Here is a 45,248-nt window from a genome sequence, read left to right as displayed (position 1 = left end):
CGTCCGCAGCACCACCGCCGCGCCCAACCGCTCGTGCCCCTCACGGAACACCGTCGCCGACACCTCGACCGTCTCACCCACCACGGCCTTCGCCGGCCACCGGCCGCACCCCACCACCGGCGCCACGTCCAGGATGGGGATGCGGCCGAGCTCCGCCTCCAGCTTCACCTGCATGTGCACCGCTCCCGCTCGTCCCGCCGTCCCGGCCCCGTCGTCGCGCCGTCCCGGTCGCAGACATCCATGCCCCGTCCGCAACTCTCCGGCATCTTTGGAGCCACAAGATCAAGTAAAGAACCGCCCGAGCGCGGTGCGCGCGTCCGGGGTGGGCCGACTGATGGGCGGGCGGCTCGCCGCGGCGCTAGGTTGGGCGGAAACAGAAGATCCAGGAGGTGCCGCCGTGGCCGAGGGGCCGGAGATCGACACGCACGTTCCGCATTCGGCGCGGGTCTGGAACTACCTGCTCGGCGGGAAGGACAACTACGAGGTCGACCAGCGGGCCGCCGAGCAGTTCCGGGCGATGTTCCCGCAGATCGTCGACATCGCCCTCGCCGACCGGGCGTTCCTCGGCAGGTCGGTCCGCCACCTCGCGGGCGAGGCCGGCATCCGCCAGTTCCTCGACATCGGCACGGGTCTGCCGACCATGGACAACACCCATGAGGTCGCGCAACGCGTGGCGCCGGACGCGCGCATTGTCTACGTGGACAACGACCCCCTGGTGCTCACCCACGCGCGGGCCCTGCTCAGCAGCAGCCCCGAGGGCGCCTGCGACTACATCCACGCCGATCTGCGCGAACCGGGCGAGATCCTGGCGAAGGCCGCCGCGACGCTCGACTTCGGGAAGCCGGTGGCGATCATGCTGCTGGGCATCATGCACTTCGTCCACGACGACGGCGAGGCCCGGCGCGTCCTCGACGTGCTGCTGGACGCCGTGCCGTCCGGGAGCCACCTGGTGATGACGCACGCCACCCTGGACTTCGACGCGGGGGAGACCGCCCAGGCCGAGGCGCAGGAGGACTGGAACGAGAAGTCGGCCAATCCGATGGTGCCGCGCACGCGCGAGGCCGTCACCCGCTTCTTCGACGGCCTCGAACTCCTGGACCCCGGAGTCGTCTCCATGTCCAGGTGGCGTCCCGAGCACACTCCCTGGGGCGAGCCCGCCGAAGTGGCCGGATACGCCGCCGTCGCCCGCAAGCCCTGACCTCCCCGCGCGGGGGCGGACGGCCTGCGGGCGTCGGCGGACGGCGCGCTAGCCGGCGGCGCGGATCACCGAGGCGATGCCGTCGGACGTCGTGACGAGCCGCTGGTACTCCGGCCGCCGCAGTTCCCCGCCCATGAACGGGTACGGGTTGCGGTGCACGGCCGGGCTCGGCGCCTCGCTGAGCGCCGCGAAGTGGATCTCCCGGGCGCCGGTCGCCGCCACGACGCGCGCCACGTTGCGGTCGGTCACGCCGCCGCCGGGCATCACGATGATCCGGTCGCCGGCGTGCCGCACCAGCTCGGCGATCAGCGGCGCGCCCTCCAGCGCGCTCACGTCCTGCCCGGACGTCAGGACGCGGGCCACGCCGAGACCGGCGAGGAGGTCCAGCGTGCCGAACGGGTCGGCGGCCATGTCGAAGGCCCGGTGGAAGGTCACGGGCAGCCCGCCCGCCGCCGCCATGAGCCGCTCGACGACCGGGCGGTCGACCGCGCCCTCAGGGGTGAGCGCGCCGATCACCACGCCGTGCGCGCCCGCCTCCCGGACGAGCGCGACGTCGTGCTCCATCGCCGCGACCTCGTGCTCGTCGAAGATGAAGTCGCCGCCGCGCGGGCGGATGATGACGTGCACCCTGATCGACGACACCGCGGCCAGCGCGGCGCGGACCGTGCCCAGCGTCGGGGTGAGCCCTCCGTCGAACAGCGCCGCGCACAGCTCGACGCGCTGGGCGCCCGCCTTCTCGGCGGCGACGGCGCCCGCGACGTCGTCGATGCAGATCTCGTAGGTGAGGCTCACGTACGTCCTTCCGGGATGGTGCGGATCTCGCCCACCGGGCGCCCGCCGCCGAGGACGGGAACGGCGCCCAGCGGGTCGGCCGGGGTGGTGTCGGCGCCGAGCGCGGCGAGCGCGCGCAGCGCGATGGCGGTGGTGGCGCGGGGGCTGCCGTCGATGACCTTCACCGCGACGGCGCGGCCCTCGGCGGTGGCGGCGACGAACACGCCCTCCGCGCCGCCCTTGGCGACCGAGCCGGGCAGCGCCCGCATGAACTCGGTGTTGGCGTGGCCCGTCCCGCCCACGTACTCGGGGTGCTCGCGCATGGCGTCGGCGACCGGGCGGGCGTCCGGCGCCAGGACGAGGGACCGCGCGGCGCGGGCGAGGCCGGTGAGGGTGAGGCCGAACAGCGGTGCTCCGCATCCGTCGATCGCGACGGGCGAGGGGTCCTCCCCGGCGCAGTCGGCCATCACCTGCCGCACCAGCTGCTGCAGCGGGTGCGACGGGTCGAGGTAGGTGTCCAGGGGCCAGCCGTTCGCGACGCAGGCGGCGAGCATGGCGGCGTGCTTGCCGGAGCAGTTCATCCGCACCCGCGACTCGCCCTCGCCCGCCCTGATCAGCGCGGCCCTGGTCGCCTCGTCCTCGGGCCAGGACGGCGGGCACTGGAGCGCGTCCGCGCCGAGCCCCGCGTCCGCGAGGATCCCCTCGACGGCCTTGACGTGGAAGTCCTCGCCGGTGTGGCTGCCCGCCGCGATCGCGAGGCGCTCCCCGTCCAGCGGCGCGCCCGCCTTCAGGCAGGCGAGGGCCTGGAACGGCTTGGTCGTGGAGCGCGGCAGGACCGTCTCCTGGGCGGCGCCGCGCGCGTGGGCGAGGGAGCCGTCCGGGGCGAACCCGGCGACGCTGCCGTAGTGGCGGCTCTCGGCGAAGCCGTTGCGCACGACCTCGGCCAGTACTTCGTACATGTCGGTCCTCACGGTCGCGCCGCCGGGACGGCCTCGCGGACGGCGCGGGACGGACGGGTCCGCTGCCGCGCCTCCAGCGTCCGCGCGAGCTTGGCCAGCGACGCGTTGATCACCAGGTAGATCAGCGCGATCACCAGGTAGGTCTGGATGAGCAGGTGGTTGTAGTTGGCCAGGACCTTCCCGCTGTAGAGCAGTTCGGCGTAGCTGACGACGTAGCCGAGCGAGGTGTCCTTCAGCAGCCCGGCGGACTGGCTGACCAGCGACGGCAGGACGCGCCGCGCGGCCTGGGGCAGGACGACCAGCCGCATCGCCCGCCCGCGGGTCAGGCCGAGCGCGAGGCCCGCCTCCAGCTGCCCGCGCTCCACCGAGCGGATCCCGGCCCGGAAGATCTCCGCGAACGCCGCGGCGTTGGACACCGACAGCGGGACGACGAGCTTCCAGAACAGCGGGAGGTCGAGGCCGTACTTCGGCAGCGCGAACAGCACGACGTAGACCAGCAGCAGCGCCGGGACCGTCCGGACGACCTCCACGTAGGCCGCCGACGGGACGCGCAGCCAGCGCGCGGGCGACAGCCGCCCGAGCGCGAGCGCGACGCCGGCCGCCATGGCGAGGGCGATCGACACGGCCGCGGCGTAGAGCGTGGAGCGCAGGCCCTCCAGCAGGTACCGCCACATGGGCCAGGTCCCGTACGGGCGCCACCGGTCGGCGGCGAGCTGGCCGTTCTCGCCGAACTGGCGCAGCGCGAGCGCGACGAGGACGGCGCCGCCGAGCAGGGTCAGCGCGGTGGCGATCCGGATGCGGCGCCGGGCGCGCGGCCCCGGCTCGTCGAACAGCAGTCGCGAGGAGCTCATCGCAGGATCGCCAGCTTCCGTTCCAGTCCACCGGTCACCAGGCCGAAGACCGCCGAGAGCGCCATGTACGCCAGGCCCGCCGTCACGAAGATCCAGATCGGCCGCGCCTCGGCGAGGTTGACCCGGTTCGCGGCGGCGGTCAGCTCCACGACGCCGACCGCGGCGGCCAGCGCCGTGTTCATCAGCGTCATGATCGCGATGTTGCCGAGCGGCTGGACGACCGTCCGCAGCGCCTGCGGCAGGACGACCAGCCGCAGCGACTGGACGAAGGTCAGCCCGAGCGCGCGGGCGGCCTCGCCCTGCCCCGCCGGCACCGCGTTGATCCCGGAGCGGATCGCCTCCGCCGTGTACGCCCCCTGGTAGAGGGCGATCACGACGACCGAGGTGGTGAACAGCCCGGCGATCACTCCGATCTCCGGCAGCCCGAACACGGCGATGACGAGCCACACCAGCAGCGGGATGTTCTGCAGCACCTCGACGTAGGCCATCCCGGCGGCGCGCAGCACGCGCACCGGGCTGACCCGCATCGCGGCGACGGCGGTCCCGGCCGCGAGGGCCCCGGCGAGGGCCAGCAGCGTCAGCTCGACGGTGAGCAGGAGCCCGTCGCCGAACTCTCCGAGGTGGTCGGTGATGACGTTCATGACAGGGCGGGGCCTCCGCTCACTCCGAGCCCGGCGCGGAGCCGATCGCGGGCGGCTGCGGGGCCTCGCCCTGCACGACCGTCCCGATCGAGTTCTTCCAGACCTTCGCCCACAGGCCCGACTGCTCGATCTGCTTGAGCCAGTCGTTGACGAACTGCTTCATCTGCGCGTCGCCGTGCTTGAGGCCGATGCCGTACGGGTCGCTGGTGAACGGCTTGCCCTGGATCTGGATGGAGGGGTCCTGCTTCGCGGTCGCGAGCAGCACGGCCTCGTCCTGGACGTAGGCGTCGCCGCGGCCCTGCTTGAGCGCCTGCACGCACTCGGGGTCGCTGCCGAACGTGATGATCTTCGCGCCCGGGGCGGCCTTCTTGATGGCGGGGATCGCCGGGGTGTTGGCGCCCGCGATGACCGTCTTGCCCTTCAGGTCGGCCGGAGCCTTGATGCCGGTCTCGTCCTTCTTGGTGGCGATGACCAGGCCGGAGCTGTAGTACGGCCCGGCGAACGCGACCTGCTTGGCGCGTTCCGGAGTGATGCTGTAGGTCTGGAACACCACGTCCACGGTGCCGTTGGCCAGCAGCGCCTCGCGGGTCTCCGACGCCGAGTTGACGATCTTCACGTTGGGCTTGCCGATGATGTACTTGGCGAGCAGCCGGCCGAAGTCGGCGTCCAGCCCCTCGACCTTCTTGGTCGCCGGGTTCTGCTGGGACAGCAGCGGCGCGTCCAGCGAGCCGCCCACGACCAGCTCGCCGCGCTGCTTGATCTTCTCCATGGTGGAGCCGGCGGGCAGGTTCGCGGCGACCGGGGCCGAGGCCGCCAGGTCGTCGCCCTTGCCGCCGCCGGAGCCGGGCACCGCGGCGTCGGAGTCGCCGCCGGAGCAGGCCGCGAGGCCCGTCAGCGACAGCGCCGCGACCGCGGCCACCGCCGCCCGCCGCATCCCCGCAGGGGTACGCACCATGATCATCAACCTTTCTGGGATGGCGCGCCATGGGCGGCGCGCCGGGGGTCGCACTAGTGGCTGAGGACCTTGGCCAGGAAGTCCCGGGCCCGGTCGCTGGCGGGGGAGTCGAAGAAGGCGGCCGGCGCTCCGGTCTCGACGACCTCGCCGTCCGCCATGAACACGACGCGGTCGGCGACCCGGCGGGCGAAGCCCATCTCGTGGGTGACGACCACCATCGTCATGCCGTCGCGGGCCAGGCCCGTCATCACGTCGAGGACCTCGCCGACCATCTCGGGGTCGAGCGCCGAGGTCGGCTCGTCGAACAGCATCGCCTTCGGCCGCATGGCGAGCGCGCGGGCGATCGCCGCGCGCTGCTGCTGGCCGCCGGACAGCTGCGCGGGCAGCTTGCCCGCCTGGTCGCCGATGCCGACCCGGTCGAGCAGGTCGCGCGCGGTCCGCTCTGCCTCGGCGCGCGAGACGCCGCGCACCCGGGTGGGCGCGAGCATCAGGTTGTCCAGGACGGTCTTGTGCTGGAACAGGTTGAACGACTGGAAGACCATGCCGACGTCGGCGCGGAGGCGGGCGAGAGCGCGCCCCTCCTCGGGCAGCTCCTCGCCGTCGATGCGGACGACGCCCGCGTCCGGCGTCTCCAGCCGGTTCAGGCACCGGCACAGCGTCGACTTGCCCGACCCGGACGGGCCGACCACCACGACGACCTCGCCGCGGGCGACGTCCAGATCCACGTCGCGCAGGGCGGTGTGGGCGCCGAAGCGCTTGTACAGGCCGCGAACCTCGATCATTCGGTCACCTACGTTCCAACTTCCTTCGAAATCGAAGTCAACGAGGACCATAGAACGTCAAATCGACGTAAGTCAACGCGTTGCCGTACCAAGTTCGCGCATGCTATCTATCTGGGGTGCGCAACAGCAGAGACGACGGACCGGCGGCACTCGTGCGGCTGGTGGCGACCGGCCAGGCGGAGTCGCGGGCCGAACTCGCCCGGCTCTCCGGCCTCGCCGCCTCCAGCGTCTCGCTGCGGGTCGAGCAGCTCATCGAGGCCGGCCTGTTCGCCGAGGAAGGCGCCGGGGCCTCGCGCGGGGGCCGGCGGCCCCGCCGCCTTCGGCTCGCCCGCGCGGTGGGCGTGTACCTGGTCGCCGACCTCGGCGCGCACCACGCCCGCCTCGCGGTCGTCGACCTCGCGGGGACGCCCCTCGCGCTGGCGGACCTGGCGTGCGACATCGCCGTCGGGCCCGAGGAGACGCTGACGGCCGTCCTGGCGGGCCTGCACGACCTCGCCCGCGACCACGGACTGCAGGACGTCCCGGTCCGCGGCGTCGGGATCGGGCTTCCCGGGCCGGTCGACCCGGCGACGGGCCAGGTCGTGTCGCCCTCGCGCATGCCCGGCTGGAACGACTTCCCCGTCCGCGACTACGTGACCGGCCGCGTCGGCGTCCCGGCCCTGGTCGAGAACGACGCCAACCTCATGGCCGTCGGAGAGCACCGCGGCTCATGGCCGGCCCTCGACAATGTCATGGTCATCAAGCTCGGCAGCGGCATCGGCTGCGGCGTCATCGTCGACGGGCGGCTGCACCGGGGCCGCGGGGCGGCAGGCGACATCAGCCACGTCCGGATCCTGTCGGAGGCCACGGTCGACTGCTCCTGCGGCCACCCCGACTGCCTGGAGGCGCACGCCAGCGGCGCCGCCCTCGCCGCGTCCCTCGCCGCCCAGGGCATCGAGGTGGACAACCCGTCCCGGATCGTCGACCTCGTCGCGGACGGCGTCCCGCAGGCGACCAGCGCGGTGCGCACGGCCGGGCGCCTCATCGGCGACGTGCTGACCGCGCTCGTGAACTTCTTCAACCCCGACGCGCTCGTCATCGGCGGCAGCCTGTCCAACGCCGAGCCGCTCGTCGCGACCATCCGGGGCGTCATCTACGAGCGGTGCCTGCCGCTCGCCACCCGCAACCTGGAGATCGCCACCTCCCGCGCGGGCCGCGACGCCAGCATCCTCGGCGCGGGCCACCTGCTCCTCGGCGTCGCGGACGAGTGGATCGACCGCGCCCTGGAACGCTAGCCGGGTCAGCCGCCCGCCGACGCGGCCAGCGCCTCGCGGGCCGTCGCCACGTCCGGTGCGATGGCGACCCGGCGCTGCAGCCCGGCCACCTCCGACACCCGGCGCACGATCCCGCGCGGCGGCAGCACCACCCACATCGGCACGCCCAGCTCCGTCGCGCGCATCTGCGAGCGCGTGATCACGTTCAGCCCGTTGGAGTCGCAGAACGTGCAGCCGGTCAGGTCGAGGATGAGGGCGGGCGTCCCGGAGTCCAGGAGCCGGACGGCCTGCGCGAGGACCGCCTCGCCGTTGCTGAGGTCGACCTCGTCCGGGAACGTCAGCGTCCCGCAGGTCTCCGTGCGCTCCACTCGTCCCACTCCGAGATCCATGACTCGCCCCAAAGCCGATTTCCTCACCTGGATGACAACGGGGGGTACTCCACTGCGACTGTAAGCTCCAAAGCTGGACGAAACCTGAAAGAAAGAGTCAAGTCTAGGACCTCCCTCCGCCATATCGCCGACGATCTCGTTCACTCGCGTTTGATCCCGTTTTGTCGCGTTGGGGGACCGCGCCGGAGCCGCCGGACCGCGCCGCCGCCCGGCGGCCGTCCACGTCCCGCGACGCGGAGGCGAACGTCGCCGAGCGCGTCGGCGCGAGCAGTGCAGCCCACTCCAGGCCCGTCCTCTTTCCTGAGCTTTCCTGACCGGATACGAACTTGACGCTCAGGACCTCGCTCCGGATGACCCGCGCCTGGAATCCTTGATCGAAATGTGCGCCGCGACGGACGCCGTCGCCATCGCGGGCGCCCCGGCCGGCCGCGTCGTCGCCCAGGCGGGGGCCCGGAATCGGGCGGGGTCGTCCAGGCCGCGCCGGACTGACCACCGCCCTTGTCACACTAAAGCCCTATATTTCCCACTGCGTCCTGCTAGCCTCGCGGACCCGGGGGTGGGAATGAGCTCGAATCCGGTCGTCATCGACGGCGGCGACCGCTCCTGCGTGCGCCTCCTGCTCGAACTGCGCGGCCATATCGCGGACCTGGCCCCCGGCACCGTCGTCCACCTCATCGCCGCCGACCCGGCGGCCCCCATCGATCTTCCCGCCTGGTGCCACCTGACCGGCCACGACTACCTGGGCTCGGTGGACGGCGCCCCCACGCCCACCTACGCCCTCCGGGTGGCGGCCGACGCCCGCCCCACCTCGCCGGAATCCCCCTGGCGCCCCCGCTGACCCGCCGCGCTACCCCTCGCGACCCCTTCGCCCCGTCGCCGTCCGAACCGCGTCCGCCATAGCGGTGTCGCCCTGAGCCCGGTAGCCCTCGACCACCCCGGCGATATCGGCCTCAGGGCGGTTCTGGCTCATCTTCGCCTTGGCCTCGATGCGGGTGATGACCAGTTCGAGGCCCACGATCGCGCGCAGCTGACCGGCGACGAACGCGGGCGGGGCGTCGTCGACCGCCCAGGACGGGTCGCGGCCCTGCTCGTGGCGCTCGGTCAGGCGGCGCACCATCGACTCCACCCACGCCGGGTCGTCGTGCACGACGAGGCGGCCGTAGACGTGGGCGGTGAGGTAGTTCCACGTCGGCACCACGCGCCCGTGCTCGGCCTTGGACGCGTACCAGGACGGCGACACGTAGGCGTCCGGCCCGTGGACGATGAGCAGCGACTCCCCGGCCGCGGGCTCGCGCCACTGGTCGTTGTTGCGCGCCACGTGCGCCAGCATCGCGCCGTGCTCGCCCACCGACGGGTCGTACAGGACGGGCAGGTACGTCGCGATCAGCCCCCGCGGGGAGGCGGTGACGAGGTCGGCCGCCCCGCAGCCGGCCAGCAGTTCCCTGACCTCGGCGTCGTCCGCCGAGAAATGCGCCGGTACGTACATGGACGCGACGCTATCCCACGGCGCTGTCGGAGCCGCGTGCGAAGCTGGACGGGTGAGCGGCGAAGAAGAGCGCGACGGGGTCCGGCTGACGAACCTCGACCAGTCCCTGTTCGAGGGGGCCGACGCGACCAAGCGCGACCTGGTCGACTACCTGGACGCCGTCTCCGGGCGCCTGGTCCCGCAGCTGGCGGGCCGTCCCCTGTCGGTCAAGCGCGTGCTGCGCGGCCAGAAGCCGTTCATGCAGAAGAACACGCCGAAGTACACCCCGCCCTGGGTCCGGACGGTGACGGTGTGGGCGCAGACCTCCCAGCGCGAGGTCTCCTACGCGCTGTGCGACGACCGCCGCACGCTGCTGTGGTTCGCGAACCAGCGCGCCGTCGAGTACCACCCGCCGCTCGTGCGCGCCGACGCGTGGGACGCGCCCACCCACCTGGTCATCGACATCGACCCGCCCGTCTCGGACGACTTCGGCGCCGCGGTCGCCGCGGCCCACCTCGTCCGCCGCGCGATGGACGACTCCGGCCTGCGGGGCGCCGTCAAGACCAGCGGCGCGAAGGGCGTCCACGTGTTCGCTCCCCTGGACGGCGCCACGTCCACCGAGGACGTCGCCGCCGCGACCCGCGCGCTGGCCGTGCGCGCCGAGCTGCTCGACCCGGGCCTCGCCACCACGGCGTTCATCCGCGAGGACCGCGGCGGCAAGGTGTTCCTCGACTCGACCCGCGCGGGCGGCGCGACCGTCGTCGCCGCCTACAGCCCGCGGATCCGGCCCGGCGCGCCGGTCTCCTTCCCGGTGTCCTGGGACGACCTCGACAGCGTGGCGCCGCAGGACTTCACGATCAGGACGGCCGCCGCCCTGCTCGCCGACCGCGACCCCTGGGCCGACCTCATGCCCGAGCCGCAGCCCGTCCCCGCCGACCTCGTCGAGCAGGGCCGCACGATCCCGGTGGCCCGGGTCCAGGCGATGCACGAGGGCAAGCGCCGGGCCCGGGCCCGCCGGAACGGCTAGCGCGGGGTCTCAGGAGCCGAGCACGACCGGCAGGGCCCGGTGGCCGTTGGAGATGAACGACTCCACCGGCCTCAGCTCGGCGGGGTCGACGGCGAGCTCCATCCCGGGGAAGCGGCCGAAGAGCGCGGGCAGCGCGATCTCGGCCTCCAGCCGCGCGAGGTGCGATCCGACGCAGAAGTGCGCGCCGTGCCCGAACGAGAGGTGCTCCTTGTTCGCCCGCCGGAGGTCGAACAGGTCGGCGTCGTCGCCGTGCAGGGCGAGGTCGCGCCCCGCGGCGGCGTAGGCCGCGAGGATCGCCTCGCCCTTGCCGATCGTCACGCCGTCGACGTCGATGTCCTCCACGGCGTAGCGGAGCGGCAGGTTCGCGACCGGCGCCTGCCAGCGCAGCGCCTCCTCGATCACCTCCGTCCACGGCGCCTCGCCGGACCGGACGAGCGCGTACTGCGCCGGGTGGGTGAGCAGCGCCGTGATCGCCTGGTCGAGCAGGTTCACCGTGGTCTCGTGCCCGGCGGAGATCATCAGGATCAGGGTGTCGACCAGCTCCTGCTCGCTCAGCTGCGAGCCGTCCTCGTCGCGGGAGGAGATGAGCACGCCGGCCAGGTCGTCGGCGGGCTCCCGGCGCCGGAACGCCACGAAGTCCTGCAGGATGCCGTACATCTCGGTCTGGTTGGCGATGGCCTCCTCGGCCGTCAGCGCCGTGTTGAAGATGCCGTCCACGCAGCGGCGCAGCGCGGGCCGGGTCTCGTCCGGGACGCCGAACAGCCGGCAGATCACCTCGATGGGCAGCGGGTAGGCGAACGCCTCGCGCAGGTCGGCGCGGCCGCCGGGGGAGGCGGCCAGGCCGTCCAGGAGGGACCGGGTGATCTCCTCGACGTCCGGCCGCAGCGCCTCGGTGCGGCGCGGGGTGAACGCCCGGGAGATGATGGTGCGGAGCCGCCGGTGGTCCTCGCCGTAGGCGGTGAACATGTTCCGCACCGAGACCCACAGGCTCAGCGGCCAGTCCTCGGCGATCTCGCCGTCGATCCATTTCGTCCAGTGCAGGTTCGGGTCCTTGGACACCCGCGGGTCGGCCAGCAGCCGCTTGAGCTGCTCCTGGCCGGTCACCGCCCACGCGACGACGCCGCCGGGCAGTTCCACGGGGGTCACCGGCCCCCGGGCCCGCAGTTTCGCGGCCTCCCCCTGGACGTCGCTTCCGGCCGGGTCGATGACGAGCGGAGTCTCCATATGGGCCTCTCCAGGCGGGGGATGGGAACACGTCCGTAATGGCGTGCATGCGATGAGCGACCCGGCCAACGTAGAGGGTGGCGGCAGCATGCCGCCAATTCCCCAGGAAACAGACGCACCCTCGCCTTTTCGGCCTTTCCTTAAATGGCGGCGCGGAAATCCTCAGGGCGTGTCTCGGCGTGCTGCGGCTCTCCTTCGCCCCACCCGTGGCCGGGCGCCACCACGTTGTCGGGCGGGGCCTCCGACGCGGAGCCGTACAGGTAGGAGCCGAGCCCGATCAGCAACCGCTGGACGTCCTCCTGCGGCCGCACGACCAGCCGCAGGAACTGGCTCGTCGAGCCCAGCTTGTTGCCGCACTCGCGGACGAACACCCCGTGGTGCGCGATCAGGTGGTCGCGCAGGCCGACGCCGTCCTTGCCGTCCGGCAGCTTGACCATGACGAAGTTGCCCTGGGACGGGAAGACCTTGAGGCCCGGCAGCGACGCGAGCTGCTGCGCCATCAGCAGCCGGTCGCGGGCCAGCAGCCGCAGGCTCTCGCGGTACTCGGCGCCGTGCTCGCGCAGCAGGAACACCACGAACTCCGCGAAGGAGTTGAGGTTCCACTTCGGCAGCGCCGTCCGGACCGTCCGGGCCAGGGCCGGGTTCGCCACCAGGTAGCCGAACCGGACGCCGTGCAGGCCGAAGTTCTTGCCGAGGCTCTTCAGCACGATCACGTTCGGCCGGATGCGGGCCTCGTCGGCGACGCTGGGGTGCGCCTCGGCGTCCACGAAGTCGAGGAACGACTCGTCCACCACGACCAGGTCCAGGTCGATGAGGCAGTCCAGCAGCCGGACGATCTCGCGGCGCGGGACGTACCCGCCGTCGGGGTTGTTGGGGTTGCACACGACCGCGGTCCGCGATCCCCGCGTCCGCACGAACCGCACGAAGGCGTCCACGTCGAACTCGAAGCCGAGCAGCTCGTGGAGCTGGAACATGTCCACCCGCTTGCCCGTCTCCATCGGCTGGTCCGTCCACCGGCCGAACGTCGGGATCGGCGTGGCGAGGCTCTCGCGCACCAGCAGATGGTCGATCCAGGTGATGAGCTCCGTGGAGCCGTTGCCCATGACGACCGTCTGCGGGTGGTGCCCGAGCACGGCGCAGAGCTCCGCGGTGATGGCGTCGGCGTCGCTCGGGTAGTACTTGAGGATCTGCTCCAGCGAGCCCGCGAGCCGGGAGAACATCCCCGGCGTCGGGAAGTACGGGTTGCACGGGATGCAGAAGTCGACGAGGTCGTGGCGTCCGGTCGAGGCCCGCTGGAGGGCGAAGAAGGACGGGCTGTGCGCGCTCTGGCGCAGCAGGCTCGGATCGATCTGGTCCGATGACACGCAAGACGGTACGCGCCCTCCGCCGCACCGGTTCAGGGGCCCCGGGCCGGCCCGTGTCAGGCCGCGCCCGCGGAGCGGTCGGCCGAGGCGAGGCCGGGCGGGGCGGCGGCGAGGGCCTGCTGGATCGCCTCCACCAGCGCCAGCGCCGACTCCTCGGTCAGCTCGACCGCCACGCGCGCGGACGGACCCTCCCCGGCGTTGGTGAAGTCGATGTTCACCGTGTGCTCGTGGCAGGCGTGGTACGGGTGGTCGACGTAGACCGCGCCGCCGGTCAGCGTGAACCAGCCGGTCGCGCCCTTCGCCGCGCCGTCCAGCTCCACCTTCACCGTCTGGTAGGTGCACATGGGGGTCTCCTCTCAGGCGCTCAGGAGGCGGTCGAAGAAGGCGAAGATCCGCTGCCAGCCGTCCTTGGCGGCGGCGGGCCGGAACGCGGGCCGCTCGACCGCGAAGAACGCGTGCCCCGCGCCGGGATAGGTGTGGAACTCGTGCTCCTTGCCGAGCCTGGTCAGCTCCGCGTCCAGCGCGGCCACCTCGTCGGGCGACGGAAACTGGTCCTCCTCGCCGAACAGGCCGAGCAGCGGGCAGGACAGGCCCGGCGCCTTGGAGAGGATCGACCGGGCCCTCGTCGGGTAGTCCTCCGGCGGGTCGTCGACGACGAAGGCGCCGTAGCAGTCGACGGCCGCGTCGATGTCCAGCTCGCAGGCGGCGAGGAACGCGTGCCGCCCGCCCGAGCAGTGGCCGATCACGCCGATCCGGCCGTTGGCGTGGTCGAGCGAGTTCAGATGGGCGGCGGCCCCGGCCACGTCGCCGACGAGCTGCTCGTCGGGGACGCCGCCCTTGGCGCGGGCGGCGGCGGCCTGGTCGTCCGGGCTCACGCCCGCGCCCTCGCGCGAGTACAGGTTCGGGGCGATCGCGGCGTACCCGTGCGCGGCGAACGTCCGGACGAACTCCTTGGTGCCGGGGTCGAAGCCGGGCATGTGGTGGACGACCACGACGCCGCCGCGCGGGGCGTCGCCCAGCGGCCGCGCCAGGTACGCCTCCAGTTCGTCCTTCCCGTGCCCGGTGATGGCGACCGTTCCGGCCCACATCGCGTCGTTCATGCTCGGCGCTCCGTTCCTCGGCGGGGTCTGCGCGCACGCCGTGCTCCCCCCGGCGCGCGGACCGTGACAGTCTCTCGCATACCCAGCGAGGCTCAGGCGTTCAACGTTCCCGCGCCGAGGAGGCCGAACAGGAGGAGGCCGATGACGATCCGGTAGACCACGAAGGAGGTGAAGCTGTGCCGGGCCACGAAGCGCAGCAGCCACGCGATGGAGGCGTATGCCACGACGAACGACACCGCGGTGCCGACCGCGAGCGGCAGCGCGCCGGCGCCCGAGCCGAGCGCGGACGGCAGTTCGTAGATGCCGGCGCCGGTCAGCGCGGGGATGCCCATGAAGAACGACAGCCGGGTCGCGGCGACCCGGTCGAGGCCGAGCATGAGCCCGGTCGACATCGTCGCGCCCGACCGGGAGAAGCCGGGGAACAGCAGGGCGAGGATCTGCGAGGAGCCGATCAGCATCGCGTCGGTGAGGGAGGTGTCGTCCTCGCCGCGCTTGTGCGTGCCGAGCCGGTCCGCGGCGAACATCACGGCGCTGCCGACGATCAGCGACCCGGCCACCACCCACAGCGAGGCGAGGGGGCCCTCGATGAGGTCCTTGGCGGCGACCCCGACGATCACGACCGGGATCGTGGCGTAGATGACCCACCAGGCGAACTTGTAGTCGTGGTGGTACCGCTCGGACGGCCGGGCGATCCCGACCCCCCACGCTTTGACGATCCGGACGATGTCGGAGAAGAAGTACACCAGCACGGCCGCTATGGCGCCGACCTGGATGACCGCCGTGAACCCGACGACTGACTTGTCATCCACCGGGATGCCCATCAGGCCCTCGGTGATCTTCAGGTGGCCGGTCGAGGAGACCGGGAGGAACTCGGTCAGGCCTTCCACGATCCCGAGGACGATCGCCTGCCCGACATTGATCACGCTCAAGTACCCGGTTCCTCTCCGACCTGCGCCTGTTTCGCGCCGAGCCTACTGCCGGCCCGCGGGCGGGTCCCGCGCCGAGGCCGATAACTTCACCGATCATTAACCCGCGGGACGTACCCCGTACATGCTCAGCCCCAGACCTCCTGGGCGGTCTCGGCGACGAAGTCGTAGCCGTCCTCGGCCGTCCAGCGCGCGGGCGTTGATCTGCTTGATTTGACATCCTCTCCGCCTTGGAGGGCGGAGATTCCCTCTACGCTGTGCGTGGTGGGCGCGGCGTGCGGGTGGGTTACCGCTTCGCTGCGCGGTGCCGCCATCGCTGGTGGTCTGACCCGCGCTCCACGGTCGTTTCGACTCTCCGCCCGTCCGGCGGCGAGTATGTTCAGCGCCGCGTTGACGTCTCGGTCGTGGGCTGCTCCGCAGGGGCAGTCCCACGCTCGGACGTTGAGCGCCATCTTGTCGTTGATCCGGCCGCATGCCGAGCACTGCAGGGTGGACGGCAGGAACCTGTCCACCCTGCAGAAGGTGCGCCCGTACTTGGCGGCCTTGTACTCCAGCATGGCGGTGAAGGCGGCCCATCCGGCGTCGTGGACGCTCTTGGCGAGCCGGGTCCGGCCCAGACCGGCCACGCACAGGTCCTCGACGTACACCGCTTGACTGTCGCGGATGATCGCCGTGGACAGCCTGTGGTGCCAGTCCCGCCGGGTATCGGCCACCCGCGCATGTGCCCGCGCGACCTTGACGACGGCCTTCCTGCGGCGGTTCGAGCCCTTCTGCTTGCGCGCCAGGGCCTGCTGCAACCGCTTGAGCTTGCGGGCCGCGCGGCGCAGGAACCTCGGCGCGGTCACCTTCGTCCCGTCCGACAGCACGGCGAAGTGCGTCAGGCCCAGGTCGATCCCGATCTCGGAGTCGACCGGCGGCAGCGTGTCCTGCGGGCCGGTCTGCACGACGAACGAGGCGAAGTAGCGCCCGGCCGCGTCCCGGATGACTGTCACCGACGACGGGGCGGACGGCAGCGGCCGCGACCACCGCACCCGCACCTCGCCGATCTTCGGCAGCCTGAGCCGACCGTTGTCCAGCACCTTGAACCGGGAGTTGCGGGTGAACCGGATGCTCTGCCGGTTGTCTTTGCGGGACCGGAACCGGGGCGGGGCCACCTTGCGGCCCTTCCGCTCATCCCTGATCGAGGTGAAGAAGTTCCGGTAGGCCGCATTCAGGTCGGCCAGGGCTTGCTGCAACACCACTGCCGACACCTCGCCCAGCCACGCCCGCTCCGGCGTGGCCTTCGCCAGGGTGATGACCTGCTTGGACAGCTCGGCGTCCGAGATGTACGGCAAGCCCTGCTCGCGGGCCTGCTGCCGTGCGCGCAGCCCGTCGTTGAACACCACCCGCGCGCACCCGAACGCCCTCGCCAGCGCGACCTGCTGACCAGGAGTTGGATACATACGGTAGTTGTAACGTAACTGCACACTCGCACCGTACTGGTCCATGACCCGAACCCGAAGGCATCCGCACCGACAGAAACCGCGTCGTTGCGATGCACGTTCACTTGGTCTTCGTGACGAGGTTCCGGCACGAGGTGTCCGCCGACCGGCACCTGGCCCGGATGGAGTCGATCATGCGGGACAGGCGGCGTGCGGTGCCGCGATTCTGGTCAGGGGCGGGGCCAGGGCCTTCCGGCGAGGCGCTCGATGTCGGTGTTGAAACGCTGGAGGAAGGAGGCGAACGCCTCGACGTCCTCCGCCGGCCAGTCCGCCATGATCTTGTCGATGCCGGCCACGATCTGGCCGCGCTCGCTGTCGAGGCGGCGCTCGCCCTCGGCGGTGATGCGGAACTTGCGGGCGATGCCGCCCGCCGGGTCGGGGATGCGCTCGACGAGGCCGTCGCGCAGCATGGCCGAGGTCTGCCGGTTCAGCGTCGAGGGGTCCAGGTCGAACGCCTCGCTGAGCTGCCGGATCGACATCGGGCCCTCGATGCGGATCCGGCTCAGCAGGATGTAGGCGCTGCGCTCCAGCAGGCCGCCCTCGCGCCGGGAGCGGCGGGTGGCCAGGCTGTGCCGCCCGAGCACCATGGTCTCGTACTCGATCAGTTCCGTGGGCTTGTCCATGCCGGTCCTTCTCCCGGCGGCGGGCCGCCCGGGTCGCTCCTGCCTCGATGCTCGCACCCCATGCCTACCACGGTGATGTGCTTCATACATATGTTGTGTATTAACCACATCATATGTATGGTGCACAAGTTCTCCGACCCGAAAGAAGGGATGTCACGTGGACGAGTCCGCGCCCGCCGTCCGACCCGGCGGGATCGTCGGCGTGCTCGCCGTGGGCGGCATCGTCGCCGCGTTCATGCAGACCCTCGTGGTGCCGCTGATCGCGCAGCTGCCGCGGCTGCTGCACACCACGCCCTCCAACGCGACCTGGGTGGTCACCGCGACGCTGCTGGCCTCGGCGGTCGCCATGCCGATGATCGGGCGGCTCGGCGACCTGTACGGCAAGCGCCGGATGCTGCTGGTCTGCATGGTGCCGCTCATCACCGGGTCGGTGCTGTGCGCGCTGTCGGGCTCGCTGGTCCCGATGGTCGTCGGGCGGGGCCTGCAGGGCGTCGGCATGGGCATGATCCCGCTCGGCATCAGCGCGCTGCGCGACCTGCTGCCGCCCGAGCGGCTCGGGTCCTCGATCGCGCTGCTGAGCTCGTCCATGGGCATCGGCGGGGCGTTCGGGCTGCCGCTGGCGGCGGTCATCGCCGAGAACACGAGCTGGCGGGTGCTGTTCTGGGGCTCGGCCGCGCTGAGCGCGCTCGTCGCCACGCTGATCTACCGGCTGGTCCCGGCCACCCCCGTCCAGGCGAGGGGCCGCTTCGACGCCGTCGGCGCGATCGGCCTCGGCACCGGCCTCGTGTGCCTGCTGCTCGGCGTCTCCAAGGGCGCCGACTGGGGCTGGACGAGCGGCACGACCGTCGGCCTGTTCGCCGCCACCGTCGCGGTCCTGCTCGCCTGGGGCTGGTGGGAGCTGCGGACCCGCGACCCGCTGGTGGACCTGCGCGTCACCGCGCGCACGCAGGTGCTGATCACCAACGCCGCCTCGGTCGTGATCGGGTTCTCGATGTACGCCCAGTCGCTGATCGTGCCGCAGCTGCTCCAGCTGCCGGAGGCGACCGGGTACGGCCTCGGCCAGTCGATGGTCGCCGCGGGCCTGTGGATGGTCCCGTCCGGCCTGCTGATGATGGCGGTGTCCCCGCTCGGCGCGCGGCTGTCGGCCGCCCGCGGGCCCAAGGTCACCCTGGTCGCCGGGAGCCTGGTGATCGCGCTCGGGTACGGGTCGTCCACGCTGCTCATCGGCGCCGCGTGGGGCCTGATGGTCGTCACCGCGATCTGCGGGATGGGCGTCGGCCTCGCCTACGGCGCGATGCCCGCCCTGATCATGGGCGCGGTGCCGCGCTCGGAGACCGCCTCGGCCAACAGCTTCAACACGCTGATGCGCTCGGTCGGCACCTCGGTGTCGGCGGCCGTGGTCGGGGTCGTGCTGTCCCAGCTGACCATCGACCTCGGCGGGCACGTGCTGCCGTCCGAGGACGGCTTCCGCGCCGGCCTGCTGATCGGCTGCGGCGTGGCGCTGGTCGCCGGGGCCGTCGCGCTGGCCATCCCCGGGCGCGGGCGCTCGGTCACCGCCGCGGCCGAGCAGGCCGCCCAGGCGGGGGAGCCCGCCGCGTCCAAGGCCTGACGCCGGTCAGCCCCGCACCGGTCAGGGCCGCGCCGGGGACTCGCGCCGCAGGAGGTAGGTGTCCATGATCCACCCCTTGCGGGCGCGGGCCTCGGCGCGGACGGCGCGGATCTCCTCGGCCACCTCCGCGACCGGGCCGGAGACGAGGATCTCGTCGGGCGTGCCGAGGTAGGCGCCCCAGTAGATGCGGTAGCCGTCGCCCGCCTCGGCGAACGCGCAGTGCGCGTCCAGCATGACCAGGACGTCGTCGGCGGTGGCGCCCTCGGCGGCGAGGCGGCGGCCCGTGGTGATGTGGACGGGCCGCCCGACCCGCGTGAGCCCGACGCGGTGCCGGGCGGTGAGCGCCGAGACGCTGCTGATGCCGGGGATCACCTCGTACTCGAACTCGGCGCCGACCTCCTCCAGCGCCGCGAGGGTGCTGTCGTAGACGCCGGGGTCGCCCCAGACCAGGAGCGCGCCGGTCTCCCCGTCGGCCAGCTCGTCCTCGACGAACGACCGGTAGATCCCCGCGCGGCGGGAGCGCCAGTCCTCGACGGCGGCGGTGTAGGCGGCGGCGTCGCGGTCGCGGTCGGGGTCGCGGGCCTCCACGATCCGGTACGGGTGCCGGCCGTGCGCCGCGATGAGGTCGTGCCGCAGCCCGGCCAGGTCGTGCTTGGCCTCACCCTTGTCGACGACGAGGAAGGCGTCGGCGGCGGCGATGGCCTTGGCCGCCTGGAACGTCAGGTGGTCCGGGTCCCCCGCGCCGATGCCGATGATCAAAAGCCGCTTCACGGCGCCAAGTGTGCCAGAGCGCTCCTATAGGCTTGGCGTCCCGTTCGACCGAGGAGGCCAGTGGACGCGCGTGTCATCACCGTCGTGGGAATCGGCGCCGATGGGTGGGACGGGCTCGCGGAGGAGTCGCGCGAGGCGCTCCGGACGGCGGAGGTCCTGTTCGGCAACCAGAGGCAGCTCGACCTCGTCCCGGGCGAGGACTTCGAGCGGGTCGCCTGGCCGTCGCCCCTGCTCCCCGCGCTGCCTGGGCTGATCGAGCGGTACGAGGGGCGCGCGATCGCCGTGCTGGCGAGCGGCGACCCCATGTTCCACGGGATCGGCTCCACCCTCGCCGGGATGCTCGGCGCCGGCCGGCTCCGCGTGCTGCCCCATCCGTCGTCGGCGTCGCTCGCGTGCGCCCGGCTCGGCTGGCCGCTGGACCGGGTGGACGTCCTCAGCATCGTGGGCCGTCCCGCCTCGACGCTGAACGCGGTCATCGCCCCCGGGCGGCGGCTGATCGTGCTCGGCGCCGGACGCGAGGCCCCGATCATCGTCGCCGCGGTGCTGTCCGGCCGCGGCTTCGGCCCGAGCCGGATGACGGTCCTCGCCGACCTGGGCGCCGAGAGCGAGACGGTCGCGCACGGCGTCGCGTCCCAGTGGACCGAGCCCGCCGCCTCGGCGCTCGCGGTCGTGGCCGTGGAGTGCCTGCCCGGACCGGACGCCGACCCGCTGCCGCGGGTCGCCGGGCTGCTCGACGAGGCCTTCGAGCACGACGGGCAGATCACCAAGCGCGAGGTCAGGGCGGTGACCCTGTCGCGCCTCGGGCCGCTGCCCGGCGAGCTGCTGTGGGACGTCGGCGCCGCGTCCGGCAGCGTCGCGATCGAGTGGGCGCGGGCGCATCCGTCGTGCGAGGCGATAGCGGTCGAGGACGGCCCGGAGCGGGCCAAGCGGATCGGCCGCAACGCCGAGGTCCTCGGGGTGCCCGGCGTCCGCGTCGTGGAGGGCCGCGCGCCGGACGCGCTGGAAGGCCTCCCGATCCCGGACGCGGTCTTCATCGGCGGCGGCCTCACCGTCCCCGGCCTGCTGGACCGCTGCTGGGACGCGCTCCGGCCCGGTGGCCGCCTCGTCGCCAACGCCGTCACCCTCGAATCGGAGGCCCGGCTGGTGGAGCTCCGCCGGACCCACGGCGGCGAGCTGGTCCGCGTCGGCGTCGAGCGCGCCGCCCCGCTCGGCGGGTTCACCGGCTGGCGCCCCGCCATGCCCGTCACCGTCTGGTCCACCCGGAAGGACACCCTGTGACGGTGTACTTCGTCGGCGCGGGGCCAGGCGCCGCCGACCTCATCACCGTGCGCGGGCTGCGGGTGCTGGAGTCCGCGCCCGTCTGCCTGTACGCGGGGTCGCTGGTGCCGGTGGAGCTGCTGGAGGCGTGCCCGCCCGGCGCCCGGCTCGTCGACACCGCCGACATGACGCTGGACGGGATCGTCGCCGAGCTGACCGCCGCGCACCGCGACGGCCTCGACGTCGCGCGCCTGCACTCCGGCGACCCGTCGGTGTTCAGCGCGGTCGCCGAGCAGATGCGCCGGCTCGACGCGGCGGGCGTGCCGTACGAGGTCGTCCCCGGGGTCCCGGCGTTCGCCGCGGCGGCGGCCTCGCTCGGGCGCGAGCTGACCGTCCCCGGCGTCGGCCAGACCGTCATCCTGACCCGCACGGCCGTCCGCGCCACCCCGATGCCGGACGGCGAGGACCTCGCCACCCTCGGCGCGAGCGGCGCCACGATGGTGCTGCACCTGGCCGTCCAGCGCATCGAGGAGGTCGCCGCCGAGCTCGTGCCCCGCTACGGCGCCGACTGCCCGGTCGCGGTCGTCGCCCGCGCCAGCCGCCCGGACGAGCTCGTCCTGCGCGGCACCCTGGCCGACATCGCCGCCCGGGTGCGCGAGGCCGGGGTCCGCCGCACCGCGGTGATCGTCGTCGGGCGCGTCCTCACCGCGTCGGCGTTCCCCGACAGCCACCTCTACAGCGCCGGGCGGGACCGGGCGTGCGGCGCGTCCTGATCCTCGGCGGGACGGCGGAGGCCCGCGCCCTCGCGGCCCGGCTGACCGGCGCGGGCCAGGACGGGATCCACGTCGTGTCCTCCCTCGCGGGGAGGGTGTCGGACCCGCGGCTGCCCGCCGGCGAGGTCCACATCGGCGGGTTCGGCGGCGCCGAAGGGCTCGCGGCGTGGCTGCGCGAGCACCGGATCGACCGCCTCGTGGACGCGACGCACCCGTTCGCCGAGCGGATGAGCGCCTCCGCCGCGCACGCGTCGCGGCTGACGGGCGTGCCGCTGCTCGCGCTGCGCCGCCCCGGCTGGGTCGAGGAGGACGGCGACGACTGGCGGCGCGTCCCGTCCCTGCCGGACGCCGCCGCCGCGCTCCCGGACGGTGCCCGCGCGTTCCTCACCACCGGCCGCCGCAGCCTCCCGGTGTTCGCCGCGCGGACCGACGCGTGGTTCCTCGCCCGGTCGGTGGATCCGCCGGAGCCGCCCGTCCCGTCCAACGTGCACGTCCTGCTGGCGCGCGGCCCCTACACCGTGGACGGCGAGCGCGCCCTGATCCGCGAGCACCGCCTCGACGTCCTCGTCACCAAGGACAGCGGCGGCGCGATGACCCGCGCCAAGCTCACCGCCGCCCGCGGGGCGGGCCTGCCGGTCGTCATGGTCGACCGTCCGGCCCTCCCCGAAGGCGTCGGGTCGACGGAGGACGTGGCCGCTGCCGCGGCCTGGGTCTTGAAGTAGCGGCGAAGGCTCAGGGGTAGCGGCGCGGGGTGTAGACCACGCCCTGGTCGGTCACCCGCGTCGCGGACGAGCCGATGATGAGCAGGCACCGCATGTCGACCTGCTCGGGGTCCAGCTTGCCGAGCGTCGTCACCGTCACGCTCTCCTCCGGCCCGCCGACGTCCCGCCCGACCACCACGGGGGTCTCGGGGGAGCGGTGCTCCAGCAGCAGGTCGCGCGCCGCCGGGAGCTGGTGCCTGCGCCGGCTCGACGAGGGGTTGTAGAGGGCCAGCACCAGGTCGGCTTCGGCGGCGGCCCGGAGCCGCCGCGCCACCACGTCCCACGGCTTGAGGATGTCCGACAGCGACAGGACGCAGAAGTCGTGCCCGAGGGGAGCGCCCGCCCGGGCGGCGACGGCCGGCGCCGCCGTCAGCCCCGGCACGACCTGCACCGGCACGTCCGCGAACTCGTCCTCGGCCGCCGCCTCCAGCACGGCCGTCGCCATCGCGAACACCCCGGGGTCGCCGGACGAGACGACGGCGACGCGGGCCCCGTCCCGCGCGAGCGCCAGCGCGTGCCGGGCCCGGTCGGCCTCCACCCGGTTGCCGGACCCGTGCCGCCGCTGCCTCGGGTTCGGCGGCACCCGGTCCAGGTAGGGGCCGTAGCCGACGAGGTCGGTGGCGGACGCCAGGACGTCCTGCGCCTCCGGGGTCAGCCACGGCCGCCCCGCCGGCCCGAGCCCGACCACCCACACGCGACCGGCCCCTTCCGGACGCGCCGGGGGAGGGGCCTCGAACGTGCGCTCCGCCGGGCTGGTCAGCAGTGCGAGCGACATGTAGGGCACGTCCGCCGGGTCGACCTCGGCGAGCGGGAGGACGCGCTGCCGACCCGTGGCGGCGCGCTCGACGTACCAGCCGTCGGCCAGGCGGCCCGCGTCCTCGAACGCCTGCCTGACCTTGGGGAACGTCCGGCCGAGCTTGAGGACCGCCGCCGCGTCCGCGGTGCGCAGCCGCTCGGCCAGCTCCTCGCCGGGCAGCGTCCCGGGCAGGACGGTCAGCGTCTCCTCCCGCTCCACCAGCGGCCGCCCCGCCGCCGCCGACGCCGCGCTCACCGACGTCACGCCCGGCACCACCTCGGCCGGGTAGTGCGGCGCGAGCCGCTTGTGCAGGTGCATGTACGACCCGTAGAACAGGGGGTCGCCCTCGCTCAGCACCACGACCGTCCGCCCCGCGTCGAGGTGCGCGGCGAGCCGGGCGGCGCAGTCGGCGTAGAACTCCTCGAGCGCGCCCTGGTAGCCGCCGGGGTGGCCGGTCGTCTCCGTCGTCACCGGGTAGACGAGCTGCTCCTCGATCCGGCCGTCCCGCAGGTACGGCTCGGCGATGGCCCGGGCGATGCTGCGGCCGTGCCGCGCGCTGTGGAACGCGACCACGTCCGCCTCGCCGATCAGCCGCGCCGCCCGCACCGTGACCAGTTCGGGGTCCCCGGGCCCGACGCCCACGCCGAACAGCCGTCCCGCCATCACTCCGCCTCACTGGCGACGGCGTTGACCGCCGCCGCCGTCATCGCGCTGCCGCCGCGCCGCCCGCGCACCACCAGATGGTCCAGGCCGCTCGCGGCGAGCGCCTCCTTGGACTCGGCCGCCCCGATGAACCCGACCGGGATCCCGAGGACCGCCGCCGGGCGGGGCGCGCCCGCCTCGACCAGCTCCAGCAGCCGGAACAGCGCGGTCGGCGCGTTGCCGATCGCCACGACCGCCCCGCCGAGCCGGTCGCCCCACAGCTCCAGCGCCGCCGCGCTCCGCGTGGTGCCGAGCCGCTCCGCCAGTTCCGGCACGCCCGGCTCGCCCAGGGTGCACACGACCTCGTTGCCGGCGGGCAGCCGCGCGCGGGTCACGCCGGACGCGACCATCCGCGCGTCGCACAGGACCGGCGCGCCGGCCAGCAGCGCCGCCCGCGCCCGCGCCACCACCCCCGGCGACCAGGCCAGGTCCTCGACCAGGTCCGTCATGCCGCAGGCGTGGATCATGCGGACCGCGACCCGCGCCACGTCCTCCGGCAGGCCCGACAGGTCGGCCTCCGCGCGGATCGTCGCGAACGACCGCCGGTAGATCTCGGCGCCGTCCCGGACGTAATCGATCACTGCTGTCCCTCCGCCGTCCTCAGCACGACCGGGCCGCGGGGCATCCCGCAGCGCCGCTCGCATCCCGCCCAGTGGACGGGGGTCTCGGGCGCGCGGCCCAGGCCCTCGACGAAGCGCCGCGCCTCGCCCTGCACGTCGCCGCGCGACTTCGCGCACCCGGGGCTCCCGGTGCAGGCCGTCACGCCCACCCACGGCGACGCGGGATCGGTCGCGAAGCCCGCCGCCGCGAGCGCCTCCGCCGCGCGGCCCGCCTCGCCGCGGTCCAGGTCGCGCAGCACGACGCTGCGCCACGGAGTCACCCGCAGTTCGTCCGCGACTCCGCCGAGCGACTCGGCCTGCGCGCCGGACAGCCGGCCGAGCGGGGGCACGGCCTCCAGCGCGACGAGCCCGTCCCGCTGCGCGATGGGCCCGGCGTGCGGCGGGGCGGGGTCCGAGCGCGGCGGCGTCTCCCGCACGGCCGCGCCCAGCCGCTCCGCGACGCGGCGGACGCCGTCCGGCACCTCGGCGAGCCGCCAGGCGTCCCCCCGGATCTCCAGGAACGCCTCCGCCGCCGCGAGCAGCGCCGCGACGGGGTCGCCGGGGACGGGGCCGAGCCGCGTTCCGGCCAGCAGGAGGCCGCCGGGGGTGTGCGCCGCGTCGGCGTCCAGCGCGGCCGTGTCGCCGGTGCCGTCGTCGAGCGCGAACAGGAACCGGCCAGGCAGCCGGGCCAGCCCCGGACGCCCGCGGAGCGCCTCGTCCAGCGCCGTGACCAGCGGGTCCGTCGCGAGGGCGCCGCGCGGGCCGCGCCCGCCGAGCGGGGACGCGACGATGTTGCGCACCCGCTCGTGCGTCGCCGACGGGAGCAGCCCGGCCGCCTCCAGCCGGGCCGCGAGGGCCGCCGGATCGCGGACGCCGCGCACCTGGAGATTGCCGCGGGACGTGAGTTCGATCACGTCCCGCCCCAGCTCGCGGGCGGCGGCGCCGAGCACCGCGAGCTGCGCGGCGGACACCGCGCCGCCCGGGACGCGGACGCGCGCCAGCGGCCCGTCGGCGGCGTCGTGGGTGCGCAGCGCCCCGGGGCACGCGTCGGCGCGGGCTCTGACATTCGGCACGGGGAGGATGTTAACCACAGTTTGCAGGGCGACCGCGCTGCCGTACTCTTCTGCCCAGGCGATGGCAATGGGAGGAAGCCGGTGCGAATCCGGCGCGGTCCCGCCACTGTGACCGGGGAGCGAACCCCGCTGTAGGCCACTGTCCGCGAGGACGGGAAGGCCGGGGCGAGCGTCGATCCGGGAGCCAGGAGACTCCTGCCGTCGCGACACCCGCTACCGGGGCGAGGACCCCAGGGGGAGGATGCTCCGTGTCCGAGCACGGCCGCACGGTCCTGCTGCTGTCGACGTCCGACACCGACCTGCTGAGCGCCCGGGCGTCCGGCGCCGACTACCGCCTGGGCAACCCGGCGCGGCTCACCGTCGATGACCTCCCGGAGCTGACCGAGGGCGCCGACCTCGTCGTGGTACGCCTGCTCGGCGGGCGCCGCGCCTGGGAGGACGGCCTCGACGCGCTGCTCGCGGGCCCCCGCCCGGTCGTCGTCCTCGGCGGCGAGCAGGCGCCCGACGCCGAGCTGATGGAGCTGTCCACGGTCAGCGGCGGCGCGTGCGCCGAGGCGCACGCCTACCTCGCCCACGGCGGCCCCGCCAACCTCGCCGAACTGCACGCGTTCCTGTCCGACACCGTGCTGCTGACCGGGCGCGGCTTCGCGCCGCCGGCCCCGGCGCCGGCCTGGGGGCGGCTCGACCGCGCCGCCCGCGACGGCGGCGGGCCCGTGGTCGGCGTGCTCTACTACCGCGCCCACCACATGGCGGGCAACACCGCGTTCGTCGAGGCGCTGTGCACGGCCGTCGAGGACGCGGGCGGGCGCGCCATGCCGGTGTTCTGCTCGTCGCTGCGCACCGCCGAGCCCGAGCTGCTCGACACGCTGCGCCGGGCGGACGCGCTGGTGGTGACCGTGCTCGCGGCGGGCGGGTCGCGGCCCGCGACGGCCGGGGCGGGCGGCGACGACGAGGCGTGGGACGTGGGCGCCCTCGCCGCGCTGGACGTCCCGATCCTGCAGGGCCTCTGCCTCACCACGAGCCGGGCCGCCTGGGAGGCGAGCGACGACGGGCTGTCCCCGCTGGACGCGGCGTCGCAGGTCGCGATCCCCGAGTTCGACGGCCGGATCATCACGGTCCCGTTCTCGTTCAAGGAGGTCGACGAGGAGGGGCTCACCGTCTACGCGGCCGACCCCGAGCGGGCCGCGCGGGTCGCCGGCATCGCCGTCCGGCACGCCCGGCTGCGGCACACCCCCGCCGCCGAGCGCCGCGTCGTGGTGATGCTGTCGGCGTACCCGACCAAGCACGCCCGCGTCGGGAACGCCGTCGGCCTCGACACCCCGGCCAGCACCGTCCGGCTGCTGGCCCGGCTCCGGGACGCGGGATACGACCTCGGGGAGGGCTTCCCCGGCGTCGACGAGCAGGACGGCGACGCCCTCGTCCACGCGCTCATCGCGGCGGGCGGCCAGGACGAGGACTGGCTCACCGAGGAGCAGCTCGCGGGCAACCCCGTGCGCATCTCGGCCGCGTCCTACGAGCGCTGGTACCGCACCCTGCCCGCCGACCTGCGCGAGGGGATGGAGCGGCACTGGGGCCCGCCGCCCGGGGAGCTGTTCGTCCAGGACGGTGACATCGTCCTCGCCGCCCTGCGCGCCGGCAACGCCGTCGTCATGGTGCAGCCGCCGCGCGGCTTCGGCCAGAACCCCATCGCGATCTACCACGACCCCGACCTGCCGCCCAGCCACCACTACCTGGCCGCGTACCGGTGGCTGTCGGACGAGTTCGGCGCGCACGCGATCGTCCACGTCGGCAAGCACGGCAACCTGGAGTGGCTGCCGGGCAAGGCGGCGGGCATGTCGGCCTCGTGCGGCACCGACGCGGCGCTCGGCGACGTCCCGCTGGTCTACCCGTTCCTCGTCAACGACCCCGGCGAGGGCACGCAGGCCAAGCGCCGCGCGCACGCCGTCCTCGTGGACCACATGGTCCCGCCGATGGCCCGCGCGGAGACCTACGGCGACATCGCCCGGCTCGAACAGCTCCTCGACGAGCACGCGACGATCGCCGCGATGGACCCGGCGAAGCTGCCCGCGATCCGCGCCCAGATCTGGACGCTCATCCAGGCCGCCAAGCTCGACCACGACCTCGGCCTGGACGACCGCCCGCACGACACCGAGTTCGACGACTTCCTCCTGCACGTCGACGGGTGGCTGTGCGAGGTGAAGGACGCGCAGATCCGCGACGGCCTGCACGTCCTCGGCCAGGCGCCCGCCGGGGAGACCCGCGTCGACCTCGTGCTGGCCATGCTCCGCGCGCGCCAGATGTGGTCGGGGCGCGAGACGCTGCCCGGCCTGCGGGAGGCGCTCGGCCTCAGCGAGGACGGCGGCGAGGGCCGCGCCGACGTGGACGCCGCCGAGACCGCCGCCCGCGCCCTCGTCCGGGCCATGGAGGACGCCGGCTGGGCCGCGGACGCCGCCCGCGAGGTCGCCGGGGGCGTCCCGGCGGACCGCCGCGACGCGGTGGCGCGGGTCCTGGAGTTCGCCGCCGCCGAGATCGTCCCGCGCCTGGCCCGGACGACCGACGAGCTCGACCACGTCCTGCACGCCCTGGACGGCGGCTACATTCCGGCGGGACCGAGCGGGTCGCCGCTGCGCGGCCTCGTCAACGTCCTGCCGACCGGCCGCAACTTCTACTCGGTCGACCCGCGCGCCGTCCCGAGTCGCCTCGCCTGGGAGACCGGGCAGGCGATGGCCGACTCGCTCCTGGAGCGCTACCGCGCCGACCACGGGGAGTGGCCGCGCTCGGTCGGGCTGTCGGTGTGGGGGACGAGCGCGATGCGCACGGCGGGCGACGACGTGGCCGAGGTCCTCGCGCTGCTCGGCGTCCGCCCGGCCTGGGACGAGGCGTCCCGCCGCGTCACGGCGCTGGAGCCGGTCCCGCCCGCCGAGCTGGGCCGGCCGCGCATCGACGTGACCGTCCGCATCAGCGGCTTCTTCCGCGACGCGTTCCCGCACGTCGTCGCCATGCTGGACGACGCCGTCCGGCTCGTCGCCGGGCTGGACGAACCGGACGCCGACAATTACGTCCGCGCGCACGTGCGGGCCGACCGGGAGCGGCACGGCGACGAGCGCCGCGCCACGATGCGCGTGTTCGGGTCCGCGCCGGGCGCCTACGGGGCGGGGCTGCTGCCGCTCATCGACAGCCGCAACTGGCGCGACGACGCCGACCTCGCGGAGGTGTACGCGGTGTGGGGCGGCCACGCCTACGGCCGCGACCTCGACGGCGTGCCCGCCCGCGCCGACATGGAGAGCGCCTACCGGCGGATCGCCGTCGCCGCCAAGAACGTCGACACCCGCGAGCACGACATCGCCGACTCCGACGACTACTTCCAGTACCACGGCGGCATGATCGCCACCGTCCGCGCGCTGACCGGCCGGGCGCCGGAGGCCTACGTCGGCGACAGCACCCGCCCGGACGCCGTCCGCACCCGCACCCTCGCGGAGGAGACCGCGCGGATCTTCCGGGCCCGCGTCGTCAACCCGCGGTGGCTGGCCGCCATGCGCCGGCACGGCTACAAGGGCGCGTTCGAGCTGGCCGCGACCGTGGACTACCTGTTCGGCTACGACGCCACCACCGGCGTCATGGCCGACTGGATGTACGACCGGCTCACCGCCGCCTACGTCCTGGACGAGGAGAACCGCGCTTTCATGGCGGAGTCGAACCCGTGGGCGCTGCACGGCATCGCCGAGCGGCTGCTGGAGGCGGCCGAACGCGGCATGTGGGAGCACCCCGACCCGGAGATCCTCCAAGGACTGCAGGAGGTCTACCTCAAGGCGGAGGGCGACCTGGAGGACGACACCAGCCGCTGAGCCGCCTCCGGGAACCCCGCCCAGTGGAGGTGCAGGTACGAGGCGGTGATCCGCTCGTCGCCGTACCCGTCGCGGCCGTCCCGCCACCGGAACAGCGGCTCGGCCTCCGTGTCCAGCGCGGTCCGGTGGAACTCGTGCCCGCGGAACCGCTCGCCCGGACGCGTCAGCGGCGACTCCGCCACCGCGACCGCCTCCCGGTAGCCGAGCGTCAGCCGGGACGTCATCCGCGCCCGGCCCGGCACCCGCCCGCACATCGCCCGGCCGTCGAGTTCCTCGCACAGATAAAGGAGACCCGCGCACTCGGCGGCGATCGGGCCGCGGAACGCCGCCACCTCGGCGAGCATCGGCGCGTTGGCGGCCAGCTCGGCGGCGTGCACCTCCGGGAAGCCGCCGCCGACGACGAGCGCGCCGGCCCCGGCCGGCAGGGCCTCGTCGCGCAGCGGGTCGAAGACGGCCACCTCGGCGCCCGCCGCGCGCAGCAGCTCCACGTGCTCGGCATAGGAGAAGGTGAACGCCGCCCCGCCCGCCACCGCGACGACCGGCCCGCCCCCGACCGGCGTCACATGGTCGGACGGGTCCCAAGCGGGCCCCGGCAGCGGGGGAGCGGTGGCCGCGAGCCGGAGCAGCGCGTCCAGGTCGCAGGAGCGCTCCACCAGCGCGCCGAGCCGCTCCACGGCCCGGACGGCCTCCGCGCCCCGCTCCGCCGCCGGGATGAGCCCGAGGTGACGGGACGGGGTGACGACCGCGTCGTCCCGCCGGATCGCGCCGAGCACCGGCACGCCCGTCGCCTCCAGCGCGCTCCGGCACAGCTCCTCGTGCCGCTCCGAACCGACCCGGTTGAGGACGACGCCGCCGATCCGCACGCCCGGCTCGAACGTCGCGAACCCGTGCACGAGCGCCGCCACCGACCGGCTCTGCCGCGCGGCGTCCACGACCAGCACCACCGGCGCCGCGAGCAGCTCCGCGACGTGCGCCGTCGAGGCGAACCCCGTGTCGCCCTGCCCGTCGAACAGGCCCATCACGCCCTCGACCACCGCCACGTCGCAGCCGGCGGCGCCGTGCAGGAACAGCGGCGCCACCCGCTCCTCGCCCGCCAGCCACGGGTCGAGGTTGCGGCCCGGCCGCCCCGCCGCGAGCGCGTGGTAGCCGGGGTCGATGTAGTCGGGGCCGACCTTGTGCGGCGACACCGCCAGGCCGCGCGCCCGCAGCGCCGCCATCAGCCCGGTCGCCACGGTCGTCTTGCCGCTGCCGGACGCCGGCGCGGCCACGACCAGCCGGGGGATCACCACTCGATGCCCCGCTGCCCCTTCTGCCCGGCGTCCATCGGATGCCGGACCTTGCCCATCTCCGTCACCAGGTCGGCGGCCTCGACCAGCCGCGCGGGCGCGTCCCGCCCGGTGACGACGACGTGCTGGGTCCCGGGGCGCGCGGTGAGGGTCTCGACCACGTCGTCCAGGTCGAGCCAGCCCCATTTGAGCGGGTAGGTGAACTCGTCGAGCACATAGAAACGGTACGTCTCGGCGGCCAGGTCCCGCTTGATCTGCGCCCAGCCCTCGCGGGCGTCCGCCGCGTGGTCCTCCTCGGTGCCGGGGCGCTGGATCCACGACCAGCCCTCGCCCATCTTGTGCCAGGCGACCGGGCCGCCCTCGCCGCTCGCTCCGAGCACCCGCAGCGCGCGCTCCTCGCCGATGCGCCACTTCGCCGACTTCACGAACTGGAACACCCCGATCGGCCAGCCCTGGTTCCACGCCCGCAGCGCCATCCCGAACGCCGCCGTCGACTTCCCCTTCCCGGGGCCGGTGTGGACCATCAGCAGGGGCCGGTTGCGGCGCTGCCGGGTGGTGAGGCCGTCGTCGGGGACGGACACGGGCTTTCCCTGGGGCATCTCAGGCCGCCTTTCCTGCGTCGCGCCCGCGGTGGGCGCGCACGATCCCGTCGAGGTCGCCGAGCGGGACGAGCCGCGCCCCGAGCCGGGCCGCGAGCCGTCCCGCCAGGCCGAGCCGGACCGGGCCGTCCTCGCAGTCCACGACGATCCCGGCCGTGCCCGCCAGCAGCCCGGCGGCCCGGTCCACGTCGCCGCCCGCGGTCGCGCGCCCGTCGGTGACGACCACGAGCAGCGGGCGCCGCGCCGGGTCGCGCAGCCGCTCGGCGCGCAGCACCTCGGCGGCGCGGGCGAGCCCGGCGGCGAGCGGCGTGCGGCCCCCGGTGGCCAGGGCCCGCAGCCGCGCCGCGCCCGCCTCGACCGACGACGTCGGGGGCAGGACGAGGTCGGCGGCGCGCCCCCGGAAGGTGATCAGGCCGACCTTGTCGCGGCGCTGGTAGGCGTCCAGCAGCAGGCTCAGCACGGCCGTCTTCACCGTCTCCATGCGGCGGCGCGCGGCCATCGAGCCGCTGGCGTCCACGACGAACAGCACCAGGTTGCCCTCGCGGCCCTCGCGGACCGCCTCCCGCAGGTCGTCCGGGCGCAGCACGAGGCCCGCGCCGGACCGGTCGCGCGCCCGCTGCCGCGGCGCGGCGGCCAGCAGCGTCGCCACCACGTGGGGGTCGCGGACCTTCGCCGCCGGACGGCGCGCCCCGGTGACCCGGCCCCGGGCCGTCCGCGACCGCGACCGCCGTCCCGCGGAGCCCTCGCCCACGCCCGGCACCTCCAGCAGCGGCACCGCGTGCGGCGCGGCGACCGCCGCGACCCGCTCGCCGCCCCCGCCGCCGGACCGCTCCTCCTGCGCCGTGCCCGCGTCCTCTGACGGGCCCTTGTTCCGCGACAGGCCCGCGTCATCTGGCGAGCCCGCGTCTTGTGACGGGCTCGCGTCCCGTGATGAGCCCGAGTTCCGCTCCCGGCTCGCGTTCTGCTCCTGGCCTGCGTCGTGCTCCCGGCTCGCGTCCTGCTCCGGCCCTGCGTTCTGCGAGGGGCCCTGCCCTCCGTTCCGCGGCGGGGACGGGGGCTCGCCGCCCCCTCCGCCGTCCGGGGGAGGGTCGTCGCGGGGGGAGGTGCTGTCGAGCAGCTCGTCGAGCAGCGACTCGTCCAGGCCCGGCGCGTCGAACGGGTCCCGCCGGCGGCGGTGCGGCAGCGACAGCCGGGCCGCCGCGCGCACGTCCTCGGCCGTCACCTCGTCGCGCCCCCGCCACGCGGCGTGCGCGAGCGCGGCGTTCGCCGTGACGAGGTCGGCGCGCAGACCGTCGACCTCGAAGCCCGCGCACACGGCCGCGATCTGCTCCAGCCGCTCGTCCGGCAGCCTGACCCCGGCGAGCCTCTCCCGCGCGGCCGCGATGCGCTCCGCCAGCTCGGCCTCGGCATCCTGCCAGCGCGCGGCGAACGCGGCGGGGTCGGCCTCGAACGCCAGCCGCCGCCGGACGACCTCGGCCCGCTCCCGCGGGTCCCGCGACGCCCGCACCTCGACCGTCAGCCCGAAGCGGTCGAGGAGCTGGGGGCGCAGCTCGCCCTCCTCGGGGTTCATCGTCCCGACCAGCAGGAACCGGGCCGCGTGCCGCACCGACACCGACTCGCGCTCCACGTAGCAGGTGCCGAGCGCGGCGGCGTCCAGCAGCAGGTCGACCAGGTGGTCGTGCAGCAGGTTCACCTCGTCCACGTACAGGACGCCGCGGTGCGCCGCCGCGAGCAGGCCCGGCTCGAACGCCTTGACGCCCTCGGTCAGGGCCCGCTCGACGTCCAGGGACCCGGCGAGCCGGTCCTCGGAGGCGCCCACCGGCAGCTCCACCAGCGCGGACGGCCGGCGCTCGGCCGGTCCGCCGGGCTCGTGCGGGCCGTCCGGGCACGACGGGTCGGGCGCTGCCGGGTCGCACGCGAACCGGCAGCCCGCCACCGTGTCCACCGCGGGGAGCTGCCCGGCGAGGGCCCGCACGATCGTCGACTTGGCCGTGCCCTTCTCACCGCGCACCAGCACACCCCCCACCCGCGGCGAGACGGCGTTGAGCAGCAGCGCCAGCTTCAGGTCGTCCAGCCCGACGACGGCGCTGAACGGATAGGCGACGTTCACACCTGGACCTTCCGGTTGACGTGGGCGACCCGCCAGCCGTTCCCGGCGGGGGTGAGCCTCGTGGTGGACAGCGGCGCGACGTCGAACCGGTCGGCCGCGAGGACGTCGACGCGCAGCGCGTGCGCGAGCGCTGCACGGATCACACCCGCGTCGCAGACCGCGATGCCGGACGGCCTGGTGCCGAGCCACGCCGCGACCCGCGCCGCGAGGGCGGACCGGCTCTCGCCGCCGTGGGGCGCGGCGTCCGGGTCCGCCAGCCAGGCGGCCAGCTCGTCCGGGGCGATGTCCGCGTAGCGGACGCCGGCCCAGGTGCCCGGGTCGGTCTCGGCGAGCGCCGCGACCGGGCGGGCGGCGAGGCCGAGCGCGGTGCAGGTCTCCCGGGCGGCGCGGGCGGGCGAGGTCCACGCGTCGCCGTCCGGGAGCGCGCCCGCCAGCGCCTCCGCCCTGGCCAGGCCGGCCGGGTCGGCGGCGTCGCCGGCGGGGAAGCGGGCCTGCCGCATCCCCGCCGACGTGGCGTGCCGGACGAGCAGCAGCCCGGTCAGGCCGGCCCGCTCATGCCGGAGCCGGGGCACGGGCGGCCCGGTCGCAGAACCACCCGAACAGGGTTCCGAAGGACGCCCAGAACACCAGCTGCGTCCCGAGCGAGGTGATGCGGAACTGCCACAGCAGCGTGGCCGGGAACCCGTCCGGCACCTCGTCCACGCTCGGGAGCAGCAGCGACGCCACCGCCACCGGGACGACGAACGCCAGCACGGCCGCGGGCCAGCGCGCCCACGGCCCGCCGCGCACGCTTCGCGCCGTCGTCACCGCGATCGCGGTCGACAGCAGCCCGACCCCGATCATCGCCAGGTACAGCACGGTCCTGGTGTTGATCGTCTCCGGATCGCCCACCGCGGGCGGGTTCGCCGGATACTTCAGGAACGGCACGACGATGACGGCGGCGAAGGCCGTCCCGGCGGCCGCGAGGGCGAGCCCGGCGTCCGAGCGCGGCCCCACGCGTCCCCGCAGGCCCGCGAAGACGAGCGCGAAGACGCCGCCCACCGCGAGCCCGTAGAGGCCCGTGGCGAGGAAGAGCCCGGCCTTCTGCGTGCCGCGGCCGACCTCCCCGCCGTGCTCGTGTGCTCCGTCGTGTTCGTGTGTCGAGGTCTCGTGCTCGTGGGTCGCGGCGGCCTTCTCCAGGGCGATCGCGTCGTCCACTCGCGGCTCGCCGACCGCGAAGGCGAAGACGCCCGCGACGAGACCGGCCAGCAGGCCCAGAAGCAGGCCCCTGACCAGCAGGGTGCGCACCATGCGGCGGCCTAGTGGCAGGGCACGCCGAGCAGGTGCCGCCCGTCGTGCATCAGCTCGTGGAGGTATCCGCCGGTCTGCGAGACGGCGCCGTTGTCCATGAGGACGAGGTAGCCGAGGAGCAGCAGCGCGGGCACCGCGAGCAGCCAGGGAACGAGGCGGGAGAGGGGGATGTGGGGAGCCGACAGCGTGCTCACGGAGCCTCCGTAGGGGATCTAGCGCGTCCCGGACAATGAGGTCGCGATCACCCGAGCGACCTGGCTCCCGGGATCGGCGTCCCGGATACAGTGGCGCGTCCGCACCGGCATCTCACCGGATTTCCCTCGGGCAACCGTGAATCAGCCGCACGCTACGGGCCGGGCGAGCGCCCTGTCAACAGCGCCCCCGCCGCCGGCGACCCCCGGCGGCCCGGGGCCGCCGGCGCCCCGCCACCGGAGGCCACCAGGCCGGACCGAGGGTGCCAAGTACCCGATATCCAGCTTTGTTGCCATGAAGAGCGACTCACCTATCATGGCGAATTCGTCTCGCGTCCCCTGCTCCCGAAACCCGACGTTGGAGCCCCGTACATGATCAGCCCAGAGACCGCGCCCCCCGCCTCCCCCTCCTCCCTCGACGACGTCAAGGGGTGGTTCCCCAAGCTCGACCAGCTCCTGTTCACCTGGCTCCTGGAACGCCAGGAGCGGCTCGGTGAGCGCGGGGACCTGGTGGAGCTCGGCTCCTACCTCGGCAAGAGCGCCATCCTGATGGGACGCCACCTGCGGGAGGGCGAGACCTTCACGGTGTGCGACCTGTTCGACACCGACGCGCCGGACGACTCCAACCAGGCGGAGATGCAGGGGTCGTACTCCACCCTGACCCGCCGGGCGTTCGAGTCGAACTACCGCGCCTTCCACGACCGCCTCCCCGAGATCGTCCAGGGCCCGACCTCGCTGATCCTGGACCACGTCCAGCCCGAGACCTGCCGGTTCGTGCACGTGGACGCGTCCCACCTGTACGAGCACGTCCGGGCCGACATCGAGGCGGCGCACGTGATGCTCCCCGCCGGGGGCTTGATCGTGTGCGACGACTACCGGTCCGAGCACACCCCCGGAGTGTCCGCGGCGGTGTGGGGCGCGGTGGCCGCCGGCGGGCTGCGCCCGATCTGCGTCACGACGCAGAAGTTCTACGGCACGTGGGGCGACGCCGACACCGTCCAGGACGACCTCCTCGACTGGCTGGGGACGCGGGAGGACGCCTGGCACGAGGTCCAGCAGGTCGCCGGACGGCGGCTCGTCCGCCTCAAGGGCAAGGGGGCGACGCGCCCCTACAACGAGGCGGGCCGGCTGAAGGAGCGGCTCGCGCAGGCGGAGAAGCGGCTCGCGCGTTCGGAGGAGAGGCTGGCCCGCGCCCAGAAGGAGCTGGAGGCCGTCCGCGGCTCGGTGAGCTTCAGGGTCGGCCGGGCGGCCACCGCCCTCCCTCGCGCCCTGCGCGGCGGCCGGAAGGCGTAGGCGTTCCATCGGCGCGCCGATGGAACGCTCCTCGGATCGGCGCGCCGATGCGATGCCCGCGGGCGCCTCGGCCTTACCCGCATACCGCGCCCCGCGCGTAAGGGGGCGCCGGGGGGCAGAGCGCCCTATCCCCCGAGGGGTCCTTAACCCATTTTGCCGGGCTTGTCCGAAAAGCGCGTCACAATGGCCTGCGGATCCGAGTTTCAGGGCTTTCGCCCCACCCCCGCGTAGCACCATTGGCGGTCCGCCGCCGGCGGCACGGTCGTGCCCGGATCGGGGCGCCACATCGACAGGGTGGTGAGGCCGGGCTCCACCAGCTCGAAACCGTCGAACAGCCGCGTGACGTCCGCGCGGCCGCGCAGGGTGATCTGGTACGTGGCCCGCTCGTACACCGCGCCCGCGTCCCGGACCCGCTTGTCGGCGTCGAAGTCGCCGGTCACGTGCGACACCGCCAGGTAGCTGCCGGGTGCGACCGCGTCGCGGAGCCGCGCCACGATCCCGGGCGGGTCGTCGCCGTCGCCGATGAAGTGCAGCACCGCCAGCATCAGCACCGCGACCGGCAGGTCGAAGTCGATGAGCCCGGTCACCTCGGGGTGGGCCAGGATCTCGCCCGGCCTGCGCGCGTCGCCCTGGATGACGGTCACCTGCGGCGTCCCGGCCAGCAGCGCCCGCCCGTGGACCAGCACGACCGGCTCCACGTCGACGTACACGACGCGGGCGTCGGGCGCGACCTGGTGGGCGATCTCGTGCACGTTGCCCTGGGTGGGCAGGCCGGAGCCGATGTCGATGAACTGGCGGATCCCCGACTCGGCGAGGAACCGCACCGCGCGCCGCAGGAACGCGCGGTTCTCGCGCGCCATGAACGGGGTGTCGGGGGCATGCCGGACGACCTCCTCCACGGCCTCCCGGTCGGCGGCGTAGTTGTCCTTCCCGCCCAGGAGGTAGTCGTACATTCGCGGAACGTTCGGCGTGTGCGGATCGACGGTGTCCAGCGTCCTCTCCCCGGCTTGCGGCGCCGCGACTTTCCACCCGGGAAATGTCGCGAAGTTACCCGTGACATGTAAGCATTGCGATCAACTCGGAAACAACCGAAACGACGATGCCAACGCGGGAGAGCGCGAATGCGAGTCGACGCCGGCACCCCTTCCCGGATCCCGGGACCGCCCGCCCGGGACGACGGGTCCGCCGCCATCGCGGCGGCCGGAGGGCTGCACGAGTACCAGTTGAGGCTGCACGCCGAGTACGGGCCGGTGGTGCGGTTCCCGCTGCCCGGCGCAGGCCTGGCGGTGTCGGTCGCCGACCCGGTGCTGCTGGAGGCCACCGCGAAGATCAACAAGCGGCCGGAGAAGCTGTTCGAGTTCCTGGCGCCGCTCCAGGAGTCGGGCAACCTGCAGACGATCCCGGCGGACGAGCACGGCCCCTGGCGGCGGGTGATGCTGTCGGTGCTGGCCGGGCGTCCCTCGCACGAGGCGCACTTCGCCCGCTTCACCGCGCTGGCCACCGAGCTGGCCGACCGCTGGCAGGCGAAGGACGGCCCGATCGCGCTCCAGCAGGACCTGAGCGAGCTGTCGCTGCGCATGATCTGCCAGTACGCGCTCGGCAGCGGCCTGGAGTCGCCGGACTCGGCCGCGCGGGTCGTGTCGGCGTTCGAGACCGTCCTCACCGAGTACATGGGCCCGGCCGGGGACGGGAAGGGGAGCCGCGCCCAGGAGGCCCTGGCCTACCTGCGCGCCACCGTCGACCAGGTGCTCACCGCGCACCGCGAGCGCGGCTCCGAGCCGGCCGGCCGGAGCGACCTCATCGCCGCCCTCGCCGAGGCGGGCGAGTCCCCGGCGCGGATCCGCGACACGGTCCTCATGACGATGCTCGCCGCCCACCACACCACCGGCGTCGCCATCTCCTGGACGCTGTACCTGCTGGGCCGGCACCCGGACGCCGCCGAGCGCGTCGTCGAGGAGCTGGACCGGGTGCTCGGCGACCGCTCCGTCCCCGAGTACGGCGACCTCAAGCAGCTCACCTACCTGGACATGGTCCTCCGCGAGACCATGCGGCTGTACCCGCCGGGACCGTACGGCGCGCGGGAGGCGACCGAGGACCTCGTGCTCGGCGAGTACACCGTCCCGGCCGGCACCACGATCTTCTACCCGTTCTGGGCCGTGCACACGAACACCGACTACTGGCCCGACCCGCAGACGTTCGACCCCGGCCGGTTCGCGCCGGAGGCGTCGGCCGGGCGCCCGCGCCTGGCCTACATCCCCTTCGGGATCGGCCCGCGCAGCTGCGAGGGCGCCGCGCTCGCGATGGTCGAGGCCCAACTCGTCCTGGCGGTCCTGCTCAAGCGCCTCGCGTTCCGGCCGGTGCCCGACCGGACGGTCACGCCCATCGAGCGCTTCGTCCTCTGGGCCGCCGAGGACATCCACATGACCGTCGTACCGCGCGAGCCCGCCTGATCCCGGCGGGTGGTAGAAAACCCGGATGGAGTTCTTCTGCTACCACCGTGACCGGCCCGGCTCGGACCGGCTTCGCGAAGTCCTGCTGGAGGAGCACTGGTCCTACATGGACCGGTTCGAGAAGGAGCTGATCGCCCGGGGCCCCACCTTCGAGGGCGACGTCCTCACCGGCAGCGTCCACATCGTCGACCTGCCGGATCCCGCCGCGGCCCGCGAGTTCGCCTTCGACGAGCCGTGCTACCAGGCCGGGGCGTACCGGGACGTCGTGATCCGCCGGTGGCGCAACACGCTGGGCCGCACGATGTGGGAGTTCTCCGGCGGCCGGACCGGCGGCGACCGCTTCCTCGTCATCGGCCTGGGGGAGGGGGAGGCCGCCGACCTGGAGGCGCCGCCGAACGACGACCTGATCGCCTTCGGCCCCCTGCTCTCCGACGACGGCTCCGCCTGGCTCGGCACGGCCGCCCTCCTGCGCGCCCCGGACGCGGACACGGCCCGCGCCGTCCTGACCGAGGACCGCTACGCCGCCATCGAGGTCCATGCCTGGGAGTTCGGCGGACGCCGCTGACACCCGCACCCCCCGACCGGCGCACTTCCGGGCGGCGGGGGATCGGAGAGGCCGGCCGCCGAGGACGGTCGGCGTCTCCGTGCGATCAGAGGTTGCGGAGGACCGAGACGACGATGCCGAGGACGGTCGCCTCGTCGCCGTCGATCACTTCGTAGGCGGGGTTGCGGGGTTCGAGCAGGACGTGGCCGTCGCGGCGCCGGTACACCTTCACGGTGGCCTCGCCGTCGATCATGGCGGCCACGATCTGCCCCGAGTGGGCCTCGGGCTGCCGGCGCACCACGACGATGTCGCCGTCGCAGATCGCGGCGTCGATCATCGAGTCGCCCCGCACGCGCAGGCCGAAGACGGTGCCGCGCCCCGTCAGCTCGCGGGGCAGCACCAGCGTGTCGTCGGCGTGCTCCTCGGCCGGGATGGGGACGCCGGCCGCGATGTCCCCGACGACGGGCACGGTCACCGGGCCGTCGGCGGACTCCCGCGCCGGACGGTCCGGCAGGAACATGCGCACGTCGATCGGCCGGGAGACCGCGGCGCCGCGCCGCAGGAACCCCTTGTCCTCCAGGCTCGCCAGATGGCGCGACACCGACGACGGCGACCGCAGGCCGACGGCGTCGCCGATCTGGCGCGTGCTCGGCGCGTACCCGTACCTGACCGCCCAGTCGCGGATCATCGCCAGGATCCGCTGCTGGCGCGGGGGCAGCGCGGAGGCGTCCAGGTCCCCGAACGGATCAAGATCACTGTAGGCGGTCACCCGTGGAATTGTAGGGCGCGGCGGCCCGGAGGGCGGCCGGGACGCGCCCCGGCGGCGCCCCCGCGGCCGTCGAGGCGGTCGCCTGCTCGCGGGTCGCCGCGCTCGCGGGTCAGCGCGCCCGCATCGCGTCCTCCAGCGCGGCCGCCTCGTACTCGGCGGCCAGCTCCACGACGTCCTCGGGAGCGCGCGCCGGGGAGCCGGCGTCGAACGGGGGCTGCGGGTCGTACTCCGTCCAGAGCTGCACGGCCTGGGCGGTCCGCGTGTCGGTGAGGAGCTCGACGAGGCGCAGCGCCATGTCGATCCCGCTGGAGACGCCCGCGGCGGTCACGATGCGGGCGTCCTCGTCGACCACGACGCGCTCCGGCGTCGGGTCGGCCCCGAAGAGGGGAAGCTTGTCCAGGTGCCGGTAGTGGGTGGTCGCGCGCAGCCCCTTGATGAGGCCCGCGGCGCCGAGGATGAGCGACCCGGAGCACACCGAGGCCGTCCAGCGGGTGGTGGCGTGGACGTCGCGCAGCCAGTCCGGGAGCGCCCCTTCCAGGACGTGGACGGTGCCGGGGCCGCCGGGGACGACCACCACGTCCGGGCGCGGCGCCTCGTCGAGGCCGACGGCGGTCATCTGGAGGGTGCGGCAGTCGTCGCGCACGGGGCCCGCCTGCTCGGCGGCGAACACCACGCGCACGCCGGGCGTGAGCGCCAGCATCTGGTACGGGCCGACGACGTCCAGCGCGGTGAAGCGGTCGTACAGCGGGATGACGACCGTGGTCTCGGGTGCGGTCATGGCGGCGGCCTCAGTGGTGGTACTCGCGCCGGCGCCGGAGCAGCACGGCGAGCATCGCGACCATCATCAGGACGTGCGCGGCCGTCATGAACGCCATTCCGCTCATGACGTCGGCCCAGACGAGCGGGACCAGCAGCGCCGGAACGTACATCGCGGCGCACATCTCCAGGGTGCAGCCCCAGCCGTGGCGGCGCAGGCGCATCCAGGCGGCCATGCCGACCGCCATGTCGGTGGCCATGAGCAGGTAGTGGGCGCCCGGATGCGCGTCGAACCCGACGGTCAGCCCGAGGGCCGCGCGGAGCGCGCCGAGGACGATCATCCCGGCGAACATCGCGAGCACCATCTCGACGTAGTGCAGGGTGAGCCGCCGCCATGAGGCGCGCGGGCGGGCGGTGGCCCGTGAATCGGAGTCCAGGGTGTGGGACGAGGTAGCCATGGCATCACTCTCGGCGCGCCGGGTGGGCTCCCGCCAGCTCCGGACGCGGGGAGGTCCGAAAACTTGGGGTAGCGGTCTATCGGACATAGGTGATAGGGGCGCCGACGGGCAATACCGTGGCAGTATGCACGAAATGCGCCGCGTCCTCGTGGTGGGCTACCCGGCGGCCGAACTGCTGGACATCGCCTGCGTCGTCTCGGCGCTCCAGGTGGCCAACTTCCTGAACCGCATGGGCGTCTACGACGTCTCGCTCGCCTCACCGGGCGGCCGGCCGATCCACACCGGGACGGGCCTGACCCTCCAGGCGCAGTGCTCGCTGGAGCGGGTCACCGGGCCGCTCGACACGCTGGTGGTGTCCGGGGGCATCGGCTATGTCGACGCGATGGAGGACGGGCGGCTGGTCGCGCACGTGCGCAGGCTCGGCCTGGAGTCCCGCCGCGTGGCGTCGGTGTGCACCGGCGCCGGGGTGCTCGCCGCCGCCGGACTCCTGGACGGGCGCCGCGCGTCGACGCACTGGGAGCACGCCGACTACCTGGCGGGCCGGTTCCCGGCCGTCGAGTTCGACAGCGGACCGATCTTCCTGACCGACGGGCGGGTCTGCACGTCCGCCGGAGTGACCGCCGCCCTGGACCTCACGCTGTCGTTCATCGAGGCGGACGTGAGTCCGGACCTGGCCCGGAACGTGTCGCGGCAACTCGTGACCTACCTGCAGCGGCCCGGCAACCAGGCGCAGATGAGCATGTTCACGGCGCCCTCGGCGCGCCACTCCCTCGTCCAGGACGCCGTCGCGCACATCGCCGGGAACCCGGCGGCGGACCTGTCGACGGCGGCGCTGGCCGCCCGCGCGGGCGTCAGCCAGCGCCATCTGTCCCGCCTGTTCATGGCCGAGCTCGGCATGAGCCCGGGGCGGTTCGTGCGCCGGGCGCGCGGCGAGGCCGCCGCTCACCTGCTGACCGGCACGGCGCTGACCGTGGAGACGATCGCCGCCCGCTGCGGGTTCGGCAGCGAGGAGGCGCTCCGCCAGGCGTTCCGCGGCCTCTACGGCGTCTCGCCCTCCCACTACCGCGCCACGCAGAGCAGCTCCCGCTGAGTCAGCGGCCCGCCAGGAGCCGGTCGCCCAGCTCCGTCCTGGAGTACAGGACGCGCCGCCCGTCGCGCCGAGCCGCGAGCAGGCCCGCCGCCCGCAGAGCCTGGAGGTGCGCGTTGACCGAGGGCGCCGACAGGGCGAGCTGCGCGGCGGCCTGGGCGGTCGACATGGGGAGGTCCAGCTGCGCCAGGAGGGCCGCGCGGGTCCGCCCGAGCACCTCGGCGAGCGCCGCGGCGGCGGGGGTGGGGTGCCGGGCCCAGAGCCTGCCGACGCCGCGGGGCGCGTAGGACACGGTCGGGACGTTCGGCCGCGCGGTGAGGACGATGACGTCCGGCCAGGCGAACGCGCACGGCACCAGGACCAGGCCGCGGCCGCCGAGATCGGCGTGCCCCTCGTAGTCCTTGACGACCCGGACGACGCCGTCCGCGAACCCGACCGACGGGTGCAGGTCGCGCATCATCTTCTGGACGCCGCCGCCGGCGAGGGCCTGGAGCCGGTGGGCGACGTCGTCCTGGAGCACCGCCTCGATCCGTGCCCACTCCGGCGCGACCGCCACCCGGTGGTAGGCCGCGAGCGCGTCGGCGACCCGCGCGATTCCGGCGTCGGGCCGGTCGACGAGCGACTGGAGCAGCGCCCTGCGCCGCTCCCGCCCCTCGCCGCGCTGCGCGGCGCGGTGGCGGGCGAGGTGCGCGAGCTCGCGGGCCACCGTCCCGGGGTCGGCCGCGGCGACCTGCGCGAGGGCGTCCTCGAACGGAACGGTCCGCCGGGGCGGCGAGGGGACCAGGAAGTCGGGGATGTAGCCGGCGGGCCGCACCAGCGCCGTGAGCAGCTCCATCACGTGCGGCGGGAGCCGCTCGTGAACCCGGGCGCGGACACGGTCGCACCACGCGCGGTGCAGGTGCCATCCGTCGCGCGCGGCCTGGAGGGTGCGCACGCTGGCGACGCACTCCCACAGCGGCGACGACGCGAACCGGACGCGGCCCAGGTCGGCCGCCGTGACATGCGGGTGGATCACCGACCGCCCCTTCGATTAGGGCAGAGCCTAATCGTCGCCCCGGTCCCGGCGGCGGGCGGACACTGCCCGCATGACCACAGCGCATGACCGTCTGCTCGAGTCCTACCAGCGCCTTCACGCCTACGGCCCGGAGTTCGGCGGCGACGAGGAGGGCGACCACGGGATGACCAACCACGGGCCGATGGCGGTCGAGGTCATCGTGCGGCGCGGCCTGGACGTCGACGTCGACCGCTGGCTCGACCGCTACGTGCGGCGCCTCGCGGAGCCGCCCTCGTCCGGCGCGGAGATCTCCCGGCGCGACTGGCGCGCGGCGCTCGGGTCCGCCCGGCGCCTGCCCGCCTGGACGCGCTTCTTCCGCACCGAGCTGCGCGAGCGGCCGTGGACGGACGTGCTCACCGAGTGGTGGCCGCGCCTGCTCCCCGGCATCGTGGCGGGCTCGACCCACGGCGTCATCCGGGTCGGGCACGCCGTACGGGCCCTGCGCGACGCCTCCGGCGCCCCGCCCGCGCCGGAGCTGGTCGAGGAGCTCGCGCACGGGCTCGCCTTCTGGGCCGCGCGGTACCGCGAGCTGCCGGGAATCGTCCCGCCCGGGGGAGTGCTCGCACCGGCCGACGCCCTCCGCGGCGTCGCGCGCCTGGCGGACCAGAGCGGATACATCGCGCACCGCCTGGACCGGCTCGCCGGGACGTCCGGCTGGCCGGCGAGCGTCCGCCGGCTGCGCGGCCCGGCGTCGGCCGAGGAGGTGCCCGAGCGCCTCGAATCCCTCGTCGGCGCGGCGGTCTCGGCGTACCTCGGCCTCGGCCGCGCCGCGCCCGTCCTGCTGGTGCACGCCGCCACGGCCCCGAACGCCGTCCGGCACATCCTGCCGGTGCTGCCGGCGCGGCTGTGGACGGGCGGCTTCACGGCCGCGTGGGCGGCGGCCGCCGCGATCGTCGCGACCTACGCCCCCGCCGATCCGGCCCCGCATCGGGAACCCGCCGGGCTCACCCCCGCCGCAGCGCTGGAACGCGCGGCGGACCACGGCGACGAGCACGTCCTGAAGTTCACCGACACCGCCGTCGAAGCCTTCGACCGGACCGGCGACCCGGCCCACCTCGCAGCCGCCGCCCACGCCCGCACACTGATCCCGAGCCCCTAGCGGATCGCCCCCGGTAGGCGACCACCAGGGAAATGTTTAGACCGGAGGCGGTGCGGTAGAGCGGACCGATCACTTCGGTCGCCGCGGGGAGACGAGCCATGCCACTTCCAGAACAGCCGCAAGGCGACCAGGCGAGCGCGCCCGAGAACCAGCTGCCCGGCGACGAGGCGGACGGCGCCCCGCCCCGCATCGCCACCGGCTACACCTCCTTCAGCGCGACGACGGCCAGCACCCCGGCAGCCTCCTCCCCGCTCACCGCGTCCACGCCTTCCTGAGTCCCGGCCGAGCGTGTCGCGGGCCGAGCATCTCGCCATCATCGACGCGGCATGCGCGCACGCGCCCGACGCGACCGAGCGGGCGGCGTGCCGGCACCTCGTCAGCGTCACCAGCGCGCTCAAGGCGGACCCAGGGTTTCAACGCCAATATCGGACGCAAGATTGTTGACAATCTGGGGGACCGCGATGCACGATTCGGTGTGGATTCGGGCGCGACCGCGTCGGCCGCCGGCGCCGCCGGCCACGACATGGCGAGCCTCCCCGGACCCGGCGCGCCGATGAGCGTCGAGCACCTTACCGGGCGGCTGGAGGTCGAGGTGGAGCTCGACGGCACGTCCCCGCGCCGGTCGAGCATCGTCCGCACCGCCCGCAAGCTCTTCGACGGCATCGTCTTCCCCCGGAGTTCCCCATGAGCATCGAGCACGAGATCGCGCACGTCGCGCACGTCGAGCTGCTGACCCCCGAACCGGAGCGGAGCCTGTGGTTCTTCACCCGCGTGATGGGCCTCACCGAGGTCGGCGCCGAGGGCGACTCGGTGTACCTGCGCACCTGGGACGACTACGAGCACCACACACTCAAGCTGACCGCGCACAGCACGTCCGGCATCCGCCGCACCGGGCTGCGCGCCTCCTCCCAGGAGGCCCTGGACCGGCGCGTCGAGGCGATCGAGGCGGCCGGGCTCGGCATCGGCTGGCGGGACGGCGACCCCGGCCTAGGCCCCACCTACGTGTTCCGCGACCCGGACGGCCACGAGCTGGAGATCTACTGGGAGTCGCAGTGGTACGAGGCGCC

General features: G+C 74.2%; 48 protein-coding genes and 1 riboswitch (1 of these 49 running past the window's edge). Of the genes, 17 read left to right on the top strand and 31 right to left on the bottom strand.

The features are described from left to right. Positions 1 to 174, bottom strand: a 174-nt coding sequence (locus tag AB0C21_RS34365) for a maltotransferase domain-containing protein (RefSeq protein WP_500209927.1), incomplete at its 3' end; no start/stop codon positions are given. Between the two features lie 223 nt (positions 175 to 397). On the opposite strand from AB0C21_RS34365, the gene AB0C21_RS34360 reads away from it, so the two are divergent. Then, positions 398 to 1,198, top strand: coding sequence for an SAM-dependent methyltransferase (locus AB0C21_RS34360; protein WP_500209915.1), 801 nt, complete (start codon positions 398 to 400; stop codon positions 1,196 to 1,198). Between the two features lie 48 nt (positions 1,199 to 1,246). Here the strand turns inward: AB0C21_RS34360 and AB0C21_RS34355 are convergent, their stop codons facing one another. Genes AB0C21_RS34355 through AB0C21_RS34330 form a run of 6 tightly spaced genes read right to left on the bottom strand, consistent with a single transcriptional unit; the run spans position 1,247 to position 6,157 of the window. Then, a complete protein-coding gene (locus AB0C21_RS34355) occupies positions 1,247 to 1,990 on the bottom strand; it encodes a copper homeostasis protein CutC (RefSeq protein ID WP_500209913.1) in 744 nt (247 codons plus the stop codon). Continuing rightward, positions 1,987 to 2,928 carry an asparaginase gene (locus AB0C21_RS34350; RefSeq protein ID WP_500209911.1) on the bottom strand — a complete coding sequence of 314 codons (942 nt, stop codon included), beginning with the start codon at positions 2,926 to 2,928 and terminating at the stop codon, positions 1,987 to 1,989. The genes AB0C21_RS34355 and AB0C21_RS34350 overlap by 4 nt, the downstream gene beginning before the upstream one ends. A gap of 8 nt (positions 2,929 to 2,936) precedes the next feature. Beyond that, complete coding sequence (locus AB0C21_RS34345; protein WP_500209909.1) at positions 2,937 to 3,779, bottom strand: amino acid ABC transporter permease; 843 nt, start codon at positions 3,777 to 3,779, stop codon at positions 2,937 to 2,939. Next, on the bottom strand, positions 3,776 to 4,420 hold the full coding sequence (locus tag AB0C21_RS34340) for an amino acid ABC transporter permease (protein ID WP_500209907.1): 645 nt from the start codon (positions 4,418 to 4,420) through the stop codon (positions 3,776 to 3,778). Before AB0C21_RS34340 ends, AB0C21_RS34345 begins: the two co-directional genes overlap by 4 nt. A gap of 19 nt (positions 4,421 to 4,439) precedes the next feature. After that, positions 4,440 to 5,375, bottom strand: a complete 936-nt coding sequence (locus tag AB0C21_RS34335) for a glutamate ABC transporter substrate-binding protein (protein WP_353821994.1) — start codon at positions 5,373 to 5,375, stop codon at positions 4,440 to 4,442. A 53-nt stretch (positions 5,376 to 5,428) separates the two neighbouring features. Further along, positions 5,429 to 6,157, bottom strand: a complete 729-nt coding sequence (locus AB0C21_RS34330) for an amino acid ABC transporter ATP-binding protein (protein ID WP_500209904.1) — start codon at positions 6,155 to 6,157, stop codon at positions 5,429 to 5,431. A 116-nt stretch (positions 6,158 to 6,273) separates the two neighbouring features. Between AB0C21_RS34330 and AB0C21_RS34325 the strand changes: the two genes are divergently transcribed. Continuing rightward, entirely contained in the window at positions 6,274 to 7,431 is a 1,158-nt protein-coding gene (locus AB0C21_RS34325; protein WP_500209902.1) for an ROK family protein, read from the top strand. Positions 7,432 to 7,436: 5 nt separating this feature from the next. Here AB0C21_RS34325 and AB0C21_RS34320 read toward each other — a convergent pair whose 3' ends face one another. Further along, positions 7,437 to 7,787 carry an STAS domain-containing protein gene (locus AB0C21_RS34320; RefSeq protein WP_500209900.1) on the bottom strand — a complete coding sequence of 117 codons (351 nt, stop codon included), beginning with the start codon at positions 7,785 to 7,787 and terminating at the stop codon, positions 7,437 to 7,439. A gap of 574 nt (positions 7,788 to 8,361) precedes the next feature. Between AB0C21_RS34320 and AB0C21_RS34315 the strand changes: the two genes are divergently transcribed. Then, positions 8,362 to 8,637, top strand: coding sequence for a sulfurtransferase TusA family protein (locus AB0C21_RS34315; RefSeq protein WP_500209898.1), 276 nt, complete (start codon positions 8,362 to 8,364; stop codon positions 8,635 to 8,637). A gap of 9 nt (positions 8,638 to 8,646) precedes the next feature. On the opposite strand, the gene AB0C21_RS34310 is transcribed toward AB0C21_RS34315, so the two are convergent. Further along, positions 8,647 to 9,285: an FMN-binding negative transcriptional regulator gene (locus AB0C21_RS34310; RefSeq protein ID WP_500209896.1), complete on the bottom strand. Its 639-nt coding sequence runs from the start codon at positions 9,283 to 9,285 to the stop codon at positions 8,647 to 8,649. A 52-nt stretch (positions 9,286 to 9,337) separates the two neighbouring features. Here AB0C21_RS34310 and AB0C21_RS34305 point away from each other — a divergent pair, with 52 nt between their 5' ends. Beyond that, positions 9,338 to 10,291 carry a DNA polymerase domain-containing protein gene (locus tag AB0C21_RS34305; protein ID WP_500209894.1) on the top strand — a complete coding sequence of 318 codons (954 nt, stop codon included), beginning with the start codon at positions 9,338 to 9,340 and terminating at the stop codon, positions 10,289 to 10,291. A gap of 9 nt (positions 10,292 to 10,300) precedes the next feature. On the opposite strand, the gene AB0C21_RS34300 is transcribed toward AB0C21_RS34305, so the two are convergent. From AB0C21_RS34300 to AB0C21_RS34270, 7 genes are all read right to left on the bottom strand, one after another. Continuing rightward, a complete protein-coding gene (locus AB0C21_RS34300; protein WP_500209892.1) occupies positions 10,301 to 11,515 on the bottom strand; it encodes a cytochrome P450 family protein in 1,215 nt (404 codons plus the stop codon). A gap of 140 nt (positions 11,516 to 11,655) precedes the next feature. Then, positions 11,656 to 12,879, bottom strand: coding sequence for a pyridoxal phosphate-dependent aminotransferase (locus AB0C21_RS34295; protein ID WP_500209890.1), 1,224 nt, complete (start codon positions 12,877 to 12,879; stop codon positions 11,656 to 11,658). Positions 12,880 to 12,935: 56 nt separating this feature from the next. Further along, positions 12,936 to 13,223 (bottom strand): DUF6295 family protein, encoded by a 288-nt coding sequence (locus AB0C21_RS34290; protein ID WP_149263173.1) that lies wholly within the window; start codon positions 13,221 to 13,223, stop codon positions 12,936 to 12,938. Positions 13,224 to 13,235: 12 nt separating this feature from the next. Beyond that, positions 13,236 to 13,979, bottom strand: a complete 744-nt coding sequence (locus AB0C21_RS34285) for a dienelactone hydrolase family protein (protein ID WP_500209887.1) — start codon at positions 13,977 to 13,979, stop codon at positions 13,236 to 13,238. 92 nt (positions 13,980 to 14,071) lie between these two features. Continuing rightward, the gene (locus AB0C21_RS34280; protein ID WP_235037258.1) at positions 14,072 to 14,902 is read right to left on the bottom strand and encodes an undecaprenyl-diphosphate phosphatase; all 831 of its coding nucleotides are present in this window, start codon (positions 14,900 to 14,902) and stop codon (positions 14,072 to 14,074) included. Positions 14,903 to 15,033: 131 nt separating this feature from the next. Next, positions 15,034 to 16,392 (bottom strand): RNA-guided endonuclease InsQ/TnpB family protein, encoded by a 1,359-nt coding sequence (locus tag AB0C21_RS34275; RefSeq protein WP_500209885.1) that lies wholly within the window; start codon positions 16,390 to 16,392, stop codon positions 15,034 to 15,036. A 164-nt stretch (positions 16,393 to 16,556) separates the two neighbouring features. Beyond that, a complete protein-coding gene (locus AB0C21_RS34270; protein WP_149263177.1) occupies positions 16,557 to 17,009 on the bottom strand; it encodes a MarR family winged helix-turn-helix transcriptional regulator in 453 nt (150 codons plus the stop codon). Positions 17,010 to 17,166: 157 nt separating this feature from the next. Here AB0C21_RS34270 and AB0C21_RS34265 point away from each other — a divergent pair, with 157 nt between their 5' ends. Continuing rightward, positions 17,167 to 18,618 (top strand): MFS transporter, encoded by a 1,452-nt coding sequence (locus AB0C21_RS34265; RefSeq protein ID WP_500209883.1) that lies wholly within the window; start codon positions 17,167 to 17,169, stop codon positions 18,616 to 18,618. 21 nt (positions 18,619 to 18,639) lie between these two features. Here AB0C21_RS34265 and cobF read toward each other — a convergent pair whose 3' ends face one another. Continuing rightward, entirely contained in the window at positions 18,640 to 19,389 is a 750-nt protein-coding gene (cobF, locus tag AB0C21_RS34260) for a precorrin-6A synthase (deacetylating) (RefSeq protein ID WP_500209881.1), read from the bottom strand. 60 nt (positions 19,390 to 19,449) lie between these two features. Here cobF and cbiE point away from each other — a divergent pair, with 60 nt between their 5' ends. The 3 genes from cbiE to AB0C21_RS34245 are packed head-to-tail and all read left to right on the top strand — an operon-like array spanning position 19,450 to position 22,141. Next, positions 19,450 to 20,667: a precorrin-6y C5,15-methyltransferase (decarboxylating) subunit CbiE gene (gene cbiE, locus AB0C21_RS34255; RefSeq protein WP_500209879.1), complete on the top strand. Its 1,218-nt coding sequence runs from the start codon at positions 19,450 to 19,452 to the stop codon at positions 20,665 to 20,667. Next, positions 20,664 to 21,419, top strand: coding sequence for a precorrin-4 C(11)-methyltransferase (cobM, locus tag AB0C21_RS34250; RefSeq protein ID WP_500209877.1), 756 nt, complete (start codon positions 20,664 to 20,666; stop codon positions 21,417 to 21,419). The genes cbiE and cobM overlap by 4 nt, the downstream gene beginning before the upstream one ends. Continuing rightward, positions 21,404 to 22,141 carry a cobalt-precorrin-6A reductase gene (locus tag AB0C21_RS34245; RefSeq protein WP_500209875.1) on the top strand — a complete coding sequence of 246 codons (738 nt, stop codon included), beginning with the start codon at positions 21,404 to 21,406 and terminating at the stop codon, positions 22,139 to 22,141. The genes cobM and AB0C21_RS34245 overlap by 16 nt, the downstream gene beginning before the upstream one ends. A gap of 10 nt (positions 22,142 to 22,151) precedes the next feature. On the opposite strand, the gene AB0C21_RS34240 is transcribed toward AB0C21_RS34245, so the two are convergent. The 3 genes from AB0C21_RS34240 to AB0C21_RS34230 are packed head-to-tail and all read right to left on the bottom strand — an operon-like array spanning position 22,152 to position 25,350. Beyond that, entirely contained in the window at positions 22,152 to 23,639 is a 1,488-nt protein-coding gene (locus tag AB0C21_RS34240) for a precorrin-2 C(20)-methyltransferase (protein WP_500209873.1), read from the bottom strand. Next, positions 23,639 to 24,259, bottom strand: coding sequence for a precorrin-8X methylmutase (locus AB0C21_RS34235; RefSeq protein ID WP_200842279.1), 621 nt, complete (start codon positions 24,257 to 24,259; stop codon positions 23,639 to 23,641). Before AB0C21_RS34235 ends, AB0C21_RS34240 begins: the two co-directional genes overlap by 1 nt. Next, on the bottom strand, positions 24,256 to 25,350 hold the full coding sequence (locus AB0C21_RS34230; RefSeq protein WP_500209870.1) for a ferredoxin-like domain-containing protein: 1,095 nt from the start codon (positions 25,348 to 25,350) through the stop codon (positions 24,256 to 24,258). The genes AB0C21_RS34235 and AB0C21_RS34230 overlap by 4 nt, the downstream gene beginning before the upstream one ends. Before the next feature lie 72 nt (positions 25,351 to 25,422). Next, positions 25,423 to 25,544: riboswitch (cobalamin riboswitch) on the top strand. A gap of 54 nt (positions 25,545 to 25,598) precedes the next feature. Here AB0C21_RS34230 and cobN point away from each other — a divergent pair. After that, positions 25,599 to 29,195 (top strand): cobaltochelatase subunit CobN, encoded by a 3,597-nt coding sequence (gene cobN, locus AB0C21_RS34225; RefSeq protein ID WP_500209868.1) that lies wholly within the window; start codon positions 25,599 to 25,601, stop codon positions 29,193 to 29,195. On the opposite strand, the gene AB0C21_RS34220 is transcribed toward cobN, so the two are convergent. The 6 genes from AB0C21_RS34220 to AB0C21_RS34195 are packed head-to-tail and all read right to left on the bottom strand — an operon-like array spanning position 29,150 to position 34,674. After that, a complete protein-coding gene (locus AB0C21_RS34220) occupies positions 29,150 to 30,469 on the bottom strand; it encodes a cobyrinic acid a,c-diamide synthase CobB (RefSeq protein WP_500209924.1) in 1,320 nt (439 codons plus the stop codon). The two genes, cobN and AB0C21_RS34220, sit on opposite strands and share 46 nt — an antisense overlap. Positions 30,470 to 30,477: 8 nt before the next feature. Continuing rightward, complete coding sequence (cobO, locus tag AB0C21_RS34215) at positions 30,478 to 31,080, bottom strand: cob(I)yrinic acid a,c-diamide adenosyltransferase (RefSeq protein WP_353822150.1); 603 nt, start codon at positions 31,078 to 31,080, stop codon at positions 30,478 to 30,480. Between the two features lies 1 nt (position 31,081). Next, the gene (locus AB0C21_RS34210; RefSeq protein ID WP_500209866.1) at positions 31,082 to 33,190 is read right to left on the bottom strand and encodes a VWA domain-containing protein; all 2,109 of its coding nucleotides are present in this window, start codon (positions 33,188 to 33,190) and stop codon (positions 31,082 to 31,084) included. Continuing rightward, the gene (locus AB0C21_RS34205) at positions 33,187 to 33,762 is read right to left on the bottom strand and encodes a histidine phosphatase family protein (protein WP_500209865.1); all 576 of its coding nucleotides are present in this window, start codon (positions 33,760 to 33,762) and stop codon (positions 33,187 to 33,189) included. The genes AB0C21_RS34210 and AB0C21_RS34205 overlap by 4 nt, the downstream gene beginning before the upstream one ends. Next, positions 33,743 to 34,480, bottom strand: coding sequence for a CbtA family protein (locus tag AB0C21_RS34200; protein ID WP_500209863.1), 738 nt, complete (start codon positions 34,478 to 34,480; stop codon positions 33,743 to 33,745). The genes AB0C21_RS34205 and AB0C21_RS34200 overlap by 20 nt, the downstream gene beginning before the upstream one ends. A gap of 8 nt (positions 34,481 to 34,488) precedes the next feature. Beyond that, positions 34,489 to 34,674: a CbtB domain-containing protein gene (locus AB0C21_RS34195; protein WP_149263190.1), complete on the bottom strand. Its 186-nt coding sequence runs from the start codon at positions 34,672 to 34,674 to the stop codon at positions 34,489 to 34,491. A 369-nt stretch (positions 34,675 to 35,043) separates the two neighbouring features. Between AB0C21_RS34195 and AB0C21_RS34190 the strand changes: the two genes are divergently transcribed. Then, the gene (locus AB0C21_RS34190) at positions 35,044 to 35,964 is read left to right on the top strand and encodes a class I SAM-dependent methyltransferase (RefSeq protein ID WP_500209861.1); all 921 of its coding nucleotides are present in this window, start codon (positions 35,044 to 35,046) and stop codon (positions 35,962 to 35,964) included. Between the two features lie 203 nt (positions 35,965 to 36,167). Here AB0C21_RS34190 and AB0C21_RS34185 read toward each other — a convergent pair whose 3' ends face one another. Further along, positions 36,168 to 36,956: an SAM-dependent methyltransferase gene (locus AB0C21_RS34185; RefSeq protein ID WP_500209923.1), complete on the bottom strand. Its 789-nt coding sequence runs from the start codon at positions 36,954 to 36,956 to the stop codon at positions 36,168 to 36,170. A gap of 129 nt (positions 36,957 to 37,085) precedes the next feature. On the opposite strand from AB0C21_RS34185, the gene AB0C21_RS34180 reads away from it, so the two are divergent. Both AB0C21_RS34180 and AB0C21_RS34175 read left to right on the top strand, forming a co-directional pair. Further along, positions 37,086 to 38,414 (top strand): cytochrome P450, encoded by a 1,329-nt coding sequence (locus AB0C21_RS34180; RefSeq protein WP_500209859.1) that lies wholly within the window; start codon positions 37,086 to 37,088, stop codon positions 38,412 to 38,414. Positions 38,415 to 38,439: 25 nt separating this feature from the next. Next, entirely contained in the window at positions 38,440 to 38,979 is a 540-nt protein-coding gene (locus tag AB0C21_RS34175) for a YciI family protein (RefSeq protein ID WP_500209857.1), read from the top strand. An 85-nt stretch (positions 38,980 to 39,064) separates the two neighbouring features. On the opposite strand, the gene lexA is transcribed toward AB0C21_RS34175, so the two are convergent. The 3 genes from lexA to AB0C21_RS34160 form a co-directional block, all read right to left on the bottom strand. Next, entirely contained in the window at positions 39,065 to 39,736 is a 672-nt protein-coding gene (gene lexA / locus AB0C21_RS34170) for a transcriptional repressor LexA (RefSeq protein WP_500209921.1), read from the bottom strand. Positions 39,737 to 39,836: 100 nt separating this feature from the next. Then, positions 39,837 to 40,505: a DJ-1/PfpI family protein gene (locus AB0C21_RS34165; RefSeq protein WP_149263202.1), complete on the bottom strand. Its 669-nt coding sequence runs from the start codon at positions 40,503 to 40,505 to the stop codon at positions 39,837 to 39,839. A gap of 10 nt (positions 40,506 to 40,515) precedes the next feature. Beyond that, entirely contained in the window at positions 40,516 to 40,941 is a 426-nt protein-coding gene (locus AB0C21_RS34160) for an LPXTG cell wall anchor domain-containing protein (RefSeq protein WP_500209856.1), read from the bottom strand. Positions 40,942 to 41,065: 124 nt separating this feature from the next. Here AB0C21_RS34160 and AB0C21_RS34155 point away from each other — a divergent pair, with 124 nt between their 5' ends. Then, a complete protein-coding gene (locus AB0C21_RS34155; RefSeq protein WP_500209855.1) occupies positions 41,066 to 42,031 on the top strand; it encodes a GlxA family transcriptional regulator in 966 nt (321 codons plus the stop codon). A gap of 1 nt (position 42,032) precedes the next feature. Here AB0C21_RS34155 and AB0C21_RS34150 read toward each other — a convergent pair whose 3' ends face one another. Continuing rightward, positions 42,033 to 43,043, bottom strand: a complete 1,011-nt coding sequence (locus AB0C21_RS34150) for a DUF5937 family protein (protein WP_500209853.1) — start codon at positions 43,041 to 43,043, stop codon at positions 42,033 to 42,035. 70 nt (positions 43,044 to 43,113) lie between these two features. Here AB0C21_RS34150 and AB0C21_RS34145 point away from each other — a divergent pair, with 70 nt between their 5' ends. The 4 genes from AB0C21_RS34145 to AB0C21_RS34130 all read left to right on the top strand — a co-directional run. Then, on the top strand, positions 43,114 to 44,181 hold the full coding sequence (locus AB0C21_RS34145) for a questin oxidase family protein (RefSeq protein WP_500209851.1): 1,068 nt from the start codon (positions 43,114 to 43,116) through the stop codon (positions 44,179 to 44,181). Positions 44,182 to 44,279: 98 nt separating this feature from the next. Then, positions 44,280 to 44,456, top strand: coding sequence for a hypothetical protein (locus AB0C21_RS34140; RefSeq protein ID WP_500209849.1), 177 nt, complete (start codon positions 44,280 to 44,282; stop codon positions 44,454 to 44,456). A 200-nt stretch (positions 44,457 to 44,656) separates the two neighbouring features. Beyond that, a complete protein-coding gene (locus AB0C21_RS34135) occupies positions 44,657 to 44,869 on the top strand; it encodes a hypothetical protein (protein ID WP_500209847.1) in 213 nt (70 codons plus the stop codon). Beyond that, a protein-coding gene (locus AB0C21_RS34130) for a catechol 2,3-dioxygenase (RefSeq protein WP_500209845.1) crosses the window boundary here: on the top strand, positions 44,866 to 45,248 show its start. Its footprint extends 571 nt past the window's final position; the window shows 383 of its 954 coding nt (coding positions 1-383); it begins with the start codon at positions 44,866 to 44,868; the stop codon falls past the right edge of the window. Before AB0C21_RS34135 ends, AB0C21_RS34130 begins: the two co-directional genes overlap by 4 nt.

The organism is Spirillospora sp. NPDC049024, assembly GCF_040649235.1.
Lineage (GTDB): Bacteria > Actinomycetota > Actinomycetes > Streptosporangiales > Streptosporangiaceae > Spirillospora.
The sequence above is the reverse complement of the archived record's forward strand: the minus strand, read 5'-3'. Positions and strand labels throughout refer to the sequence as shown.

What these genes read in the sequence shown, in the direction of transcription:
- cobO (WP_353822150.1), bottom strand. Translation starts at nt 31,080, where the DNA reads ATGCCCCAGGGAAAGCCCGTGTCCGTCCCCGACGACGGCCTCACCACC.
- AB0C21_RS34160 (WP_500209856.1), bottom strand. Translation starts at nt 40,941, where the DNA reads ATGGCTACCTCGTCCCACACCCTGGACTCCGATTCACGGGCCACCGCC.
- AB0C21_RS34290 (WP_149263173.1), bottom strand. Translation starts at nt 13,223, where the DNA reads ATGTGCACCTACCAGACGGTGAAGGTGGAGCTGGACGGCGCGGCGAAG.
- AB0C21_RS34180 (WP_500209859.1), top strand. Translation starts at nt 37,086, where the DNA reads ATGCGAGTCGACGCCGGCACCCCTTCCCGGATCCCGGGACCGCCCGCC.
- AB0C21_RS34310 (WP_500209896.1), bottom strand. Translation starts at nt 9,285, where the DNA reads ATGTACGTACCGGCGCATTTCTCGGCGGACGACGCCGAGGTCAGGGAA.
- AB0C21_RS34155 (WP_500209855.1), top strand. Translation starts at nt 41,066, where the DNA reads ATGCACGAAATGCGCCGCGTCCTCGTGGTGGGCTACCCGGCGGCCGAA.
- AB0C21_RS34315 (WP_500209898.1), top strand. Translation starts at nt 8,362, where the DNA reads ATGAGCTCGAATCCGGTCGTCATCGACGGCGGCGACCGCTCCTGCGTG.
- AB0C21_RS34270 (WP_149263177.1), bottom strand. Translation starts at nt 17,009, where the DNA reads ATGGACAAGCCCACGGAACTGATCGAGTACGAGACCATGGTGCTCGGG.
- AB0C21_RS34340 (WP_500209907.1), bottom strand. Translation starts at nt 4,420, where the DNA reads ATGAACGTCATCACCGACCACCTCGGAGAGTTCGGCGACGGGCTCCTG.
- AB0C21_RS34190 (WP_500209861.1), top strand. Translation starts at nt 35,044, where the DNA reads ATGATCAGCCCAGAGACCGCGCCCCCCGCCTCCCCCTCCTCCCTCGAC.
- AB0C21_RS34335 (WP_353821994.1), bottom strand. Translation starts at nt 5,375, where the DNA reads ATGGTGCGTACCCCTGCGGGGATGCGGCGGGCGGCGGTGGCCGCGGTC.
- AB0C21_RS34350 (WP_500209911.1), bottom strand. Translation starts at nt 2,928, where the DNA reads ATGTACGAAGTACTGGCCGAGGTCGTGCGCAACGGCTTCGCCGAGAGC.
- AB0C21_RS34240 (WP_500209873.1), bottom strand. Translation starts at nt 23,639, where the DNA reads ATGGCGGGACGGCTGTTCGGCGTGGGCGTCGGGCCCGGGGACCCCGAA.
- AB0C21_RS34165 (WP_149263202.1), bottom strand. Translation starts at nt 40,505, where the DNA reads ATGACCGCACCCGAGACCACGGTCGTCATCCCGCTGTACGACCGCTTC.
- AB0C21_RS34145 (WP_500209851.1), top strand. Translation starts at nt 43,114, where the DNA reads ATGACCACAGCGCATGACCGTCTGCTCGAGTCCTACCAGCGCCTTCAC.
- AB0C21_RS34285 (WP_500209887.1), bottom strand. Translation starts at nt 13,979, where the DNA reads ATGAACGACGCGATGTGGGCCGGAACGGTCGCCATCACCGGGCACGGG.
- AB0C21_RS34345 (WP_500209909.1), bottom strand. Translation starts at nt 3,779, where the DNA reads ATGAGCTCCTCGCGACTGCTGTTCGACGAGCCGGGGCCGCGCGCCCGG.
- AB0C21_RS34175 (WP_500209857.1), top strand. Translation starts at nt 38,440, where the DNA reads ATGGAGTTCTTCTGCTACCACCGTGACCGGCCCGGCTCGGACCGGCTT.
- AB0C21_RS34140 (WP_500209849.1), top strand. Translation starts at nt 44,280, where the DNA reads ATGCCACTTCCAGAACAGCCGCAAGGCGACCAGGCGAGCGCGCCCGAG.
- AB0C21_RS34275 (WP_500209885.1), bottom strand. Translation starts at nt 16,392, where the DNA reads ATGGACCAGTACGGTGCGAGTGTGCAGTTACGTTACAACTACCGTATG.
- AB0C21_RS34300 (WP_500209892.1), bottom strand. Translation starts at nt 11,515, where the DNA reads ATGGAGACTCCGCTCGTCATCGACCCGGCCGGAAGCGACGTCCAGGGG.
- AB0C21_RS34330 (WP_500209904.1), bottom strand. Translation starts at nt 6,157, where the DNA reads ATGATCGAGGTTCGCGGCCTGTACAAGCGCTTCGGCGCCCACACCGCC.
- AB0C21_RS34200 (WP_500209863.1), bottom strand. Translation starts at nt 34,480, where the DNA reads ATGGTGCGCACCCTGCTGGTCAGGGGCCTGCTTCTGGGCCTGCTGGCC.